The sequence below is a fragment of the Psychrobacter proteolyticus genome (assembly GCF_003350005.1).
GTDB classification, from domain to species: Bacteria; Pseudomonadota; Gammaproteobacteria; order Pseudomonadales; family Moraxellaceae; genus Psychrobacter; species Psychrobacter proteolyticus.
This window is the reverse complement of record NZ_QLKS01000001.1, coordinates 691,317-748,987: the sequence shown is the minus strand read 5'-3', so window position 1 is coordinate 748,987 and position 57,671 is coordinate 691,317. Positions and strand designations below refer to the sequence as shown.

General features: G+C 42.9%; 51 protein-coding genes and 1 other RNA gene (2 of these 52 cut by a window edge). 27 read left to right on the top strand and 25 right to left on the bottom strand.

Features of this window, described 5'->3' with window-relative positions; translation table 11 throughout:
- The 3 genes from rplU to lolA form a co-directional block, all read left to right on the top strand.
- Window positions 1-309, top strand: partial view of a 50S ribosomal protein L21 gene (gene rplU, locus DXK30_RS03035; RefSeq protein WP_057761012.1) — the 3' portion only. The gene continues 3 nt to the left of window position 1, outside the view; the window shows 309 of its 312 coding nt (coding positions 4-312); the start codon falls outside the window, past its left edge; the stop codon is at window positions 307-309.
- A gap of 91 nt (window positions 310-400) precedes the next feature.
- Entirely contained in the window at window positions 401-658 is a 258-nt protein-coding gene (rpmA, locus tag DXK30_RS03030) for a 50S ribosomal protein L27 (RefSeq protein ID WP_021813611.1), read from the top strand.
- Between the two features lie 411 nt (window positions 659-1,069).
- Entirely contained in the window at window positions 1,070-1,756 is a 687-nt protein-coding gene (gene lolA / locus DXK30_RS03025; protein ID WP_057761010.1) for an outer membrane lipoprotein chaperone LolA, read from the top strand.
- Window positions 1,757-1,876: 120 nt separating this feature from the next.
- On the opposite strand, the gene scpB is transcribed toward lolA, so the two are convergent.
- The 8 genes from scpB to mrdA all read right to left on the bottom strand — a co-directional run bounded on the left by scpB (window position 1,877) and on the right by mrdA (window position 9,968).
- Window positions 1,877-2,491, bottom strand: a complete 615-nt coding sequence (scpB, locus tag DXK30_RS03020; RefSeq protein ID WP_114700395.1) for an SMC-Scp complex subunit ScpB — start codon at window positions 2,489-2,491, stop codon at window positions 1,877-1,879.
- A 70-nt stretch (window positions 2,492-2,561) separates the two neighbouring features.
- A complete protein-coding gene (locus DXK30_RS03015; protein WP_114700678.1) occupies window positions 2,562-3,380 on the bottom strand; it encodes a segregation and condensation protein A in 819 nt (272 codons plus the stop codon).
- A gap of 180 nt (window positions 3,381-3,560) precedes the next feature.
- Entirely contained in the window at window positions 3,561-4,646 is a 1,086-nt protein-coding gene (locus tag DXK30_RS03010) for a tryptophan--tRNA ligase (RefSeq protein ID WP_114700394.1), read from the bottom strand.
- 108 nt (window positions 4,647-4,754) lie between these two features.
- Entirely contained in the window at window positions 4,755-5,843 is a 1,089-nt protein-coding gene (locus DXK30_RS03005) for an LpxL/LpxP family acyltransferase (protein ID WP_114700393.1), read from the bottom strand.
- A gap of 332 nt (window positions 5,844-6,175) precedes the next feature.
- Window positions 6,176-6,562 (bottom strand): 30S ribosomal protein S9, encoded by a 387-nt coding sequence (gene rpsI / locus DXK30_RS03000; protein WP_021813618.1) that lies wholly within the window; start codon window positions 6,560-6,562, stop codon window positions 6,176-6,178.
- 10 nt (window positions 6,563-6,572) lie between these two features.
- Window positions 6,573-7,001, bottom strand: a complete 429-nt coding sequence (gene rplM, locus DXK30_RS02995; protein ID WP_057761004.1) for a 50S ribosomal protein L13 — start codon at window positions 6,999-7,001, stop codon at window positions 6,573-6,575.
- Window positions 7,002-7,211: 210 nt separating this feature from the next.
- A complete protein-coding gene (gene rsmD / locus DXK30_RS02990; protein ID WP_114700392.1) occupies window positions 7,212-7,898 on the bottom strand; it encodes a 16S rRNA (guanine(966)-N(2))-methyltransferase RsmD in 687 nt (228 codons plus the stop codon).
- Between the two features lie 69 nt (window positions 7,899-7,967).
- On the bottom strand, window positions 7,968-9,968 hold the full coding sequence (gene mrdA / locus DXK30_RS02985) for a penicillin-binding protein 2 (protein ID WP_114700391.1): 2,001 nt from the start codon (window positions 9,966-9,968) through the stop codon (window positions 7,968-7,970).
- A 492-nt stretch (window positions 9,969-10,460) separates the two neighbouring features.
- Here mrdA and DXK30_RS02980 point away from each other — a divergent pair, with 492 nt between their 5' ends.
- From DXK30_RS02980 to adk, 6 genes are all read left to right on the top strand, one after another.
- Entirely contained in the window at window positions 10,461-11,795 is a 1,335-nt protein-coding gene (locus DXK30_RS02980) for a hypothetical protein (RefSeq protein ID WP_101206367.1), read from the top strand.
- Window positions 11,796-12,076: 281 nt separating this feature from the next.
- Window positions 12,077-14,107, top strand: a complete 2,031-nt coding sequence (locus tag DXK30_RS02975) for a heme lyase CcmF/NrfE family subunit (protein WP_114700390.1) — start codon at window positions 12,077-12,079, stop codon at window positions 14,105-14,107.
- A gap of 1 nt (window position 14,108) precedes the next feature.
- The gene (locus DXK30_RS02970) at window positions 14,109-14,786 is read left to right on the top strand and encodes a DsbE family thiol:disulfide interchange protein (RefSeq protein WP_114700389.1); all 678 of its coding nucleotides are present in this window, start codon (window positions 14,109-14,111) and stop codon (window positions 14,784-14,786) included.
- Window positions 14,783-15,340 carry a cytochrome c-type biogenesis protein gene (locus DXK30_RS02965; RefSeq protein ID WP_114700388.1) on the top strand — a complete coding sequence of 186 codons (558 nt, stop codon included), beginning with the start codon at window positions 14,783-14,785 and terminating at the stop codon, window positions 15,338-15,340. The genes DXK30_RS02970 and DXK30_RS02965 overlap by 4 nt, the downstream gene beginning before the upstream one ends.
- A complete protein-coding gene (gene ccmI, locus DXK30_RS02960) occupies window positions 15,337-16,617 on the top strand; it encodes a c-type cytochrome biogenesis protein CcmI (protein WP_114700387.1) in 1,281 nt (426 codons plus the stop codon). Before DXK30_RS02965 ends, ccmI begins: the two co-directional genes overlap by 4 nt.
- Window positions 16,618-16,954: 337 nt before the next feature.
- Complete coding sequence (gene adk, locus DXK30_RS02955) at window positions 16,955-17,608, top strand: adenylate kinase (RefSeq protein ID WP_201508018.1); 654 nt, start codon at window positions 16,955-16,957, stop codon at window positions 17,606-17,608.
- A 184-nt stretch (window positions 17,609-17,792) separates the two neighbouring features.
- Here adk and secB read toward each other — a convergent pair whose 3' ends face one another.
- From secB to rsgA, 4 genes are all read right to left on the bottom strand, one after another.
- Window positions 17,793-18,248 (bottom strand): protein-export chaperone SecB, encoded by a 456-nt coding sequence (gene secB / locus DXK30_RS02950; RefSeq protein WP_201508019.1) that lies wholly within the window; start codon window positions 18,246-18,248, stop codon window positions 17,793-17,795.
- Between the two features lie 178 nt (window positions 18,249-18,426).
- Window positions 18,427-18,690 (bottom strand): glutaredoxin 3, encoded by a 264-nt coding sequence (gene grxC, locus DXK30_RS02945; protein ID WP_114700384.1) that lies wholly within the window; start codon window positions 18,688-18,690, stop codon window positions 18,427-18,429.
- A 330-nt stretch (window positions 18,691-19,020) separates the two neighbouring features.
- Complete coding sequence (locus DXK30_RS02940; RefSeq protein ID WP_114700383.1) at window positions 19,021-19,476, bottom strand: rhodanese-like domain-containing protein; 456 nt, start codon at window positions 19,474-19,476, stop codon at window positions 19,021-19,023.
- 165 nt (window positions 19,477-19,641) lie between these two features.
- A complete protein-coding gene (gene rsgA / locus DXK30_RS02935; protein WP_114700382.1) occupies window positions 19,642-20,745 on the bottom strand; it encodes a ribosome small subunit-dependent GTPase A in 1,104 nt (367 codons plus the stop codon).
- Window positions 20,746-20,977: 232 nt separating this feature from the next.
- Here rsgA and orn point away from each other — a divergent pair, with 232 nt between their 5' ends.
- Window positions 20,978-21,565 carry an oligoribonuclease gene (orn, locus tag DXK30_RS02930; protein WP_114700381.1) on the top strand — a complete coding sequence of 196 codons (588 nt, stop codon included), beginning with the start codon at window positions 20,978-20,980 and terminating at the stop codon, window positions 21,563-21,565.
- A gap of 132 nt (window positions 21,566-21,697) precedes the next feature.
- Here the strand turns inward: orn and DXK30_RS02925 are convergent, their stop codons facing one another.
- A complete protein-coding gene (locus DXK30_RS02925) occupies window positions 21,698-22,552 on the bottom strand; it encodes a UDP-2,3-diacylglucosamine diphosphatase (protein ID WP_114700380.1) in 855 nt (284 codons plus the stop codon).
- A gap of 84 nt (window positions 22,553-22,636) precedes the next feature.
- Window positions 22,637-23,152: a peptidylprolyl isomerase gene (locus DXK30_RS02920; RefSeq protein ID WP_114700379.1), complete on the bottom strand. Its 516-nt coding sequence runs from the start codon at window positions 23,150-23,152 to the stop codon at window positions 22,637-22,639.
- Between the two features lie 296 nt (window positions 23,153-23,448).
- Here DXK30_RS02920 and DXK30_RS02915 point away from each other — a divergent pair, with 296 nt between their 5' ends.
- The 5 genes from DXK30_RS02915 (at window position 23,449) to DXK30_RS02895 (ending at window position 29,090) form a co-directional block, all read left to right on the top strand.
- Window positions 23,449-25,188 carry a glutamine--tRNA ligase/YqeY domain fusion protein gene (locus DXK30_RS02915; protein WP_114700378.1) on the top strand — a complete coding sequence of 580 codons (1,740 nt, stop codon included), beginning with the start codon at window positions 23,449-23,451 and terminating at the stop codon, window positions 25,186-25,188.
- A gap of 176 nt (window positions 25,189-25,364) precedes the next feature.
- Complete coding sequence (locus DXK30_RS02910) at window positions 25,365-26,114, top strand: phospholipase D family protein (protein WP_114700377.1); 750 nt, start codon at window positions 25,365-25,367, stop codon at window positions 26,112-26,114.
- A 217-nt stretch (window positions 26,115-26,331) separates the two neighbouring features.
- Window positions 26,332-26,970, top strand: coding sequence for a peroxiredoxin (locus DXK30_RS02905; protein ID WP_114700376.1), 639 nt, complete (start codon window positions 26,332-26,334; stop codon window positions 26,968-26,970).
- Window positions 26,971-27,189: 219 nt separating this feature from the next.
- Window positions 27,190-27,852: a glutathione S-transferase family protein gene (locus DXK30_RS02900; RefSeq protein WP_114700375.1), complete on the top strand. Its 663-nt coding sequence runs from the start codon at window positions 27,190-27,192 to the stop codon at window positions 27,850-27,852.
- A gap of 287 nt (window positions 27,853-28,139) precedes the next feature.
- Window positions 28,140-29,090 carry an META domain-containing protein gene (locus DXK30_RS02895; protein WP_114700374.1) on the top strand — a complete coding sequence of 317 codons (951 nt, stop codon included), beginning with the start codon at window positions 28,140-28,142 and terminating at the stop codon, window positions 29,088-29,090.
- Window positions 29,091-29,235: 145 nt separating this feature from the next.
- On the opposite strand, the gene ruvC is transcribed toward DXK30_RS02895, so the two are convergent.
- On the bottom strand, window positions 29,236-29,820 hold the full coding sequence (gene ruvC / locus DXK30_RS02890; RefSeq protein ID WP_057760973.1) for a crossover junction endodeoxyribonuclease RuvC: 585 nt from the start codon (window positions 29,818-29,820) through the stop codon (window positions 29,236-29,238).
- A gap of 259 nt (window positions 29,821-30,079) precedes the next feature.
- On the opposite strand from ruvC, the gene DXK30_RS02885 reads away from it, so the two are divergent.
- A complete protein-coding gene (locus tag DXK30_RS02885) occupies window positions 30,080-30,712 on the top strand; it encodes an FxsA family protein (protein WP_114700373.1) in 633 nt (210 codons plus the stop codon).
- Window positions 30,713-30,814: 102 nt separating this feature from the next.
- On the opposite strand, the gene ssrS is transcribed toward DXK30_RS02885, so the two are convergent.
- Window positions 30,815-31,010, bottom strand: a non-coding RNA gene (gene ssrS / locus DXK30_RS02880) — 6S RNA.
- A 247-nt stretch (window positions 31,011-31,257) separates the two neighbouring features.
- On the opposite strand from ssrS, the gene gpmI reads away from it, so the two are divergent.
- Both gpmI and DXK30_RS02870 read left to right on the top strand, forming a co-directional pair.
- Window positions 31,258-32,916 (top strand): 2,3-bisphosphoglycerate-independent phosphoglycerate mutase, encoded by a 1,659-nt coding sequence (gene gpmI / locus DXK30_RS02875; RefSeq protein WP_114700372.1) that lies wholly within the window; start codon window positions 31,258-31,260, stop codon window positions 32,914-32,916.
- A gap of 233 nt (window positions 32,917-33,149) precedes the next feature.
- On the top strand, window positions 33,150-34,619 hold the full coding sequence (locus DXK30_RS02870; protein ID WP_114700371.1) for a S41 family peptidase: 1,470 nt from the start codon (window positions 33,150-33,152) through the stop codon (window positions 34,617-34,619).
- A 74-nt stretch (window positions 34,620-34,693) separates the two neighbouring features.
- On the opposite strand, the gene DXK30_RS02865 is transcribed toward DXK30_RS02870, so the two are convergent.
- The 3 genes from DXK30_RS02865 to DXK30_RS02855 form a co-directional block, all read right to left on the bottom strand.
- Window positions 34,694-36,379, bottom strand: a complete 1,686-nt coding sequence (locus DXK30_RS02865; protein WP_114700370.1) for a sigma-54-dependent transcriptional regulator — start codon at window positions 36,377-36,379, stop codon at window positions 34,694-34,696.
- Window positions 36,380-36,547: 168 nt separating this feature from the next.
- Window positions 36,548-38,305, bottom strand: coding sequence for a sensor histidine kinase (locus DXK30_RS02860; protein WP_114700369.1), 1,758 nt, complete (start codon window positions 38,303-38,305; stop codon window positions 36,548-36,550).
- A gap of 33 nt (window positions 38,306-38,338) precedes the next feature.
- Window positions 38,339-38,974 carry a response regulator gene (locus tag DXK30_RS02855; RefSeq protein WP_114700677.1) on the bottom strand — a complete coding sequence of 212 codons (636 nt, stop codon included), beginning with the start codon at window positions 38,972-38,974 and terminating at the stop codon, window positions 38,339-38,341.
- Between the two features lie 415 nt (window positions 38,975-39,389).
- Here DXK30_RS02855 and DXK30_RS02850 point away from each other — a divergent pair, with 415 nt between their 5' ends.
- The gene (locus DXK30_RS02850) at window positions 39,390-40,472 is read left to right on the top strand and encodes a serine hydrolase (protein WP_114700368.1); all 1,083 of its coding nucleotides are present in this window, start codon (window positions 39,390-39,392) and stop codon (window positions 40,470-40,472) included.
- A gap of 87 nt (window positions 40,473-40,559) precedes the next feature.
- On the top strand, window positions 40,560-41,228 hold the full coding sequence (locus tag DXK30_RS02845; protein WP_114700367.1) for a thiamine phosphate synthase: 669 nt from the start codon (window positions 40,560-40,562) through the stop codon (window positions 41,226-41,228).
- 65 nt (window positions 41,229-41,293) lie between these two features.
- On the opposite strand, the gene DXK30_RS02840 is transcribed toward DXK30_RS02845, so the two are convergent.
- A complete protein-coding gene (locus DXK30_RS02840) occupies window positions 41,294-41,623 on the bottom strand; it encodes a TraR/DksA family transcriptional regulator (RefSeq protein ID WP_114700366.1) in 330 nt (109 codons plus the stop codon).
- Between the two features lie 505 nt (window positions 41,624-42,128).
- Here DXK30_RS02840 and DXK30_RS02835 point away from each other — a divergent pair.
- From DXK30_RS02835 to ruvB, 5 genes are all read left to right on the top strand, one after another.
- Window positions 42,129-43,343 carry a phosphoglycerate kinase gene (locus tag DXK30_RS02835; RefSeq protein ID WP_114700365.1) on the top strand — a complete coding sequence of 405 codons (1,215 nt, stop codon included), beginning with the start codon at window positions 42,129-42,131 and terminating at the stop codon, window positions 43,341-43,343.
- A gap of 257 nt (window positions 43,344-43,600) precedes the next feature.
- Complete coding sequence (locus tag DXK30_RS02830) at window positions 43,601-43,987, top strand: hypothetical protein (RefSeq protein ID WP_114700364.1); 387 nt, start codon at window positions 43,601-43,603, stop codon at window positions 43,985-43,987.
- Between the two features lie 413 nt (window positions 43,988-44,400).
- A complete protein-coding gene (gene fba / locus DXK30_RS02825; RefSeq protein ID WP_057760953.1) occupies window positions 44,401-45,438 on the top strand; it encodes a class II fructose-bisphosphate aldolase in 1,038 nt (345 codons plus the stop codon).
- 78 nt (window positions 45,439-45,516) lie between these two features.
- Window positions 45,517-46,137: a Holliday junction branch migration protein RuvA gene (gene ruvA, locus DXK30_RS02820; protein ID WP_114700363.1), complete on the top strand. Its 621-nt coding sequence runs from the start codon at window positions 45,517-45,519 to the stop codon at window positions 46,135-46,137.
- A 175-nt stretch (window positions 46,138-46,312) separates the two neighbouring features.
- The gene (ruvB, locus tag DXK30_RS02815) at window positions 46,313-47,296 is read left to right on the top strand and encodes a Holliday junction branch migration DNA helicase RuvB (protein ID WP_057760949.1); all 984 of its coding nucleotides are present in this window, start codon (window positions 46,313-46,315) and stop codon (window positions 47,294-47,296) included.
- A 132-nt stretch (window positions 47,297-47,428) separates the two neighbouring features.
- Here the strand turns inward: ruvB and DXK30_RS02810 are convergent, their stop codons facing one another.
- The 4 genes from DXK30_RS02810 to DXK30_RS02795 all read right to left on the bottom strand — a co-directional run bounded on the left by DXK30_RS02810 (window position 47,429) and on the right by DXK30_RS02795 (window position 51,923).
- Window positions 47,429-49,090, bottom strand: coding sequence for an ABC1 kinase family protein (locus tag DXK30_RS02810; protein ID WP_114700362.1), 1,662 nt, complete (start codon window positions 49,088-49,090; stop codon window positions 47,429-47,431).
- A 102-nt stretch (window positions 49,091-49,192) separates the two neighbouring features.
- Window positions 49,193-49,897: a ubiquinone biosynthesis accessory factor UbiJ gene (locus DXK30_RS02805; RefSeq protein ID WP_114700361.1), complete on the bottom strand. Its 705-nt coding sequence runs from the start codon at window positions 49,895-49,897 to the stop codon at window positions 49,193-49,195.
- A 118-nt stretch (window positions 49,898-50,015) separates the two neighbouring features.
- Window positions 50,016-51,116 (bottom strand): bifunctional demethylmenaquinone methyltransferase/2-methoxy-6-polyprenyl-1,4-benzoquinol methylase UbiE, encoded by a 1,101-nt coding sequence (gene ubiE / locus DXK30_RS02800; protein ID WP_390178019.1) that lies wholly within the window; start codon window positions 51,114-51,116, stop codon window positions 50,016-50,018.
- Window positions 51,117-51,209: 93 nt separating this feature from the next.
- Entirely contained in the window at window positions 51,210-51,923 is a 714-nt protein-coding gene (locus DXK30_RS02795; protein ID WP_114700360.1) for an FFLEELY motif protein, read from the bottom strand.
- 351 nt (window positions 51,924-52,274) lie between these two features.
- On the opposite strand from DXK30_RS02795, the gene DXK30_RS02790 reads away from it, so the two are divergent.
- Window positions 52,275-53,978, top strand: coding sequence for an ATPase (locus DXK30_RS02790; protein ID WP_114700359.1), 1,704 nt, complete (start codon window positions 52,275-52,277; stop codon window positions 53,976-53,978).
- Between the two features lie 613 nt (window positions 53,979-54,591).
- Window positions 54,592-56,199 carry an inorganic phosphate transporter gene (locus DXK30_RS02785; protein ID WP_114700358.1) on the top strand — a complete coding sequence of 536 codons (1,608 nt, stop codon included), beginning with the start codon at window positions 54,592-54,594 and terminating at the stop codon, window positions 56,197-56,199.
- Window positions 56,200-56,305: 106 nt separating this feature from the next.
- Here the strand turns inward: DXK30_RS02785 and DXK30_RS02780 are convergent, their stop codons facing one another.
- Window positions 56,306-57,671: the 3' portion of an aminotransferase class I/II-fold pyridoxal phosphate-dependent enzyme gene (locus DXK30_RS02780; RefSeq protein ID WP_114700357.1), read on the bottom strand. The gene runs 287 nt beyond the window's last position; only the last 1,366 of its 1,653 coding nucleotides appear in the window; its start codon lies beyond the right edge, outside the window; it ends in the stop codon at window positions 56,306-56,308.

The following is a 57,671-nucleotide window of genomic DNA, read 5'->3' as shown; positions in this document are numbered from 1 at the left end:
TACGCAGTAATCAAAACTGGTGGTAAACAGCACCGTGTAGTCGTCGATGAATTGCTTAAAGTTGAACTACTAAAAGCAGAAAAAGGCGAAACAATCAAATTTGAAGACGTGTTGATGGTTGTTGACGGCGATAACGTCAAAATCGGTCAGCCTGTTGTTGACGGCGCTAGCGTAGAAGTTGAAGTTGTTGAGCATGGTCGCGGCGAAAAAATCCGTATCATCAAGCACAACCGTCGTAAGCATTATCACAAAGAACAAGGTCACCGCCAATGGTATACCTTGTTAAAAATCAAAGCGATTAATGCCTAATTATCCATTTAGCAATTATTGCTAAATAGCGCACTAAATGCTTAAGAGTTATCGCATCAGCGATAAGTCAAATTAACAAGGAGATTTTCTCATGGCACATAAAAAAGCTGCCGGTTCGAGCCGTAACGGTCGTGATTCAAACCCAAAAATGCTAGGTGTAAAAATCTTTGGTGGCCAAGCTATCACAGCTGGTAACATCATCGTTCGTCAACGTGGTACAGAATTCCACGCAGGCGAAGGCGTTGGCATGGGTCGTGACCATACTTTATTTGCACTGAATGACGGTGTTGTAAAGTTTGCGACCAAAGGTAAATTTAACCGTCGTTATGTTACGGTTGAAAACGCATAATTATCTATTTAGGTCATTTTATTCTTTGAATAAAACGATTGGATAATTAAAAAAGCCCTTACTGCCTTATGGTAGTAAGGGTTTTTTACGTTTGTAGGGTACCGTAAGATAATGATGTTCCTTCTAAGCGATATCTTTAAAGCCACTATTAGCGTAATGACTGTAGCTAAAAATTCTAAATGCAAACTTTTACCGTGTAACTGCATTGGTTACAAGCGTGTATGGCAGCCGTAGTAAAGATTGCAAATCATGACTAGGCGCGTAATAAAAAAACTGGCACACTGTTGCCATTGCTGATGGTTACCAGTTTTAGCATGGTAAAATCAGTATTCATAGAAAACAAAAATTTCAATAGAACATTTTATTTTTAGCGACAACTTTAAAGCGATTATGCTTTTTTAGAGAGGATTTATGATGAACTTATCTACGAAAAAATCAACCAAACAAAAGATGATGAGTGGTGCTTTAGCAGGTGTATTAATGACATCGCTAGGTATCGCAGCACCAATGATGGCATTGACTCAAACGGCTACCGCAGCTCCTGCTGATAACCTCACAGCTGCTAAACGTCTGAACAAATTGCTGACCAATACCAAGAGTATGACGGCTAACTTTAGTCAAACGACTAAAGGTGCGAGCAGTGGTACTTTTAAAGGCTCTATGAGTGTCCAACGTCCAAATAATTTCCGCTGGGAAACCAAGTCACCATCAGAGCAGTTGATCGTTGCTAATGGTAACTCTATGTGGGTTTATGACAAGGATTTAGAGCAAGCGACTAAGCAGAATGTCGACAGCCAAGTAGGTAATACGCCAGCTTTGCTACTGTCAGGTGATCCAAGCAAGATTGATCAAAACTTTAAAATTACTCAGCCATATGACAACAAAAACTACTACGTACTCTATCCTAAGTCAGACAGTGCAAGTTTCAAAAGTCTTTCAATAAGCTTTAGTGGTGGCAAACCTGTCATGATGGTATTGAATGATACTTTGGGTCAAACAACTTCTATCAAGTTTAGCGGTATTAAGATGAACCCAAGTATTGGTAGCAGTCAGTTTAAATTTACACCACCAAAGGGTGTTGACGTTATTAATCAGTAATTAGCAGACGTATTGCTAGGTTTTGATATCAGTTCAAAATTAGCAACGTAATAAAAAGGACAGATCCTATGCGTTCTGTCCTTTTTTATGTGAGTAACTATATTTTGTTTAGCAGAAAATTTAAGACATAGATCGTATGGCTTCCATATCTGGCATAGGTGGTAGCTCATCCAGATGGCTTAGTCCAAACGCATCTAAAAACTGCGCAGTAGTATGAAGCAACGCAGGACGGCCTAGAGTATCTTTAAAGCCTTTCTCCACAATCCATCCTTTATCAAACAGCTGGCGCAGTATATTGCTCGATAATGTTACTCCGCGCACATGCTCGATATCGCTACGTGTCACAGGTTGTTTATAAGCAATGACACTTAGGGTTTCAAGTAAGGCTTGGCTCAGGCGTTCTTGACGCTGCGGAAAAGTACGCTGAATTAGACTGCTATAGTCATCAGATATCTGTAAGCGATAACCGCTGGCGGTCTCATGTAGCCTAAGCACACCTGTATCTAAGCGTTGTTGCAGTAATTCCAAGGTTTGCTTTAATTCTTTAGTAGATAATGACAAATGTTTTTTTAATGCGTGAGCTGTCAGCGGTGCTTCTGAGGCATGCAACAGCACCTCGATACGTTTACTCAACTCTTCCAAAGAATCATGCTGCGCTTCAGCTGATGGAGATGTAGTTATAGTTGTTGATTCTTGGGTTTTACCATGTTGCTTTGGGTCTTCAATATCTACCATCTAAAGTATGCTCTTATTTCAATATTGTGATTTTGATAGAGAATGGGCTAGGAGACAGTCTTAGAGCTTGCTAGGCTAACCACTGTAACGTAAGTGCGGTAGGCTCACTATCCATATCAGACGGTTCATCGTTAGAAACAGATTTGACGATGTCGCTATCTGTCTCAATGTTAACCACACCGACCAACTGCCGCTTTATAAGCTCAAGTACGGCGACGAAACTCACGACCACGCCTATTTTACCTTGTGCTTTATCTAGTAGTTCATAAAAGGAGCGCGCCCCATCTGTACTTAGTTGCCTGCTAATACTGGCAATACGATCGGCAAGTGGTACTGCATCAACTTTGATTGTATGCATTTGATAGTCAGGCTGTAGTTGCATTTTAAATAAACTATCAATCAGCAAGTTAGGTGAGTAGCTTGGCAGTTCAGCATTCATAACGTCTTGATCAGGCATACTAACCATTGCCAAAAAGACATCGCGCTCTAGACGTACTAGATTGTCTAGGCGCTGACTGACCACTTTGATTTGCGCGTATTCTTCGAGGCGCTCGATCAGTTCTGCTTTTGGATCACGCTCGTCGGTTGGGGTATCAGGGGCAGGTAATAGCAGTTCGGTTTTGATAGCGATGAGCGTTGATGCCATCAGCAGATAATCACCCGCTAATTCAAAGTGCTCGGTATCCAATTCACCAATATAAGCTAAGTACTGCTCAGTGATAGGCAGAATAGGCATTTGGGTCAAATCGACGTTGTTCTTTTTGACCAAATACAACAGAAAATCCAATGGACCAGCAAATTGTTCTAACCAAATAGCAAAGGCTTGCGGTGGTACATATAGATCTTCTGGCAAATGCTGCACAGGCGTTTGATAGATACGTAGCGACATATCATGGTTGACTGATTCATCAAGCTCGCTCTGATTGTCTATAGGCTCAGAGATTGAATTAGACATAGCAGATAAGGCGACTTTAGATAAAGCCGCCTGTTTGATGTTTGGTTCAGTTTGCACGTTTAGCACCCGCTTTGATAATAAATTGCGTCAGTGAAACGACTATTCCAGCAACGATTATTTAAGCTTAGCAAGTGGACGGATGCCAATAGCACGGCGAGCTTTGTCTAGTTGCTTACGACTATGGCGACGGGCTTTATCCGCACCCATCTGCAAGATTTCTTCTAGCTCTTTTGGATTGGCCATCAGCTCTTCGTAACGTGCACGGAATGGCGCGATTTCGTCATTAATCTTGTCAAATAGAGCTTGCTTAGCGTCACCCCAGCCAATACCAGCGGCATAACGCGCACGCATATCAGCAATCTCTTCAGCAGTCGCAAATGCTTTATAAATCTCAAAGATAGCTGAATCATCAGGATCTTTTGGCTCATCAGGTAGCTGTGAGTTAGTCACAATTTTCATGATGGCTTTATGCATCTGCTTTTCAGGACTAACTTGTGGATTTGGCTCACCAAATAGGGGAATCGTATTGCTATAGCTCTTACTCATCTTGCGGCCATCAAGCCCAGTAAGCAGCGGTATATCGTTATCAACAACTGCTGACGGTAGCGTGAAAAGCGACTTATAACGATGATTAAAAGTACCTGCGATATCACGCGCCATCTCGATATGCTGCACTTGGTCACGCCCAACAGGCACGTGGGTCGCATTAAACATCAAGATATCAGCCGCCATTAGCACGGGATAACCGAATAGACCCATGGTGACACCTTGATCAGGATCGACATCGGCTTTTTCTGTATTGATATCAACGGCTGCTTTATAGGCATGGGCGCGGTTCATCAAACCTTTGGCACATGAGCAGTTCAAAATCCAAGCGAGCTCTGGAATTTCAGGCACGTCTGACTGACGGTAGAACGTCACACGCTCAGGGTCTAGACCACAAGCAATCCACGTAGCGGCAATGGCTCTAGTCGATTCGTGAATGATAGCAGGGTCATAGCAGCCGATGATGCCATGGTAGTCTGCCAAAAAGAAAAACGCTTCGTGATCACTGTTTTGAATAGACTCAATCGCTGGACGAATCGCACCAACATAGTTACCCAAGTGCGGAATACCAGTTGGTTTGATACCAGTCAGAATACGCTTAGCTTCGGTTGAAGTATCAGAAGTTTGATTATCAGGAGTACTTTTATTGCTCATGGAAAATCCGTTATTTTGGTTATCAAATTATTATCAGTGCATAGCTAAAATGCAAAATATTAGCCGCAAAGTATAGCAAACTTCACCAGTATTTTTGGGAATAAAGGCTTACTTATAGATATCGGTACGACCGTTTGGCCCATGTTTAAAGCGGCGATGGAACCACATCCACTGGGTAGGATCAATACGAATGAGTCCTTCTAAGACTTCATTGACCCGAGTAGCATCAGCGACTTCATCTTTACTTGGGTAGTTGTCTAATTCTGGCGTAATCGTCAAATGATAATGTGGGCGTTTACCACGCGGCAAATTGTCAGGTGTCTGCCGATAAGTATGCAGTGCCATGACAGCTGGCGGCTGTGCTTTGCTACCCAATTTCGCCATGCGACGCGATGCAGTAATAGTCGCAGCAGGTACACCGAAGAACGGCGCCATGACCCCTTGCTTGAGACCATAGTCTTGATCAGGAGAGTACCAGATGACGTGTCCTGCTTTGATAGAGGTAACTAAGCTTCGCATATCACGACTAGAGATTTGCTTGCCAAAGATATTGGTACGACCATTATAAATAAACCAGTCTAATAAAGGATTGTTTTGCGTACGATACATACAATCTACAGGGAAAAACTGCGCACATAATAGGCCTCCCAAATCTAGCATCGTATAATGCGCACCGAGCAGGATAACGGGCCGCTGCTCATTTTGCGCATTAACAATATGCTGTAACCCTGAGATGGATACAGTTCTAGTAAATATATTGGGCCGGAACCAAGCGCATAACGTTTCAAACACACCAATGCCTTGATTGACAAATACTTGCTTGGCCATCAATTCACGTTCAGCTTCAGGCTTCTCTGGAAATGCCAACTTCAGATTGATTAGCGTATCGCGTCTACGTGAGCCTGCGGCTTTATAAATCAATATGCCTAGCTTACGACCTAGCCAAAACTGCCAACGTAACGGCAGATATATCATCGGTAGCATTATTAAAAACAATAACCAAATGCCCCAATTCTTTGGTGATAAGAACTGCCACTGAAATGGCTTGTTATCTGCTTGCGTTGTACGCTTATGATTTTGGGTAATCGTCGGTGTGCCAGCCGGTATCGCAGGCGACTTAGCCGACTGTTTCGTGCTAGGCGGCACGCTGCTATTGGCAGATGGCTTGCTAGGGTCGAATTGTTCTGGCGCTTTCATAGTATCCTTCTGCGGCACGGTTTGAGGCATCATGGCTAATAATAAAAAGTTACTGATATGATGGGGTAGCGTTAAACGCTTTGCAAGTTAGAATTTCTACAGACGCTCTACTTTGCAGTGTCGAAACGAGGTGCTCATGTTAGTTACTGCTGTAAAACAAAGCTAGCTTAATGAAGACAATCAGATAATCAACACGCTATCAGTAGGCATAAAAAAACCTTATAAGCTGTGACCAGCTTATAAGGTTTTGCAAAACCAGACTCTTATTTAACTTTGCTACTGAAGCTCTGAGAAAAAGACAACAGCAGCAAAAAGATAAGAGAGAGTTTTGATTAACGTTTTGAGAACTGTGGACGTTTACGTGCTTTACGTAGACCCAGTTTCTTACGTTCAACTTGACGTGAATCACGAGTAACAAAACCAGCTGCTTTTAGGGCAGGCTTTAAAGTTTCGTCAGCTTCGATTAATGCACGTGTGATGCCGTGGCGGATTGCGCCAGCTTGACCACTGATACCACCGCCTGCAACAGTTACATATAAGTCATATGCGTTAGCAGAGTCTAGTAGTTCTAATGGCTGACGTACAACCATGCGTGAAGTTTCACGGCTGAAGTATTCGTCAAGTGGCTTACCGTTAACAACGATACTACCAGTACCTTTTGATAAAAATACACGAGCAGTAGACGTCTTGCGGCGACCAGTTCCGTAATTGCGTTCCATAAGTATATCCTTAGATGTCTAGTTCTTTAGGTTGCTGTGCAGTATGTGGATGATCAGTACCCGCATAAAGTTTCAGCTTCTTGATCATCGCATAGCCAAGAGGGCCCTTTGGAAGCATACCCTTAACTGCTTTGTGTAGAACATCTTCAGGCTTATGTGCAAGCAACTTATTGAAGTTGGTTTCTTTAATACCACCTGGGTAGCCACTGTGACGATAGTACTTTTTGTCTTGTGCTTTTTTACCCGTTACCGTGATTTTGTCAGCATTGATGACAACAATAAAGTCACCAGTATCAACGTGCGGAGTAAAAGAAGGCTTGTGCTTGCCACGTAAGCGAGTTGCGATTTGAGTGGCTAAGCGACCAAGGGTTTTGCCGTCAGCATCTACGACATACCAGTCATGGGTCACTTCAGCTGGTTTTGCACTAAGTGTTTTCATGATAAAACCTTAAAATTAGAATTCGTTGAGAGTTTAGCTGGGAACGGGGCTCTCAAAAAACAGACTGCACATTATAAGCAGTAGCGCCTACGCTTGCAAGCTGCATTGGGGTTTATTTTCGCCTTATATACATTAAACTGCAGCGTCGGCCAGTTTTTAGCGGTTCTAAACATTTGTAAAATATGTTAACGGCTTTCATTAACCCGACAATTATGACGATGATAGACGATAAAGTCCAGCAACAACTTGTCCGACTTTGGTTTGTTTCAAGCATTCAAAAGCAATTGGTTGCTGAGTAACGCTTGATTGAGGGTCTAAATTCTCATTTAGCGACGCTTCCAATTGCTTAAGCTGTGCTGACAAATCTTTATCAGCCTCTAGATAAATCAGTGTTTCAATATTGATTAAGGCATTGGTAATAAGCGTAGTCAAAATAGGCTGCCATAAATCCTGAGCATAAGGTGGATCGATAAATACAATGTCAAAGGGCCGCGCAGTCAGATGCTCTTGACGCAGTACTTGCTCAGCAGTGCCAGTGATGATTTGATAAGCAGCAGCTTCAAGACGTAATTGCTCAGCACTCTGACGTAGCATGTTGCTTTGTGCTGGATTGATTTCGATAAATGTCGTGTGGGCAGCGCCGCGAGATAGCGCTTCAAACCCCAGTACGCCACTGCCAGCACAGCTATCGAGTACATGGGCATCATGAATGTCAGCGAGTAGCCAGTTAAATAAAGTCTCCCGCAAGCGATCTGGGGTCGGGCGCAGGCCATCTGCATCGATGAAACTTACAATACGGCGCTTAAACTGACCACCGATAATGCGCACATCACCCGCTGGCGCACTTTTCGCCTTACGGTTATTCTTTAGTGCGCGTCCATTTGAGGCTTTTTTCATTATCGTGTCTCGCTTACCAATTCTTTGCTAGATTTTGCTTTTTATACTATTAATTACTTAAACGTCTAGTTACTCAGACGGCGCTGCTGCCGCTTCGGCTTCCGCGGCTTCTTTTTCTTCCAATGCTTTTTCTTCCAATACTTTTGCTTCTTTATCACGAATGGCATCACGCATCGCTTTTTCGAAAGCCTTTTGGCGTTTAATGACTTTTAGCTCATCAGCAGAAGGTGGTAGCACTGGATCTGTCTTGCGTTGTAATACCCAGTAGTCAAATAGAGCACGGCCGATAGGCGCGGCAACAGCACTACCACCGCCGCCATTTTCGACCAATACCGCAAGGGCAATCTGTGGGTCTTCTACTGGGGCAAAACCATTGAACCAAGCATGATCCCAGTGGCGCTTATCGATTGCCGACTTGTCATAGCGTTTGCCTTGAGCGATAGACTTCACCTGTGCAGTACCTGTTTTACCAGCGATACGATAGCGCGGGGTATAGATGCCGCGTCCCGTGCCGTTTTCTACCACGCTTTCCATCGCATCGTGCATACGCAACCAGTCAGAAGGCTTACCGTTATAGTCGATTTTACCATCTGGCTTAGTAATGATTTTGACGTCCGCAGCACCATCACTGCTTTTTAATAAATGCGGGGTAATATGGTGTCCTTTACTAGCTGTCATGGCCGTAGCGTTGGCAATCTGTAGCGGCGTTGCCAAGAAATACCCTTGCCCAATACTGACCGAGATCGTTTCGCCCGGTAGCCAGTCTTTATCGTAAGTGTCTTTTTTCCATTTTGGCGACGGCATGATGCCTGATTTTTCATTAGGCAAATCAATACCAGTATCTTCACCAAAACCAAAGCGTACCATCCAATCGTGCAGACGCTGAATGCCCATCTCATAAGCCAGCTTATAATAATAAGTATCGACTGACATGGCGATAGATTTTTTTAGATCTACCGTGCCATGACCGCCACGTTTCCAGTCACGGAATCGATGTGTGTCGCCAGGTAAGCTAAAATAACCAGGATCATAGATGGTGCTGTTCCAATCGCGTAAACCATAATGAATACCGCCCAAACCTTCAAATGGCTTGATAGTAGAGCCAGGTGGGTAGGTACCTTGTAGTGCACGGTTATACAATGGCTGGTCGAGATCTTCACGCAGATCGTCGTAATCTTTAAAAGAAATACCTGATATGAAAGGGTTGGGGTCGTAGCTTGGGTTACTAACAAATGCCAAGACGTCACCGTTTTTTGGATCTATCGCAACGATTGCACCACGGCGCCCATCGAGCTGCTGCTGGGCGATGGTTTGCAAACCATAATCCAAGCTCAATGTAATATCGTTACCCGCTATCGGCGGCTTGGTATCCAGTTGACGTAAAATATTACCATGTGCGTCTGTCTCTACTGACTGATAACCCGGTTGCCCAAGCAAAATATCTTCATAGTAGTCCTCAATACCAATCTTACCAATTAGATCGGTACCAGCGTAACGGTCTTTATCAATACGCTTTGACTCTTTGTCATTGATACGTCCGACATAGCCGATGACATGAGCAAACAGCTCATCATAAGGATAAGAGCGCGTAAGCTTGCTTTGGATAGAGACGCCGCGGAAGAATGGCTTACGTTCACTAAATTGAGCCAACTGTGCTTCTGTTAAATCAATCTTGATGGTTACAGGGTCGTTTTTATTTTTACTTAGACGCGCCAAGATATCAGTGATATCTGTATCAGTTAAATCAAAAATAGGTGCGAGCAGATGTAATGTACGCTCAGGGTTTTCGACTTCATCAGGGCTGAGCATCGCTGTAAATACTGGCTGGTTGTCTGCCAGTATTACTCCGTTACGATCATAGATATACCCCCGACTAGGCGGCGCAGATATCAGTTTGATACGGTTGTTATCGGCTTGCGTTGTGTACTTGTCATGAGCGTAGACTTGCAAATACCCATAACGTGTTATCAAACCGCCCAAACCGATCAATATTATAATCCCAAAGATGATAATACGATTGGTAAAGGTACTGTTGACCTGTTCGGTATTGGGAGTTATCGGTTTATTCATAGAAGATCAGAGCCCAAACGGTCAGTGAGTCAATAAAAGAAAAATAAGAGGGCAGGTTGGTTAACCAAAGTGCGGTGAGTCTAAAAGATAATGCAAATGGTTTCAATCACATAGAAGGGTATGGTGTGAAATCGTCATGCAGTCATTTATACGCAGGTAGTCTTTGTTATTGCACTACAAATTATAACAGAACAAATGAGCAGGCGCAGTACTCAGTCATATATTTTGTCTTGATTATCTACTGACCACGAACTGGCTTATATTTAAGTTTTGTTGGTTAGCAGACGATATGAACCATATCATCTTTAGTCACAACTTGCCGCTGGTCTATATGTGCTAATAAATGGCAAGTATGCTAAAATCAGGCGATTTATTTTATAGTAGTTATTATGGGCGGAGCGTCTTTTGAAACGTTCTCATTTTGCTAAAGTCTCGTTATCAGTAGCGATAATATTAGCAACGACAATCAACCTGTCAGGGACTAGATAAGTCATGGACGTAAATTCATTATGGCAGACGATAGCTGAACACCCAGAGTTTTTTGCCATGCTGACCATCCCACCAGTGACGGCATTCGTCACTTGGGTACATGTGTGGATGGCGCTCAAGATGCTGTTCTATCCGGTCAAGTTCTGGGGTATTCGTATTCCTAACTTCCCATTTTTTGGGCTGCCAGGTATCGGTTGGCAAGGTATTGTTCCGCGCAAAGCGGGCAAGATATCAGGGGTTATCGTTGACCAGACGCTCTCAAAACTCGGTTCGCTTGATGAGTTTTTTAAGGCGATGGAACCTGAGCAAATGGCGATATTTGTCACTGATACGGTAGACAAAAATCTTGAGCCATTGATTGATGAGATTATGTTGGATCACTCGCCAGCATTGTGGGGCAATCTACCTTACGCCCTAAAGCGCCGTGTCTATGCGCAAGCCCATAAAGAGCTACCCAGTATTATGCAGTCGCTTGTGACAGATTTGACTTATCATGTCGAAGACTTGGTCGATATGCGTAAGATGATTGTCAATACCATGGAAAACGATCGTCGCTTGATGGTCAATATGTTTCTAAAGGTGGGGCAAAAAGAGATCGATTTTATCTGGCACATCAGTGCTTTGATTGGTCTGGTATTTGGTATTATCCAGATGTTTATATTTTTGGTGGTGCCGCAGCATTGGACCGTACCGTTCTTTGCCGCAATTTGGGGTTTTCTCACCAATTGGATTGCCATTTGGATGGTGTTTAATCCAGTAGAGCCGCATTTCATACCTTATTTGAAGCTGTTTACGGTGCAGAGTCGCTTTCCATTTATTAAACCCGTCATACCGCATATCGCAAAGTATCGTTTGCAAGGCGGCTTTATGAAGCGCCAAGAGGAAGTTTCTGAGGTTTTTGCTGAGATTGTGGTAAAAGATTTGGTCACTCTAGAAAATATCATGAATGAGATGATGTATGGTGATCGCTCAGCGCAAACACGTGATTTGATGAAGTCACATCTATATACGGTGCTAGAGTCACCAGTGATTAGTACGACATTACGTGTGGGATTGGGACGCCGTGATTATGGACAACTCAAAAATACCATTATCGATAAGTCTATTGTCGCAACGATGGTACCACTGCGAGATCCTGAGCTAAATGAGAGCCGAGCCAGTAAGATATTTGGGCTGTTTCGCGATAGAATACGTGCGCTCACGCCAAATGAGTTTCAAAATCTGTTACGTCCAGCTTTCCGAGAGGATGAAATGACATTGATTGTTTTGGGCGGTTTGACTGGTTTTCTAGCAGGTTGGTTGCATTTAGTGTTAGTATTTTTCCCCTCGATGCAATAATGCATCAATAAGTGTTTTTAATTAGTCATGAATGGCTGTGTTGAATAAGCTTTGAATAACTAAAAAAATGTAAAATTAACAACAGATAAGCATTTTGTATCAATCATTCATATTGATACGTCACAATGATAGTAGCGGGTTTTATGTGCTTCTACAGCAATTGAAACCTCAGTTTTTAACCGTAAACTATGACCGCATAAAGGACTATTAGCGTTTGCCAGTGGCTAGCAATGCCATCGGTGAATCCTTAATTGTATCCAAGGTAAACAAGGTTAGACCGTATGTTAATCACAGAATTGGGTTATTTTGCCTTGCTGGCCGCTTTTATATTGGCGATTTTGCAGGTGGTACTACCAACCATTGGCGTCATGCGTGACCACGTCGCTTGGCAGCGTTTGGCGCCAAGTCTGGCATGGGCGCAATTTGCGGCAATGATTACCTCATTTGCTGCGCTGATGGCAGGCTTTTATTATAACGACTTTAGCCTCGTCTATGTCACTCAGCATTCCAATACATTGCTGCCTTGGTACTACAAGCTATCTGCGACATGGGGCGGGCATGAAGGCTCGCTGCTGCTTTGGATGACCATCATGGCCACTTGGTGTGCGCTGGTCTCTTACTTTAGTCGTGGGTTGCCGTTGTCGATGCGTGCGCGAGTGCTAGTGATATTGGCAGGCGTGCAGATGATGATGCTAGCGATGCTTATCTTTACCTCATCGCCGTTTGATCGCACATTACCCAACCTACCTGTTGATGGCGCGGATCTAAACCCTGTATTGCAAGATTTTGGTTTGATTATTCACCCGCCGATGCTTTATATGGGTTACGTGGGTATGGTGGTGCCATTTGCGTTTTGTATGGCAGCACTGTGGGAAGGGCGTTTGGATGCGGTATGGACACGTTGGTCGCGTCCATGGGCATTGGCTGCTTGGGGTTTCTTAACAGTTGGTATCGCGCTTGGCTCATGGTGGGCTTATTATGAGCTTGGCTGGGGCGGTTGGTGGTTCTGGGATCCAGTAGAGAACGCCTCATTGATGCCATGGTTGGCAGGGACGGCGCTACTACATTCACTTGCTGTCACCGAAAAACGCGGCGTATTTAAAGCATGGACAATCATGCTAGCGATTTTTGCTTTTGCGCTGAGTTTGCTTGGTACGTTCTTAGTACGTTCAGGTGTCATCACCTCAGTGCATTCGTTTGCCGCTGATCCAACGCGTGGGTTAGTGATTCTAGCCATTTTAGGTGTGATTATCGGCGGTGGTCTGTTGATGTTTGCTGTACGTGGTTGGCGTTTGACGGTCGAGAGTCAGTATCGACTCATCTCACGTGAATCATTTTTGGTGATTAACAACGTCATTATTCTCATTTCAACCTTAGTGGTACTACTTGGTACGCTATATCCTATTATTGCTGATGCCTTTAACTTAGGTCAGGTATCTGTTGGCCCTCCATACTTTAACGCCCTATTTGTGCCGTTGACATGGCTGCTACTGGTGGCGATGGGTATGGGCTCTAATATCCGCTGGAAACAAGACAGCCGCCCATTATTGGGCGCTGGCATGGTCATTGCGGTGAGCAGTTTGGTATTGGCCGCTATTATCACGTATTTCACCAGTCCATCAGTGATGCTAAATATCGGTGTCACATTGGCCGTGAGCTTTTGGGTGTTGTTATGGATGGTTGTCGATTTCAAAGACAAAACCAAAAATGCACCAAGTCGTTTAAATGGCTTACGTCAGTTGCGTCTAAGCTACTGGGGTCAACAGACCGCTCATATTGGTGTCATCATTGCAGTTATCGGTGTGGCATTTACCAGTACGTTGAGCATTGAGCGCGATGTGGCATTAGGGCCTAATGACAGTGTCAATGTGCAAGGCTATGACTTTACGGTAAAAGGTTTTAGTGAAGTAAAAGGCAGTAACTTTGACGCCACCCAAGCCGAAGTATCGGTGAGCAAAGACGGTCAAGAAGTGACCACGTTATATCCTGAAAAGCGTAACTATATTATCAGTATGATGCCAATGACAGAAGCTGCGATTGATGCCAATCTGATGCGTGATGTGTACGTAGCACTTGGTGAGCCGATTACCGCAGATAGCAATGAATGGGCTTTCCGTATCTATGTCAAACCGCTTATCCGCTGGATATGGTTGGGTGCGCTTATCATGGCGTTCGGTGCATTGCTCAGCATGCTAGACAATCGTTACCGTATCAAAAAAACCAAAACACCTGCGCAAATCGCGGCCAAAAAATCAGGCTTTGCGACGGTTGCAGATTTGGATACGTCAGCTACAAAGATAGGGGAGCGTTAATATGACTACCTCAAACAATGAATCTGATAAAAAAGCTCAGCAAGAATCTGTCAGCGACCTTAAAGTTGCAAGCAGCAATAAAGTAAAAACTAAGAAAAAACTTAAAATTGGGTTTTTGATTCCTCTGGTTATTTTTATTGGTTTGGTCGCTATGCTCTATATGCGTTTGGGCAAGCCGACTGATATCGTGACCAATACAGCACTTGAGCGTCCAGTACCTGACTTTGAGCTGCCATTATTATCAGATACCAGTCGTATCATGACCAATGACAACTTGCCAGATAAGCCATTCCTCATGAATATCTGGGGCTCTTGGTGTCCAACTTGTATCATTGAGCATCCTTTTCTAATGAAACTAGAAGAGCGCGGTGTTAACTTGGTGGGCGTAAACTACAAAGATGATATTGGTGATGCGTTAGGGTATCTGAATCGCGGTGGCGACCCGTTCTCTATGTCTATTCAGGATTTGTCAGGGCAGTTCGCTCTTGACTTAGGTCTGACCGGTGCACCTGAGACTTTCATCGTCGATGGAGATGGGATTATTCGTCAGCATATCATCGGTGAGATCAATGAGAGCAATTGGCAAAGTCGTATCACGCCTTGCTTGATGGTGCTCAATGACGCTAGTAATAATGGGGTCAGTCCAGATCCGAGCCAAGTTGCGGAGGCGTGCAAATGATAGCCTACCAAATAAGAAAGGCGACCATAAAGTTAGCAAGCTTGTTTATCGCCTGTCTATTCAGCATGGCAAGCTTTGCTGCCATTGATGTCTATGATTTTGACTCTGTGCAACAAGAAGCCCAGTATCGCGGTCTCATCGAAGAGCTGCGCTGCCCAAAATGCCAAAACCAAAATTTGGCAGGGTCTGATGCACCCATTGCCCAAGACTTAAAGCAAAAAACCTATGATTTGATAAAAGATGGTCGTAGTGATGGCGAAATTCGAGCCTATATGCAAGAGCGTTATGGCGACTTTATCAGTTATAAGCCACCAGTACGTCCTTCAACATGGATCTTATGGTTTTTCCCACCATTATTATTGCTCGTTTTATTGGTCGGTTGGTTTTGGCAAAGTAAACGCCGTCAGCTTGTTGCCAGCGGCGAGAGTGGTGTAGCAGTAGACAACCATGTCAAAGCGTTGTCTGCCGCTGAAAAAGCAGAACTTGCTCGCTTATTGTCACGAGCCAATAACGATGACGAAGACGACACTACAAGCCTTGGGGGCAAAAAATGACCATATTTTCTACTGTTGGCTTATTTATTGCGCTAAGTTTACTTGTCGCTCTACTATTGGGTGTTATCACCATTAAGCCGTGGTTAAGAGCACCGCGTTCGCATAGTAAGCCTGTGGACAATCAACTGCTGGATATCAACGTTGCTGTGTTTCGTGAGCGACTAGCAGAGCTGAAAACAGACAAAGACAGTGGTATCATTGATGACCATCACTATCAAAACCAAAAGCTTGAGCTTGAGCGTCAGCTTTTGGATGCTCAGCGTGAAGTGTCACCGATGGTTACGCCTGGTATCAAAAGCCGATTGATTATTATGGTTTGGGTACCTGTATTGACCGCCATGGCATATCTGATGGTCGGTGATCGCACACCTGTCTTTGAGCTGTGGGCTGCTGAGGACAAAGTCGGTCAAGTGGCGGATGACTTACTGACAGGTAGAATCGATCAGCCACCTGCTTGGGCAATTGAAGATGGCAATCAGCTGATTAGTGCTATGCAGACTAACGTCTATCGTCATGCCAGTGACTACAATCGCTGGATGCGCCTATCAGAGCTGTTCTTGTCATTAGAGGCGACTGATTCGGCGTTAGAGGCTTTGTCGCGCGCTTATCGTCTATCACCTGATAACGAAGAAATTGCGACCACTTATGCGCAGATTAGTTTCTTTGCTAATAAAGGTCAGTTAGATGCCAATAGCCGCCGAGTGTTAGAAAACATATTGACTAAAAACCCAGAGCATGAAGGCGCACAAATGCTTATGGCGATGGGTGAAGCACGTGCTAGTAACTTCGATCAAGCGCAAGGTTGGATTAAACGTCTGCGTGACAGTATCGCGGCCAAACCAGGTGATCATACGCAAGCGCTATCAAGTCTAGATGAGCTTAGTGCTAATGTAATCATGCAGCAGCAGCAAGCCTCTGAAGGCGTCGAAGTGACAGTCAAAATTAATGCTAGTCTGTTACCATTGGTAAAAGCTGACGATACGCTGTTTGTAGCGATACGTGACGTGAAAGGTGGTCCACCATTTGCTGCTAAGCGTCTACCGATTAGCAATATCAAACAAGGCGAAGCTGTTATTAGCCTAAGTGATCTTGATGCTATGATGCCAGAGCGTACCCTAGGATCGGCTCGTTCTGATAAAGTACAGTTAGCGGTCATCGCTCGTATCAGCCACAGTGGCAACGCTACCGCAGAGTCAGGCGACCTCTCTGGTAACCCCGTGGTCATCAGCGCAGAACAAAATCAGGTCAACGTGGAAATCAATCAGCAAGTGCCATAGTCATAGTAGGATTATAAATACCTGATACTAATGGTATTTATTATATAGACGCTGTTGCTCAGTACGGACGCGAGCAGCAGTGCTATGATTGTTCTAATTTGATAGAGATGTGAAGTGAACCCAGATATATAAATGGGCACTCCAAACGTAGTCAATACTACTACTTTTTATCCTAAATTGACCATGTATGAACAGATAAGTCATGCCAACTTATCACATCAATAATGAAAATACTTGAGCTTTGCAAGGCCACAATGTAAGGTAGCCTTGCAATCAACCAATCCCTGAGTTTTATTAGTCCCAAAAAATCCTATTTATTAAGGAGAATCGTGTAATGATGCGTATTATTTTGCTAGGTCCACCAGGTGCTGGTAAAGGTACCCAAGCCCAGTTTATTTCTAAAGAATATGACATTCCGCAGATATCAACTGGCGACATGCTGCGTGCAGCAATCAAAGAAGGCAGCGAGCTTGGCAAAAAAGCCAAGGATATTATGAATGCTGGCGGTTTGGTTTCTGATGACCTCATTATCAACCTAGTGAAAGAGCGTATTGCTAAGCCTGATTGTGTCAATGGTTGTATTTTGGATGGTTTTCCGCGCACTATTCCTCAAGCGCAAGCACTTGCAGATGCTGATGTCGCTATCAATCATGTGATTGAAATTAGTGTACCTGATGATGAAATCGTCAGTCGCTTATCTGGTCGTCGCCAGCACCCAGGCTCAGGCCGTGTTTATCATGTTGATCACAATCCACCTAAGCAAGAAGGTATTGATGACGTGACTGGTGAAGCGCTTCTCCAGCGTGAAGATGACCAAGAAGCGACCATCCGCGACCGTCTGTCTACTTATCATGAGCAAACATCAGCATTGGTTGGCTTTTATCAAGATAAAGCCAAAGAAGGTGATGATGCGCCTAACTATGATAAATTTGATGGCACGCAAGGCATTGATGATGTTAAGCAGCAAATTTTGTCTGCACTAAAAGGCTAGTTATCGATTTTAGCTAATCGATACAGTCATTGAAGACCCTGTTTAGCAGCAGGGTTTTTTTATGGCTGATGATTTTGTGTCTAATGAAAAAACATCCACAAAAAAACCGTTTACTCATCATAAGTAAACGGCCTTTCTATCAAAACATGCTACTCACAACGTTAGCATATTTCTAATTTAAAACTTATGCATTACCTTCAGCGCCAACTTGCGCTTGTTGCTGGCTTTGTGCGTAAGCTTGATCAAAGTTGACAGGTGCTAGTAGCAATTGTGGAAAGCTACCACGAGTCACGATGTCACTGATGACTTCACGAGCATATGGGAACAGCACATTAGGGCAGTATGCGCCTAATATTTGACCAATTTGATCTTCTGGAATGTCTTTTAGTAAGAAGATACCTGCTTGATGCACTTCAGCGATGAAAGCCGCTTCTTCAGCATTTTTGGCCGTAACGCTTACCGTTAGGATGATTTGATAATGATCATCATCTAACTTCTCAGCGTTGCTAGATAAGTTGATATCAAGCTCTGGGTTCCACTCTTTTGTGAACACACCAGCGCCCGGTACTTCAAGTGACATATCTTTTACATAGATGCGTTCTAGTGCCAATTGTGGTTGTGCTTGTTCTTCAGCCATGATAAATCCTCTAAAATTGAATCAAATAATGGGACAAAATGTCATTTTAATAAAAGTTCATTGTAATATAAATCGAAATTAAGTCTCGATATTTTTTCTCACTACTTCTTACTACTGTTTCTCAAACCCACCTATGTCTATCTTTACATAGGTAAAGATAGACATAAAGGAAGGTAGCAGATTAACCTGCTAATAGCTCGTCAAGTTTGCCTTGCTGGTTCATTTGATTTAGCTCATCAAAACCACCGACAAAGGTTTCACCAACAAAGATTTGTGGCACAGTGCGGTAGTTATTGGTTTTTTTCATCAATGCTTGACGCTCTTCGCTGCTCATGTCGTGCATGCCGATTTCTTCATAATCAACGCCTTTGGTTTTTAGTAGTTGTTTGGCGTTTGAGCAATATGGGCAGATAGGCGTGGTATAAACTTTAACAGGTACAGTCATGGTAAATCCTTATTTATAAATTTATGAGATAACAGCTCTATTATAGATAGCGTGATAAATTATCATAGTCTAAGAGTTGGTAGAATCTGTTATCAATGAGTAAATTGCAAATGTATTTGATTATGCTCATTACTAAAGTGGGGATGAGCATGACAAATTCAAGCCGTCCCAGTTTAAAACGCTTCACAGCATTATATTTGCCACCTTAACTTTGCTACCTTATAAGTGCCGCATAAAAAAAGACACCTTATCAAGAGGTGTCTTTTTATTTTACGATCTTCAGTCAGGTAGTAGTAAACACTAACCAAGAACTGTGTCTAAGCAAACCTACTATTTGCTTAGACTAGGCTTTGTCTTACCTTTAGTCTTTGATTTGGCATCTTTTATACCAACCAATGGCATGCCAGCACCTTGCCAGCCACCAACACCGCCCTCTAAGCGATAGACACTATCTTTACCAATCATCTGAATCGCAGCGCCTGCTTGTACGCCCATGTCACAGATGATAATCACTGGCTGCTCAATCGCACGAATCTCTTCCAAGCGGTCTTTGAGATCAGTGAAAGGTATGTTGCGGCTGCCTTGAATATAGCCTGATTCAAACTTCTTTTTTGCGCGGATATCGATCAGCTGCGCGTTTTGAGAGTTGACCATCATGCCAAGGGTGTTGGGCGATATTTTTCTGCCGCTACGTTTGTTTTCAATGGTAAAAAACAGGATAGCAAGTACGGCTAATATACCAAATAAAAACGGGTGGTTGCCCACAAATTCCAGCGCACGATCCAAACCATACCTCCAAAAAAATAAGTGTTCTATTAGGCTGAGAAGCCAGCCCAATGATATTGAACAAGGCGCTATTATACCGATAAGGTCATCTATAGTAAACGGGCGATAATTGCACCGCTATTTTACCAGTGAGCCTAATCAAGATATCTATTAATAAGGCCGCGACTAATAAGGCTTGGTATCTGCCTCTTCTCGTAGCGTGACGAGGTTTTCGACGCGGCGCTGCAATACGGTACCGTCAGCCACAGCTTCCCATAATGCACAGCCTTTGCTGTTATGGGTGTGGCGACAATCACGAAATTGGCAGTCACCGGCTAATGGTGCCAGCTCAACGAAGCCTGAAATGATATCGTCAGGGGTAAGGTGCCAGATACCATACTCACGAATACCTGGTGTATCAACGATACCGCCTTGGGTTAGGTCGTCTGGTTTGAATGGTAATAAGCGGCTAGTGGTAGTGGTATGTTGACCAAGCTTAGAGTTTTGCGAGATGATATTGACGCTTTGGCCAGACTCAGGGAGTAGGGCATTGATAAGGCTACTTTTCCCGACGCCAGATTGTCCGGCAAAGATAACCAGCTTTTTATCTATATAGCGTTTTAGCTCATCAAGGCCTTCTTGCTCATCACTCTCGGCGACGTTTTCAGGACAGTCTACTGAGGTTAAGACACTCTCATACCCAAGTGCTGCGTATTGTGCTAGTAACTCATTGGTATCGACGCCATTTTCTTGTGCTAATAAATCGGCTTTGTTGAGTACCAACAGTGGTTTGACTCCTGCATGATGGCACACCACCAGATAGCGATCGATCAGGGTTGGTGCAGCGGCAGGCAATGGGGCAAAGACAATGGCGAGAATATCGACATTGGCGGCGACAGGCTTGAGCTTATGGTAGCGATCAGGACGAGAGACCAGTGACGTACGTGGTTTGACGGATTCGATACGGCCAAAGCCAGTATTAGAGTCGGCATTCCAACGCACTTGGTCACCTGCGGCTAGCATTGGTAGATTGGTGCGCACATGGCAGCGCCAGATGTCGCCCAACTCAAGCGTCTGCCAAAAAGGCTCAGGATCATCAGGGGCCACTTCCGGCTGTACCGGTATCACAGCAGGTAGACTAGTAACCTGTACCTCTAATTGCTTACCGTAATGCGCCATGACCACGCCATCCATCAAGCTATCATCGATACTGTCTTGACTTAACAATTGCTGTTTGTCGATGCGACGAATCTGTTGTTTAGTCAGTTTGCGTTGCCGGATTAATGCCATGGGTGTTTAACCTATTATAAAAATATTGCTAAGTGTAGCGTGAAAATTTGCTAACATACAGCCTAAAGCGTCTGCGGCAGACAGTGGTTTTGTAATATTTAGCTTCTTTGTGGATTTTACCAACCGATTAACGCATTGCAATGCTGTCTGAGCACGGGTATTTACTCGTAATACGTTTTTTCAAAATTGTTTTTTAAAATCGTCTCAAAATTTATTGACCATAGGATATTGTATGACTACCGGTGACCATCCCAACAAGATTAAAATCAAAAATCAAGGCAAAAAAGGGCTGGTGTGGATTGATTTAGAAATGACCGGACTTGATACCTTAAACGATGAGATTATCGAGATTGCCACTGTCGTCACTGACGAAGATTTGAATGTGCTTGCCGAAGGGCCTGTGTTTGCTATCAAGGTGTCGGATCAAATCTTAAATAAAATGGATGACTGGAATACCAAGCAACATGGTCAGTCAGGACTAGTCGATCGTGTGCGCCGTAGTACCGTGACATTGGCTGAAGCCGAAGCTGAAACCATTAAATTTTTGAATAAATGGGTTGATAGTGGTAAGTCACCTATGTGTGGCAACTCTATCTGCCAAGATCGTCGATTTATGGCGCGCCAAATGCCAGAGCTTGAGCGCTTCTTCCATTATCGCAACCTTGATGTGTCGTCAATCAAAGAGCTTTGTTTCCGCTGGCGTCCTGATATCTTAAGAAACTTCGAAAAAGGTGGTAGTCATTTGGCCCTAGATGATATTCGTGATTCTATTCGTGAGCTTAAACATTATCGTCAGCATTTCTTTAAATTGATACCTTAAAGTTAGAGACGAGCTAGCAAGATATTGGATTGCAAAGCAGTTTGAGAAGCTAGTGTGGCAGACATAAAAAGGGTCTGTTGAACTATCAACAGACCCTTTTTATGTTTAGGAGATATTTTTAGATACTATGTATTACGTCAGCGCTTTAAACTCAAACAATCCAAACTCAGTCTTGTCATTTGAATGCTCGTCGCCTGTCACTGCGCCAATCACAGCGCTTACTTTAGGTTGGCGTGTGTCGGTATCTAATAAGCGCCAGTCACCAAGCACATAGCGTTTTTTATCAGCGGTCGCTTGATGTATATCGGGACGATGAGTATGTCCGTGCAATAAGGCATCACTATTAGTAATGGCTTGACGTACGGCTTTATCATTCACATCCATGATATGCGCAGCTTTGTTCGCATTATTCTGCTGGCTTTTTTTACGCATGTTGTCTGCGATGGCTAAGCGTTTTTCTAGTGACTTATTAAGCAGATACCACTGGGTTAAACGATTGCGCATGATTTTGCGAAAGAACTGATATTTTTTATCATCAGTACAGAGCGCATCACCGTGTTCTAAGCGATAATTCTGCTGACCAACAGGCAAAGTGTACGGCTCGTTGATTAGCTCACCACCGAACAGGTTACAAAACGGCTGACCTAACAGAAAATCACGATTGCCATGCATGACCAATATCTCACATCCATTGATACGTAACTGCTTGAGCTTGACGATAAGCGTTGTCAGCCAATGCGCTTTTTGCTCATCCTCTGACTTTTTCTCTTTTAATAGGGACAGATACATATCATCGCCCAGCCAGACCTCAAACCAATCACCCAATATAAATAGGCGTTTGAGCGCTGGCAGGGCGAGACAGTCATCAAGCAGCGCCAAAAAAGCCTGCACTAAGGCAGGCTCATCGAACGATAAATGCAAATCGCTAATCAATACTTGCCGCACCTGATGAGGGCGGGTCGTGATTAAGTGATTAAAACTTTGCATTTATCTTTGTCCTTATAACAGTCGCTACCTTGGTAACGCTATGTACCTAGGTAGCTGTGGCAATACTTTTTTTAGAAACAATCGTTATTCAGAAACGATGGTCGCTGAAGTGATAACAACTGGCTCTTTTGGTACATCAGCATGCATACCGAAACGACCTGTTGGTACGCCGCGCATTTTTTCGATAACGTCCATACCGCTTGTTACTTTACCAAATACGGTGTAACCCCAACCTTGCATGTTTTTGCCAGAGTGGTTTAGGAAATCATTGTCTTTTACGTTAATGAAAAACTGGCTGGTTGCTGAATGCGGATCTTGGGTACGTGCCATAGCAATCGTACCTTTGTTATTCTTTAGACCGTTGTCAGCTTCGTTCTCAACTGGTGCATTGGTTGGTTTTTCATTCATCTCAGCGTCCATTCCGCCGCCTTGAATCATGAAGCCATCAATGATGCGATGGAAAATCGTACCGTCATATTGACCAGATTTTACATAGTTTAGAAAGTTTTCTACGGTCTTTGGTGCTTTTTCTTCGTTGAGTTCGATAACGATCGCACCCATATTGGTTTCAAGTTCTACTACTGGTGGCATGTCTACCATGAGATATTCCTTTTTGATTGCAGCGCCTTAAATGACGCTGTCAAGTGGTGGTTAAAAAGTTGGTGGTTAAAAAGTTACGGGTAGTCTAACGGCTTTTTTATCCCGTGTCATGTATCAGGCTGTTAATGCGTTTGTGAAACCTGATAGAATAACGCAACTTTACCCATTTTTGATAATGCGGTCGCATGATCTGAGTTTTTATATCCCCATTTTATTTTAATATTTTAGTTTGAACGTTTTGTGATGCGTGATGACACGCACCATGAATTGACAATTTGCGTTAGGAGCAATGCCCGATGAGTGATCACTCAAGCAACAATGCACAAAAAGATGAACCAAAAAACGATTTTATTCGTAATATCATTCGTGACGATGTCAATGCGCAAAAATACCAGCAAATTGTAACGCGCTTTCCGCCTGAGCCAAATGGTTACTTACATTTAGGTCATGTAAAGTCTATCTGCCTAAACTTTGGTGTGGCCAAAGAGTTCGGCGGTGTGTGCAACCTGCGTTTTGATGACACCAACCCAACCGCAGAAAAGCAAGATTTCATCGATAATATCGAAAACGATGTCAAATGGCTTGGTTTTGAGTGGGCAGGCGAGGCGCATCATGCGTCAGGATACTTCGACCAACTACATGCATGGGCAATCCAGTTGATTGAGCAAGGTGATGCTTATGTTGATTTACAGTCGCCTGAGCAAATTAAAGAAAACCGTGGCTCATTCAATGAGGCAGGTACGCCATCTCCGCAGCGTGATGCCAGCGTCGAAGAAAATCTAGCGCTTTTCAATGATATGAAAGAAGGTAAATACGCTGAAGGTAAGGCTATTTTGCGCGCTAAGATTGATATGGCCAGCCCAAATATGAACTTGCGTGACCCTGTCATCTATCGCGTTATGCATCAAGCGCATCACCAAACTGGTGACAAATGGTGTATCTATCCGATGTATGACTTTGCTCATCCGCTCTCGGATGCGTTAGAAGGAATTACTCATTCGTTGTGTACCCTTGAGTTTGAAGATCATCGTCCATTTTATGACTGGGTTATCGAAAAAATCGGTTTTGACGTACCACCGCATCAGTACGAGTTTAGTCGCTTAAACGTTGATCACACATTGACCAGTAAGCGTAAGCTCAAGCAGCTGGTAGATGAAGGTATCGTAAGCGGTTGGGATGATCCACGTATGCCGACCGTCGCTGGCATGCGTCGCCGTGGTTATACGCCAGAGGGCTTGCGTGATTTTTGTGAGCGTGTGGGCGTGACCAAAGCGGATAGCGTGGTTGATTTCCGCTTATTGGAATTTAGCGTTCGTCAGTCATTAGAGACGACTACCGGTCGCGGTATGGCAGTGCTAAAGCCATTAAAAGTGACTATCACTAACTTTAGCGAAGCGGTCAGCAGCTGGGAATCTCAAAAAGCCGATAGCGTCAATGCGCGTTTTGATGATACGACTCAGACGCTTTGGTTGACTCAGCCGAACCATCCTAACGTCGATATGGGTGAGCGTGAAATTCCATTTACCGAAACGCTATACATTGACCAAGGTGATTACGAGATTGAACCGCCAGCAGGCTACAAGCGTCTCTCTCCAGAAAAGCCAGAGATTCGTCTACGTAACACCTATGTGTTAGCCGTCACTGAGCATATCACTGATGAAAATGGTAATGTCGTTGAGCTAAAAGCGACGATTGACCCTGCTACTTTGGGTAACAACCCTGAAGGGCGCAAGGTCAAAGGCGTGATTCATTGGGTATCAGCCAGTCAAGGTGTGCCAGCGACAGTCCGCATGTATGAGCAGCTATTCAGTGCTGAGGACCCAAGTGGCGTCGCTGATGTTCATCAAGCGCTAAACCCGAACTCGCTCACTGAGCTAAATGCAGTAGTTGAGCCATCTTTGGTCAGTGCCGATGCTGGCACGCGTTTCCAGTTTGAGCGTGAAGGTTACTTCATCTCTGACAGCGAAGATCACAGCACGGATAAGCCAGTATTTAACCAAATCGTTAGCTTACGTGATAGTTATAAGCCAGCTTAATTTATGTTGGCTTAGTATTTAAAAGTATCCTTATCCAAATGGATATTTTGAAATAATACTGAACAATAGTAGTTTGCAAGTTAGCCTATTTCTAGTACGCTAGGAATGGGCTTTTTTATGTGCAGTTATTATGTGCAGTTATAAAGTTAAGCATAATAAGATTTGAGGAAATAAGAATGGCAAAGTTTCTAAACAGTAGTGGGACGACTTATCATCTAGAAGAGTTGATTAAAAATGCTTCTGATAGGTTGATTATCATTAGCCCATATCTGAAGCTTAATGAGCGTATTAAAGAGCTATTAGAAGACCGTAATCGCCTAAAAATCGACATTCGCATTGTCTATGGCAAAAATGATTTACACCCAGAAGAGATAAATTGGCTCAAAAACCTGACCTTCATTCGTACCAGTTTTTGCAAAAACTTGCATGCGAAATGCTACCTGAATGAAAATGAATGCATTATCACTAGCTTGAACCTTTACGAATTTAGCCAAGTCAATAATAACGAGATGGGCGTGCTGATTTATCGTAATGACGATGCCAAACTGTATGCCGATACTTACGAAGAAGCGCAGCGCATCATTCGTATCAGTGATGAAGTCAGAATGTCCCTTGAGAAGGTGACCGAAACGGAGAGTAAGCCTGAACATAACGTTAAAGCAGTAAATATCACTTCTCATTCAACCGTTACCTCTACCTCTACGACAGAAGCCACACCTAACTATTCTAAACTGACCACGGCCAAGCTTGCTAAGGAATTGGGCTTTAAGACCCAAGAGTTAAATGATAAGTTGCTTGCAGCGGGCTATTTAGAAGCGCAGGATAGTGAGTTGGTATTGACTGATGCGGGACGTGCAGCTGGTGGTACTAGCAAAAAAGGCAAGTTTGGCGAGTTTTGTTTATGGGATGCGGGTATGGTAGTTTAGTTAACTATCAAAGCAGTTACTATTCCGCTTAGTGGTAAACGGAATAACCGCATGACAATCCGTCACAAGACATTCATAACCAGTTTGTTAAGATAAATTCAGTTTTTACGGATGTGCTTTATGTTATATTTGATAGCTGAGCACGTCGATGATAATAATAGAACGCGAGGCCGACGTGTCGATATAAGCGTTCATTCACATAGCTAAGGAATCAAGCATGGCACATTTACGTTTAGGTGATACCGCACCAAATTTTGACGCTACAACCACAGAAGGTGACATCAATTTTCATGAGTGGGCAGGTGATCATTGGGTCGTTTTCTTCTCGCATCCAGCAGATTTCACGCCAGTATGTACCACTGAGCTTGGTCGCGCCGCTGCACTGAATGGCGAGTTCCAAAAGCGCAATGTAAAGCCGATTTGTATTTCTGTTGATAGCCTAGAAGATCACAAAGCGTGGGCGAGCGATATTGGTGAGACTCAAGGCACAGATATGAACTTCCCAATCATCGCTGATCCTAATAAAGAGGTCGCTGAGCTATATGACATGATGCATCCTAATGCCGATAGCACTCATACAGTACGCAGCGTCTTTATCATTGATCCAAGCAAAAAAATCCGTCTAACGCTGACATACCCTGCTAGCTGTGGCCGTAACTTTGATGAAATTATCCGCGTAATTGACGCACTACAGTTGTCGGATGAGTATAACATTGCGACACCTGTAGACTGGAAAGATGGCGACGATGTGATCATTCCACCAAGTGTGAAAAATGAAGATATCGCTGCAAAATATCCAAAAGGACACAAAGAGATTAAGCCGTATCTACGTACCACACCTGCACCAAACAAATAATTAGACTGATGTATAAATGTAAATAAATAAAGCCCCATGACTCAAGGTTATGGGGCTTTATTTATTTACATTTTATGATTAATAACACTTTGCCATGATGGCCAGATTAGGCTATAACTGTGGTATAGCGTATCAATATTTGTGCTTATCAGTACAATAACCATAATAAAGCGTATCAGCGTCAAATCGCTGTCCAATCATTCTTACAAGGAGTTTGCTATGAAAAAACTATATATTACCCGTACAGCGCCCAATCCGCGTAAAGCGCTTATCTTATTGGCTTCAAAAGGTATCGATGTCGATGACATGGATGATGTGGATGTGATAGACATTGATTTTGCGGCAAATGAGCAAATGTCAGAAGCATTTACGCAAATGAATCCGATGCAGACCGTACCTGTTTTGACCTTAGATGATGGTACTGTATTGAATGATTCGCAGGCAGTTTGTGAGTATCTAGATCGTGTTTACGGTGAGCGTTCGGTCATGGGTAATGATGTGGTACAGCGTGCGCAAGTTTGTTCTATGCGCCGTGTTGCAGAGTTTGAAGTGATGTATAACTTGATGCTCGCGTTTCAGCACAGTCATCCATCTAAAGCACAACGTGTTGAGCAAGTGCCAGAGTTCGTCGCACCATCAATTGCTCGTGCGGTCAAAGCCATGGCGTATTTTGAGACGATACTAGAAGGTCGTGAATACCTAGTAGGTGAGCAATTAAGTTTTGCGGATATCGTGCTATATCTCAGCTTGGACTTTGGTAAAGTATTGAAAATTAATCCTAATGAGCAAGGCGAAAACCTATCTCGTTTTTATCAAAAGATGAACGAACGTTTTAGTATTAAAAATATGGCTAAAGCTAAACCTGCGAGTGTGAATGACTAAAAGGTTCTAGAAAAATAGTTTAAGTCATGAAACTTATCTATTAACCTATTTGGTAAATTGATCGCTATAAAGCAAAACAGCTAACCTCAATCGTTAGCTGTTTTTTTATGAAATATAATAAAAATCAACATTTCGTTACATAGGTTAATAGTGCCAAGGTTATAGTGGTTAATCTAGCTTAGTTATATTAGTTATGTTTTTAAATTGTTCATTTAAGAGGAATAGTTTTTTTAAAATATAGATGGTACGCGAGATAAGTTGTACAAGCTTACTAAGAGGTATGTAATATGGTAGGTAGCCGAAATAAGCCAACGTTAAAATTACTGCTATTACCCAGTATGATGGCAGTTAGCCTGATGCTAAGTGCATGTCAAAAAGAAGCGGCGTCTAGCGAAAATGATACATCGCAGGGTGCTGAAGCTGGCGAGATGACAGACTCAGCCGTAAGTGAAGGTCTGGTATCTAGTATGAGCTCTACATCAGACGAATCAGAACCTGTTGAGTTAACCGCTCAAGAAAAGCTGACGACCACCTTATCTCATCATCGTTGGACGTTAGTAAATGCAGTCGACGCCAATGAACAACCTATAGCTGAATTTGCGAATATCAACAGTCAGGTAACGCTTGCATTCAACCAATATCAAGGGCAAGATACGCTAAGCTATAGCGTAGGCTGTAATACGATTAGTGCTGGCTACCAGTTAAAAGGGCATACCTTAACTACTGAAGAAGGTATGAGTACAAAAATGTCTTGTGGCGATTTAGACGTGGCAGAAAACACCTTAAATACGTTGATGCAGGGCAGTAGTGAGTTCAAAATTGATCAAGGTGATAACCCAGTATTGACCCAGTTTACTGACGATGATGTGACTCTGGTTTGGAATGGTAGGCTTACTGCGCAAGCGAAATACAACAGTAAGGGTGAAACAGTATTTTGGGCAGTAAACTCCGAAACTGTACCTTGCGAAGCAGGTAACTCTGAGCAATGTCTACAAATTAAGCCTATTACTTATAATGATCAAGGCATCAAAACTCACGAAGGACAGTGGCGAGTATTCGTTGGTGAAATCGATGGCTATCAGCATGATAGCAAACACGAAGAGGTGTTACGCTTACAACGCTATCCGCTAAACATCAATGAACTATCAGAGACTAATGAGCCAACTAAAGATGATACTGCTGATGAAAAGTATGCTTATATATTAGATGCTGTGATTGAAAGTTTAGTTGTAGAGTAGTCTATTATAGTTTGAGCATTTGAAATGCTCATAGTCATAAAAAACACGCGTCTAATAGCGCGTGTTTTTTATGGGATGTCTAATTTACTGGTTATCTATTTTGACGATTGTTTGCTCTAACACCTAGCTATTTTAACGCTGATCTTTAACGTAAGTTACCCAAATCTTCTTCAGTCAAGCGCCAACGGCCTTTTTTCTTGGAAGCACCGCGACCACGCATAGCGCTATTCAATATCAGTTTGTTCATTGAATGGCTTGAGTGAGCATGACAGATGGCGCAGGCAAGACCATCGGCAGCATCTTGTTGCGGTACAACTTCTAACGCTAATATCCGGCAGACCATCTCTTGTACTTGTTCTTTGGCCGCCGCTCCATAGCCACAGACGGCTTGTTTGATCTGCCGAGCCGTATATTCTGACACTTCTAAATCTAGTGCAACCATCGCTGCAATCGCTGCACCTCGTGCTTGCCCAAGCTTAAGTGCAGAGTCAGGGTTTTCTGCCATAAATACTTGCTCAATCGCTGTATAGATAGGCTCGTCTGCGTATTTTAAATGATGCTGTGTGATACGGGTTAGTCCATTAAAGATACGCTTGAGGCGTTCAGGCATCTCTTTAGTATCTGTGCGAATCGTCCCTGCATCGATATAGGTCAGCTTGTCACCTGTCTGCTGTACTATCCCATAACCGGTCATGCGTGACCCTGGGTCAATGCCTATAATAATTGCCATAATATTCCGTCTTACTTACCTGTCATTTTATATTCAATACAATATAAATTGGATACGGAGTCAGACTCGCTTAGCCTACTGCTAGTAGCACTAACGTTTGTCTTCCTTGTAGCCAAATTATATTGTACCGACTATATGGCTTAAAAATTAGCCTTAAGTTTGATAGTATAGCAACCAATCCCCATATACATCATATGTTAGCCATTTTAATTTTCATGGCGCTCAATTTATTGGTTTTTATTTTATAGGACGACACTTTATGGGTCAGATAGTTGGTATAGCCATCGTTTGGTTTATTATCGAGATGCTACTGTGGTATTTGCTTGCTCAATTTATGAGCGGTTGGTGGGTGTTTATGTGGTTTATTATCGCCGCGGTTATCGGTATCTCTTTGATGCGCAAAGGTATGGCTGCTCTTAATCCAATGGCACAGCAAATGAAAGCTGGTGGCGTGATGAACCCTGCGATGCGTCCACCAGAGACCACGATGATTAAGAGTATCGCGATGGCAGCTGCTGGTATTTTACTGCTTATTCCTGGGGTACTTAGTGATTTAATGGCGCTGTTGGTAGTATTGCCACCCGTGCAGAAAAAGCTAAAAGACTTGGCCAATAATTACGTCATGAATAATCAGCAGAAAATGATGGAAATGATGGCCAAGCAGATGGGTGGTCAAATGGGCGGCGGTCAAAATCCATTTGGCGGTGCTGGTGGTATGGGCGGTCAAAACCCGTTCGGTGGCGCAGGTGGTATGAATGGTCAAAATCCATTTGGTCAACAGCAGCAAAACCCATTTGGCGATGTGTTTAAACAGCATACTACGGTTGATGGTACTGCCAAAAACATCCCTAAAGATGTAAAAAAGATTACTAAATCTGCTAATGACGAATAACTATTTAGTTAAATCATAAGCATAAAAAAAGCCCCTCTCGTCGATGACGAAAGGGGCTTTTTAGTGGTAGTAAATTATAAGAAATATACTTACTAACCGAATGAAACAACCGAAGTGCCGCTGTAAGATGGTGACCCATGAACCGTGAAGTTCAGGGCGGATGCGTCATCATCTCTGCAGGTTTCCTGATACACCGCAAGCGGTGCAGGCATACACAATGAGACAATAGGTACCACATCCTGGTAAAGCATTATCGGCTCAGGGAATAAACATCTACTAGCCAACACTTCAGAATAGTTTTATCTTAACCAATGAAAAGAGTGATTGCAAGTCTGAATTACAGATTGATACGTAGCTTGGTTAATTGGCCGCATTTATATTATCTTATATTGAAAAATCATCGCAAGATAACCCTATAAAATTATTCATAAACTCACGAAAAATGCTCAGTTTTTCAGCTATTTCAAGATGTGTGTTAATATAGAGGGCTTTATATTCCCTTACACAGCATTATAGGCGTTCATTCACTCGAGGAGCGGTAATATATGACCAGTACCCAACAAGCATCAGACTCTATTGATAATAATAAAACACAGCTTAGCAATAACCAAGACGGTGCACAGAATAAAAAAATACCGCATGTCTTGATGATATTGGACGGCTTTGGTCATCGTGAAGAAGATAAAGATAACGCCATTGCTGCCGCTAATATGCCAAATTTAGACAAGATTTATCAGCAATATCCTCATGGGCTTATTTCAGCTTCAGGGGAAGATGTTGGTTTGCCTGATGGTCAGTTTGGTAATTCAGAAGTCGGTCACATGAACTTAGGGGCAGGGCGTGTTCTTTATCAGGACTCAACACGTATCTCAAGTGAACTTGCCAATCGTGAATTTTATAAGAACGAAGCATTGGTCAATGCCGTAAAAGCAGCTAATGAGCGTGGTGGCAATGTCCATATTATGGGCTTGCTCTCTGATGGCGGCGTCCATTCTCATCAAGACCATATCGAAGGTATGTGTCATTCAGCATTAGTCCATGGTGCCAAGAATGTCTTTATTCATTGTTTCTTAGATGGCCGTGATACCCCGCCTAAATCTGCTGATAAGTACATCAATCGTCTGCGCGATTATATCAATAAATTGAATGCTCATTACGAAGGTGGCCGCGTACAGATTGCGAGTATCATCGGACGCTACTATGCAATGGATCGCGACAATCGTTGGGATAGAGTGCAAAAAGCCTATGAGCTGATTACTGAAGGCAAAGCTGATCGTCTATCGACACGGGCAGATGGCGCTGTTCAAGCTGCTTATAAAGCGCGTGAGACTGATGAGTTTGTTAGTCCAACGACCGTAATTGGACGTGATGAAGTGCCATATACTGTCAATGATAACGACGCACTTATTTTTATGAATTTCCGTGCTGACCGCGCTCGTGAGCTTGCCCAAGCGTTTGTATTGCCAGATCATGAGTTTTCTGGATTTGCGCGTCAAAAACAGCCAAAACTGGCGGCGTTTGTGATGCTAACTAAGTATTCAGATGTCCTAGCTGACAATCCAAAAACCAGCATTGCTTACTACCCAACGTCTTTGGCCAATACATTGGGAGAGTACTTGCAGGATCAAGGAAAAACTCAACTACGTATCGCTGAAACTGAAAAATATGCGCATGTGACATTTTTCTTTAGTGGTGGCCGAGAAGAAGAGTATCAGGGTGAGACCCGCATTTTAGTGCCATCTCCAGACGTTGCAACTTATGACCTACAGCCTGAGATGAGCGCGCCTGAAGTCACTGATAAATTAGTAGAAGCGATTGAGTCTGGTAAGTATGATGTATTAGTGGTCAATTATGCCAATGGTGATATGGTTGGGCACACAGGTATCTTTGATGCAGCGGTAAAAGCGGTAGAGGCTTTGGATGTATGTGTTGGCCGTATCGAGTCAGCAGTGCGAGCAGCTGGTGGTGATATGCTGATTACTGCTGATCACGGTAACTGTGAGCAGATGCAAGACTATGAAAGTGGTCAGGTGCATACCCAGCATACTACTGAGCATGTACCATTAATTTACGTAGGCGAGCAAAAGCTGCAAGTGCGCCGTGGTGGTAAACTTAGTGATGTGGCGCCGACTATTTTATCATTGATGAATGTCGATGCCCCTGCTGAGATGACAGGTGAGAGCTTATTGATTCCAGCAGTCTAAGCCAATCGAATTAAAAAATAGACTTGGATTACTGTTCATTATATTAATTCGGTAGTTGTACCAGAAGATATCGAAAAGGAAAGGATAACCTATTATCCTTTCCTTTTTTTGTGATACATTTTACTTAATTTACTTGCAATACTATGCTAGTTCAAAATATACGTTTGGTGCTATCTTATAAATCGCTATATAACGATAAATCCGTATTCTCTATTATTCAAATGAGTTCTTTTATGCAGCCTATTTCTTTTGCACGTTCTTTTTTATCCAAAGGGTTAAGTAAATCAGTAGGGAAGGTATCAGTCGCGTCTATAGTCTTACAGCCCATAATTTTAATCGGTGTGCTTGGTTGTGCGATTAGCGTTAATGCACAAGCAGCAGTAGCAGCTTCTACAAATAATGATAATCCTACGAATGGTCTACAGCTCATCAGTTTAAATTCAGATGAAATAGCGGATGAAAACGACACTGATAATTTATCGAACATTGCTGATATGTTAGATGTCGCCGACGAGCCAGATGACTCGATAGATAGTGTGCCAGATGAAAGCGCCCTAACAGATGATGCCGATAATATTGATACGGAGATTCCAGCAGAGGTCGCACAAGTATCACTAAATGCTATCTCTCCTGAGACGCTAAAGACATTTGTGGCTGTAGTGGATTTAGTACGTCGTCAATACGTCGATGCGGTCAATGACGAAGAGTTATTTAGCAATGCGATGAGTGGCATGCTGACCAAACTTGACAGCCATGCTGAGTTTTTGGACGCAGAAGCTTATGAAAACCTGCGTGCTTTTACTGAAGGTGACGTTGGTGATATTGGTATTAAGGTTAATTACCAGCCAGAGGCGGGATATTGGGTTGTGACAGAGGTTATCGATGATTCACCTGCAGACAAAAAAGGCATCGCAGTTGGTGATTATTTGCATCAAATTGATGAGTTTAAGCTAGACGAAGGGCGACAGGTTAATGATGTTGAGCAGCTTTTGACGGGTATTGCTGGTACGCAGGTAGATATCATCACTTCTAAAGCTGGCCGCCGTAAGCACACAACGACGTTGCAGCGTAATAATAGTCATCCGCAGATTGTCGAGACCAAACTGGTTGATGGCATTGCTATTGTTAAATTACCGGCGTTTCAAAACAACAGCCGTGAGAAATTACTAGAAGGGTTAATTAACCTAAACGCTCCTATATCAGGCATTTTACTAGATATGCGTGATAATCCAGGTGGCGTACTGACATCAGCAGTGAGCGTGGCCAGTTTATTTATGGATGATACCGATGTAGTGCAGGTGCAAGCACGTCAAAATAAATCACGGGTACTATCGACCCAAGGTGACGCGATACTTAAACCTTTGCCTTTAGTGGTATTACAAAACCGCTATTCAGCATCAGCGGCAGAGGTGCTTGCCAGTAGTTTACAAGCACAAAAACGCGCTACTATTATCGGTGAAGTTAGCTATGGTAAGGGTTCAGTACAATCGGTTATACCGTTAAATGATGAGCAGGCTGTTAAATTGACTGTGGCTAATTATATGACGGCAACAGGCAAACAAATAGACGAGATCGGCGTAGAACCTGATGTGACTTTATCAGGCAGCGAGAACACGTGGGAGCAGCAAGCATTAGAGTTAGTAAAGGCGCGCGCGCTTGATTCGGGTATTCGCTTTGTCAGAAAAAATGCTACGAAAGAATAGAATTTTGTAGCATTCAATTAACAGTACATACCATTCAACGCTTAAAAATATTTGAAGATGCCGCTTAACAGAAGCTAATCAGACGCATCTTCAGAAATTTCGAGCTTTTTCATACGGTAGCGTAAAGAACGAAAGGTGGTTCCTAATAATTCAGCTGCTTGGGTTTTGTTCCAGCCAGTTTGTTTGAGTGCCGTGATAATTAACTGCTTTTCTTGTTCCTGCAAATAATGCTCTAACCCTTGAGGCGGTAGTTGACCATTGAACAATTCTTGTAAACCTGATATGTCTTTAGAAGCTTCTTGAGCGGTTTCTTGTTGGATGTTGGAGTCAAGGAGCGACTCTTTGTCATGAGTACTTGCTACGTTGGTTGACGAACTGTCATTACTAGCTGACGAATGCTGTACCATTGAGGGGTAGTGGTTGGTGTTAGTACGATAAGGATGTAAATTGGTCGCCCTTTGCTCACCCTGCTTTGTTGATTGGGCTGTAGATTGAACGTCTATTTGATTTTCTACGTTATGGGCAGGTAGTTCAGAGGTATCGATAGCTGAGCTATTATTCTGCTCTTGTGTATTTACAAGCTCAGGTTCAATGTCAGGAAGACCTAAATGACTAACGTCAATGTGTGAAGTTTCAGCTAACGTAACTGCACGCTCCAGTAAGTTACGTAGTTCACGGACATTACCTGCAAAATCATGGCGTTGTAGGCGTTCGCACGCTTCCATCGTTAATGATGGCGGCGACTCTAATTGCCAATCATCAGCAATCATAGTCAAAAAGTGGTCTGCTAATACAGGAATGTCATCACGACGTGCATTAAGCGTTGGAAGCTTTAGCTCAATGACATTGACGCGATAATATAAATCTTGTCGAAATGCACCATCTTGTACCAACTGGCTCAGGTCTTTGTGAGTGGCAGACAAAATGCGAATGTCTACTGGAGCCTCTTTCGTATCACCAATTGCCCTTACTGTTTTTTCTTGAATGGCACGTAACAATTTAACCTGCATGGCTAAAGGTAAATCTGCTACTTCATCTAAAAATAACGTGCCGCCATTGGCTTGCTGGAATAACCCTTGTTTATCAGCGACAGCCCCTGTAAAGCTGCCTTTTTTATGACCAAAAAACTCTGACTCCATTAACTCCGATGGTATCGCACCACAGTTCACTGGTACAAAGCTGCCATCACGCCGTGGACTTAAATCATGGATCAATCTGGCAACCACTTCTTTACCTGTGCCAGAAGCGCCCGATAAAAACACAGGTGCCTGTGAGCGTGCTAGCTTTAAAATAGTGTTTTTGAGGGGATGCATGACAGCAGAATTACCAATCAATCTACTATCTAGCATTTTTTGTTCAGGAGAGCATTCCGGTGCGGTCTGTACTTCGTTATCTTGATGAATAACTTTTAAGGCATTTTCTACCAGTTGGCGCAAACGTGGTAGTTCCAGCGGCTTATTGACAAAATCGAAGGCACCGAGTTTTAATGCCTCAATAGCTAAATCCATGCTGCCATGAGCAGTAATCACCGCTATTGGAATATTAGAGCTATTGCTAATTTCTTTCACTAACTCTAATCCTGAACCATCTGGTAGCTTTAAATCCGTCAGACAAAAACTGTAATCATTATCTTGCCAAAACGATCTTGCTTGCGACAATGTATAAGCCACATCACTTTTGATACCCATTTTAGTCAAGGTAATTTGCATCAATCGACATAAATCTACTTCATCATCGACCACTAGCGCGGTTGTTGTCATACATCATCTCATCGTATTCAATGGCTATCAAGTTAATAGCTGAGTCTAAATAGGCGTATAGCTTTATACAAAGTTAAAATTCAATGTGCTCTTATGCTATCTATATCGCTTTCAATATCTTTTTTTGCAAAAATTAATGGAGAACACTATTGTTCCCAAAGGGAAAATTTAGGAAAGACTTTCTTCAATGGTTTGAAATTTATTTTCAGATTTAATAGAAGGTACAATTAATCGAAAGCATGTTTTCTCATGTTCAGGAATATAGAGTAGACGTGCTTGATTGGCTTCACAAAATGCTTGTGATAAATACAGCCCCAATCCTGTACCAGCTTTATCGGTTGTAAAAAATGGATCGAACAAAAGTTGTAAATTATCAGCACTAACGCCATTACCATTATCTAATATATCGATTATAACATCGTTGTCTGCGCAGTAAATATCGATTTCTACATAAGCATGAGGATGAGCATAGCTACTATAGCGCAGGCCATTGTTGATTAAATTGATCAATATCTGCTCTAACTGATGAGTATCAAATGATATAATGGGTTTGGTTTTTACTCGTAGAAAAATGTCGTGTCCTTGAAAGTAATTCTCCAAAAAGGATGGCATCCATTCAGCCAATTCGAGTACCTGTTGAGTGGCTGTTTGTTGGCGAGACAGTTTTAGAATATCCTCGATGATACGATTTACACGTTTTGTCTGTGAAAATATCATTCCATAAAGCTCATGGTTGCCCTTCAAGGCCGGATTTGATTCATTTATTAATGTACTGTCATCTTCCTTTTGTTCTAGCATATCTTCCATTAATAGCTGGCTGGCTTGTGATATCGCTGCTAAAGGGTTTCTGATTTCATGGGCGATGCTAGCAGTTAGTTGTCCTAAAGAAGCCAGTTTTAGTTGTTGAGCACTGGCTTGTTCACGGCGTAAGTCTTCTAATATAACAAGCCTGCTATCATCTTTTAATGGCGTAATCTGTACGCGTAATTTGCCAAATATTGAGGCATTTGCCACAGCTGGTACATCATAGGTGAAAGCGCGTGACTGCCCCGATGCTACAGATAAGCAGGCATTAAATAGCTGTGCATGCTGTTTGATAAGTTGCTGCTCAAAATTAGAGAGAAGCGCTTTATTTTGAGCTTTTTTAGTATCGCTCAGGGAGTCGTGCGTCGTAGCAGGTGACATAGGTGACACACTAAGCAACTGATGTGCAGCAAGGTTTGCTAAGACGATATGCTCCTTATCGATAACAATGACACCATTAACCATCTGTGTGATAACCTCTTGATTAATCACATTGAGTCGCTCAACTTCCTTAGCATGGTTTGCCGCGACCTTTTCAAGCTGTACCAATCGTTGAGAAATAGACCAACTTAGACCGCCCACTGCTAAAAAACTTGCCGACATCAGTACCGCATCACCTAAATTAGTCAAGCTCATACTGTTAGCAATAGCGTAGAAAAACTGTTGATAAATAACAAATATAATAGCAAGTAAAGTAATAAGTAATGCCTGTGAGCCATGTAGCAGCATAAAGCTGGCTGCGACAACTACCATGTATAGCATAGTCAGCTGTAAGTCAGGCTCTCCTGCAGTGTAAAGCAGCAGACTTAATATAATAACGTCTAATATGAGTCCAAATGCCAGCTGCCGCCGCATATTTTTTCTGACGACATAAAATAGTCCAAGCAGTATCAGGCTGATAAGCACATAAAAGCTTAGAGTTGTTTGTTGTAAAAAGCTGGGTAAAGATTCTCTGCCGTCAGCACGGGCAGCAATATATAACATGAGCATAGAAAATAGGCTAACGACGAAACGATAGCTATTATAGATAATGCCTAACCTACGCAACTGTGGCAAAGGGAGCGTGTCATCGTGATGCACGTAACGATTAACGGCAGAGGTGATATTAGTAGTAGTTTTCATAAACTGGCCATAATACAGTAGAATCTGATTAATTTATGGTTGAATCAGACCATGACGAATGGCCAAATGAGTCAATTTCACATCACTATCAACTCCGACTTTTTCATAAATACGATAGCGATAGGTGTTAATGGTTTTAACACTAACAAACAATTGATCAGCGATTTGTTGAGGGCTTTGACAATTGACCACCATCATGGCCACTTGCTTTTCTCTATCACTTAATAAGTCAAAAGGTGAGCTGGCGTTATCAGATAACAAAACCTCTGCTAACTGCTCAGCGACGTCCTGACTAAAGTATCGACCTCCCTGATAGATTTTTTTGACCGCTCGTATCATCTCGTCAAGTGGTGTGCCTTTAGTAATATAGCCGTTGACGCCTGCTTTGATTAACATAGAAGGATAGGGCTGGGCGGACATGCTGCTAACAGCCAAAATTTTGATGCCCATATCAAGTTGAATCAAGCGTTTGGTTGCTTCAAGCCCGCCAATATTAGGCATGTTGACATCTAGCAACACTACATCAGGACGTAACTGCTTGGCCTGCTTAATTGCCATATCACCGCTATCCGCTTCGCCTACTACTTGGATATCGGGGCTGTCTGACAACATACGGCTAATACCCATCCGTACTAAATCATGATCATCGACCACCAAAACTTTAATCATAACCATACTCTTTATCGTTTGTCAGAATGAATGTTTTTGTGAGGATTAAATAACAGAAAAAACAAAATTAACGTAAGCCATTTTTTAATTCTGAACACACAGGATCTGGCTAATACACTATGTGGATAGCTTCATTTAATATAATAAAGTAAAAGTGATCATAACATTCTAAGTTAAGTTATATTTCTGTATTGTTAATCAGTGTTTCTAAAATATAAATAAGCTGTATCAAAGTTTATATGAAGCTAAAAAAAACCGTTAAATCAGTTTGATAGATTAAACTTAAATGTAAACCATGATACACTAAAAATACAAAAGCTCTATGTGAGTACTTACAAACACATCTATAAACGCTACGTACGTTCTTGGCGTCAGGCAGTATGTAACTGGCGTAATAGCGACAGCAGGAGGCATAATGAAGCAACTACCATTAACCAAACAGCAATTGATCGCTGCTATGATTTCATTGAGTTTGGGCAGTGTTGCACAAGCCGCACTAACAATTAATGGTAGCACTGAGACAGCTTCTAGTGCACGCTTGAGTTGGGGCGGTGCTGATAGCTTGTCTGAAGCGCGTAACATCATGTACAAGTCTAATGGCTCTGCTATCAAAAAAGTCGATAACGGCTATGGTACGACCAATATCACTAATAGCAACAGTTTTGCTAGCAGCAACAATACCAATAGTGCGCGTTATAACACAACTTATCGCGGCGCATTTGGTAGCAGTGACATGATCCCAATCAGTACTGACTCACGCAGTGTTGCTGTGATTGATGCTGAAACGGGCGAATCTATCTACGAAAAAGACGCTGACATCGCGCGCCCTATGGCCAGCATTACCAAAATAATGACAGCCATGGTTGTGCTAGATGCAGGTCTCGATATGCGTGAAGAAATCACGCTTGACCCAGAAGATTTTGTCGGTCCTAAGCGCGCCAGTTCACGCTTAAAGTCAGGCGATCGTATGAACCGTGCCGAAATACTATTGATGGCTTTGATGAAGTCTGAAAACCCAGCTGCAAAGAGCTTGGCACGTAACTATCCGGGCGGCTACAATGCTTTTATCCGTGCGATGAATAGAAAAGCACAAGATCTAGGTATGACAACTGCATTTTTCGGTGACCCAACGGGTCTTGATAAGCGTAACGTCGCTTCATCGAATGATTTGGTAAAAATGGTTCGTGCTGCTGGCAACTACGATGTGATTCGTCGCTTCTCTACCACCAAGAGCTATGACTTCTTTGTTTCAAACTACTCAAGTGGTAACCGCACTTATAAAGCCAATAACACTAGTAGCTTGGTTCGTGCAGGTGATTACCCAATCGGTATCTCAAAAACAGGTTTTATCAATGAAGCTGGGCGTTGCGTTGTGATGGAAACGCGAGTCAATAATCGCCCTGCAATTATTGTTATTCTAGGGGCAAACAGCTCAGCAACACGTTGGGGTGATGCTAAAAACATTCTAAACAGCTTGGCGACACGTCGTACAGTATAGACACGCTGTTTTAAATATATAAAAAAGGCTGTTATATCATATAACGGCCTTTTTATTGTGTTGAGTTTAAGATTAAGGATATGCCCTATGAACCAGTCATTAACCTTTTCTGCTATACCCAAGCTGTATTTGTTGACCAATGATGATGAGTTTGAATTATTATATCAAAAATTAGATGCCGCCTTATCGACAGGGTTGATCGCACTATTACAGGTTCGGCGTAAGCGAGTTCTTAGTCTGCCTGATGGGGCTTTGAACCTTTTTGAAGAAGCACGGAAAATTGTTGAATTAGCTAAAGTACATAACGTGCCAGTTGTTATCAATGATGATGTGAAGTTAGCTGAAAGGCTTGGTGTTGGTGTACATCTTGGGCAAACAGACGGCAAAGTTGGTGATGCCTTGCAGTCTCTTGAACCGACTCAAATAATTGGTCGTACTTGCCATGGTAATGTTGAGCTGGTAAAAGAGGCGAAAGGTGATGGTGCAAGCTATGCTGCGATGGGCGCAGTGTTTACCTCTAATACCAAACCACATGCTGATATTATCTCGCGTCAGCAGCTCATTGAAGGCTGTCAGCAAGGCATACCAATCTGCGTAATAGGTGGGCTAACCGCAGAAAATGTATCAGCTTTAGTAGATTTGCCCATTGCGCTTGTGGCAGTAGTTGGGGATATTATGGACTTGCCAGTAGAGAGGGTTGCTAAGCGTTGCTATGAATGGCAGCAGGCATTTTCCGAATGGAAAACACCTACTTGAAGTATGCTTCTTAAAGAGGTTTTAGAGTAGTAGTAATTTTACAATAGAATATTAATATGACAGCGCTACTCAGCGTGTTCCATACATAAGGTGGCATAGGGTAGCGCTTCTAAGCGTTGCTCTTCGATCTGCTCGCCGCAGACTTCGCACTCGCCATAAGTACCGTTCTCGATACGACTTAAAGCATTTTCTACATAGATTAGACTTTGGCGCGCCTCGGCCATTAAGTTTTTGCGCATGTCGTTTTGACGGTAGGATATGGCCTGATCTTCCCAGTGCTCATTAAGATCATCTTGCGGGTTTTGAATGTGATCTTCAATTTTATTAATGCGAGACTCATACTCATCTTTTAGTTCTAATAGATTTTGCTTGGAAGTGTCTAAATTGATGCTCATTATTTTCTCCTAATAGATTATTTTTATTGTCAATGTTTCTATCATAAAGACCTTGACTGCTGAGTACCACCACGAAATGTTACGGTTTATTGACTATGCTGAAAGCGAGCAGCTGTAATTGCTGCAATCAAATAATGCTCTGGGAATATAGACTGAATATTTTAAACGTGCTGAAATTTGTGACAGGTTGCTTGTGAGACTGTGGTAGAAAACTGGTAGAATACACCGCCGCTGAATTCTGCTTACTTCATCGACTCATTAGAGTGGTCTGATAAGTATAAGAGCCAAGCGTTAAAAAACATTAAAAAGCAATAAAGCGGATAGTGACTATATAGCTTAGATATAAGATAGCGTAGTTATAAAGCAGGCGAGTAAGAATGCTACTAAATAGTAGATTGATCGAGCTTAACACTGGGTCTGATTTATATAGAGCTGATTATAATAGTCATATCAGTAACGACAGTAATCGCAAATTAACAGATATATTGATGCATAGGAGCAGGTGATGAATTTTTTGCGTATGAGTGAGTTGAACTTAACGGATAAAGTGGTGTTGATCCGAGAAGATTTAAATGTGCCTATTAAAGATGGTAAGGTCACGAGCGATGCGCGCTTGCAAGCCAGTCTTCCTACCATCAAGATGGCGCTCGAAAAAGGCGCCGCGGTAATTGTTTGCTCACATTTAGGCCGCCCAACAGAAGGCAATCCTGAAGCTGTATACTCATTGGCACCAGTTGCTGACTATTTGACGGACAAATTAAGCTCGCAACTATCGACACCTGTACGTCTTAATACTGATTACCTCACCCAAGGTGCCAATGTAAAATCTGGCGAAGTGGTTCTATTAGAAAACGTACGCTTCAATGACGGTGAAAAGAAAAACGATGCCGCGCTAGCAAAAAAGTATGCTGATTTGTGCGATGTGTTTGTAATGGACGCTTTTGGTACAGCGCATCGTGCACAAGCATCAACAGAAGGCGTTACGCAAGCGATGCGTCAAGCAGACAAAACTGTGTGTGCAGGGCCATTGTTAGCCGCTGAGCTTGATGCTTTGAGCCTAGCGCTTGAAACGCCAGCACAACCAATGCTTGCCATCGTTGGTGGGTCAAAAGTATCGACGAAGTTGGAAGTTTTGCATAGTTTGGCTGAAGTTTGCACGCAAATTATCGTTGGTGGTGGTATTGCCAATACTTTCTTGGCAGCACAAGGTCACGGTATGGGTGCCTCATTGTACGAAGCAGACTTGCTAGATACTGCGCGTGACATTATGACCAAGACTGAAATTTTACTGCCTGAATACGTCGTAGTCGCTGATAAAGATGACATCGATTTCGCTGACTTTACTGGCTCATTGCAAAAAGCCACTGCAACGATCAAATCAGTTGATGCGATTGGTGACAAGGACATGATATTGGACATCGCACCAGAAAGCGCACAACAGCTTGCCGATGCTATTATCAATGCAAAAACCATCTTGTGGAATGGTCCAGTTGGTGTCTTCGAAGTCGATGCTTTCGGGCAAGGCACACAGATATTAGCTACTGCTGTAAGAGACAGCGATGGTTTTTCTATCGCGGGCGGCGGTGATACGTTAGCAGCTATTGATAAATATCAAGTTGCTGATGGTGTGAGCTATATGTCAACGGGTGGTGGGGCGTTTTTGGAATTTGTAGAAGGCAAAGTACTTCCGGCAGTCGCTGCGCTGCAAATAGATGCCTAACTAGTTAACGATACTCTGTAGCTTAGTAACATTAGACGTACAACTAACTTTAAATAACTAAGGTAGTCTGTAAAAATAATATTTTGGCTGTTGATTTGCTTGTTTTTATTGACATAAGTAAGCGAAATAGCCATCGATTATTATTAAGCAGTAATTATTTATTTATATACTGAAAATTATTATTGCATGTCTGATTCGCACTCTATAAAATAGCGCGACCATGTATTTTGACATGCATTATTTACGAGAGGTTTATTATGTTAAAACGTCATTTATTACTTGCTAGCGTACTTGCTGGTACCTTTGCAATCACTGCATGTAGCCAACAAACAGAAGAAAACACTGAAGCTGCTGTTGAGTCTGCTGGCGATGATGCTGCTGCAAATGTTGATGCTGCTGCCGCTGAAACAGACGCTGCTGCTGCTGAAGCTGAAGCTGCTGCTCAAGACGCTGGTACAGAAGTTGCCGAAGGCGCTGACACTGCTGGTGCAGCTGCGACAGACGCTCTAGAAAACACTGGTGATGCTATTGCTGAAAGCACTAACACAGCGGTCGAAAATACTGCTGAAGCTGTTGCTGATGGCGCTAACGCTGTTGCTGATGGTGCAAATGATGTTGCAGTTGATGCAGAGCAACAGTACTAAGCTACGCGATAACTAAGCACTATAATGGCTGATTTACTGGGACGCTATCGATTGGTAGATACTCATTGGTAAATAACTTCTAAAAACGGTCATTGCTTTATAAGCCTCAAAATACTAGAAAAGCCTTGGTGATTGCCAAGGCTTTTTGCGTTGTATGTCATAATGATAGTTTATAAAGTGACAGTTTATAAAAGTGAAACTAATATCAAGAGACGGTATAGACTGACAAATAGTCGGTCAACCGCTACGAAGACAGAACAATTTTTGCTATAATCACCGCGTGGTAATCATATCCAATATCATTCAGACTTTTACTAGCCTATATACTGTCAGTCTTGTCGAATATACAGTGGAATGATTGTTATCAAGCTGTTTTTTAAAATACTATTCAAAATCCAATCAGAGAGCGTCTTATGGCCCTAATATCCTTACGTCAACTTCTAGATCATGCCGCTGAACACAGCTATGGTGTTCCTGCCTTTAACGTCAATAACTTAGAGCAAATGCGTGCAATCATGATGGCTGCGGATGCTTGTGATTCACCTGTCATTGTCCAAGCCAGTGCAGGCGCACGTAACTATGCCGGGTCAGCATTTTTGCGTCATTTGATTATCGCTGCGATCGAAGAATGGCCACATATTCCAGTTGTGATGCATCAAGATCATGGTATGTCACCAGCTATCTGCCAACGCTCCATTCAATTAGGTTTCTCATCAGTGATGATGGATGGCTCACTTGGTGAAGATGGCAAAACACCAATGGATTATGACTACAATGCTAGCGTCACTCGCGAAGTCGTCAAAATGGCACACGCTTGCGGTGTCTCTGTAGAGGGCGAAATCGGTTGCCTAGGTAGTCTTGAAACTGGCATGGCTGGCGAAGAAGATGGCTCTGGCGCTGAAGGCGTATTGGATCATGAGCAGCTCTTGACCAGTGCTGATGAAGCTGAACAGTTTGTAAAAGATACCAATGTCGATGCGTTAGCGATTGCTATCGGTACTAGCCATGGTGCTTATAAGTTTACACGTCCACCGACAGGCGATATCTTATCTATTGAGCGCGTAAAAGAGATTCATGCCCGTATTCCTAATACTCACCTTGTTATGCATGGTTCTTCATCAGTGCCACAAGAATGGCTAAAAGTTATTAATGAAAACGGCGGTGATATCGGCGAAACTTATGGCGTGCCAGTTGAGCAAATCGTTGAAGCGATCAAGCATGGCGTACGCAAAGTAAACATCGATACGGATTTACGTCTGGCATCAACCGGTGCTATCCGCGAATTCCTTGCAAAAAATCCAAGTGAATTCGATCCACGCAAATACTTTAAAGCGTCTATGGTAGCCATGTCAGATATCTGTACCAATCGTTTTGAAGCGTTTGGCTCTGCAGGTCAAGCACATAAAATTCGCCCAACCAGTCTTGAAGGTATGGTGAATTTTTACCAATAAGGTTGTGTTGTAGAACGTAGTTGTTAGCAATGAAGTAGCAGCTGATTTTATAATATCTTACATAAGAGGTCGTAAATAATGATTGGATTGATTACCGGACAGGTGCAGTACTTGATGGCACCGACGGCTTGTATCATGACGACCTCTGGTGTGGGTTATGATATCGAACTGCCATTGCCTTCATTTTGCCAGTTGCAGCTTAATGAGCAAGCTAGCATTTGGACACATTTCCACGTTCGCGAAGATGCGCAGCTGCTATATGGTTTCATTGATCGAAAAGAGCGCGATGTCTTTCGCCAGTTAATTAAAATTAACGGTGTTGGAGCAAAAATGGCCTTGGCGATGTTGTCTGCAATGTCTGCGGCTGAACTAAAAATGCATGTCGAGCAAGAGTCGGAGACGGCATTGACTCGTATCCCAGGTATTGGTAAAAAGACGGCGCAACGTTTATTGATTGAGCTCAAAGACAAGTTAAAGAATATCGACGTTGATAGTGGCTCGTTTGAATTGACGCCACAGGAAACCACGATTTCTCACGAGGGTAGTATCATCGCTGAAGTGGAAGGCGCGTTGATTAGCTTGGGCTACAAAGAAAAAGAAGCTCAGCTAGCGATCAAAGCTGCTAAGAGTAAAGGAGATACTTTTGCTGATACTCAAGGCTTATTAAAAGCTACTTTACAGCAATTATCTGGCTTTTAATTCATATTAATTAGCCGTCTATCGATGACAACCACATAGTATATTAAATTAATAAGCGACATTGAATGTCGCTTATTTTCGTTTTAGTGCTCGCTTAATAAGGTTTTGCATGACTTATGCGCAGCGTTTGGTTATGCTATTTGTTAACTAATTTTTTAATATAATGATAAATTCTATGACGCAAGATCGCTTAATTAATCCGCTAGAAGGTGCAAGTGACGCTCCTGATGCCAATATCCGACCAGCATTATTGGCTGAGTATATTGGTCAGCCGGTGGTACGTGAGCAGATGGAAGTGTTCATCGGTGCTGCTCGTGGCCGTGACGAAGCGCTAGATCACACACTTATATTTGGTCCACCGGGTCTGGGCAAGACGACCCTCGCCAATATTATCGCTCGTGAGATGGGTGGTAATTTGCGTTCTACTTCAGGGCCTGTGCTTGAGCGCCCAGGAGATTTGGCAGCCATGCTGACCAATCTAGAAGCGGGTGACGTACTGTTTATTGATGAAATTCACCGTCTAAGCTCGGTCATTGAAGAGATACTTTATCCAGCGATGGAAGATTTCCAATTAGATATTATGATTGGTGAAGGGCCTGCTGCGCGTTCTATCAAGCTTGATTTGCCGCCGTTTACTTTGGTAGCAGCAACGACGAGAGCAGGGCTATTGACGTCACCGCTACGTGACCGTTTTGGGATTGTACAGCGACTCGAATTTTATAATATCGCTGATCTAACGACGATTGTTAGTCGCGCAGCACGTCTAATGCGTGTACCAATGAGTGAAGATGGCGCTGTAGAGATTGCGCGCCGTGCACGTGGTACACCAAGGATTGCTAACCGCCTATTACGCCGCGTGCGTGACTATGCCGAGGTAAGAGGCGATGGTAGTATTAATGGCGCGATTGCAGGTAGCGCGCTAGATATGCTGGCAGTGGATAGACGTGGTCTTGATCATCTAGACAGACGCTATATCGAAATATTGCATGAGCGCTTTGACGGTGGTCCTGCGGGTGTTGAAGCAGTAGCAGCAGCGATGGCTGAAGACCGTGGTACGCTTGAAGATGTGATTGAGCCGTATCTGATTCAACAAGGTTATGTGCTGCGAACTGCTCGTGGCCGCGTACTGACACAGATGGCAATCGACCAGATGTTATAGTATTCAATATAAAAAATGCGCCTGCTTTTGATTAGAAGTAGGCGCATTTGATTAGAAGTAGGCGCATTTTTTGTTTAAGTCTAAAATTGTGAAAAATTTTCTGAACTGATTGGTTAAAAATAAATCTGATTTCTAAGCTAAAATTCTCCAAACAACTACCAAGACAGCCAGTATATAAAATATAGGTGATAGCCAGCCGATAACTTGCGTAGCGATAGCAATAAAAATAGCAAACCCTGCGAGTGCTAACCAATCACGACGACGGTCATTTAGCATGTCAGCGCGAATCTGTTGTATTTCACGTAGTTGACTGTCTTGGCGAGAGCCCTGTGAGGCAAGGCTTTGTAGCCCTTGATCTAATAGTTTAGGAATATCGGTGGTAGACAGGAGCATTTCAGGCAGTTGTTGGCGCAGTTGCTGTAGATTACGCATAGGATCTAACTGCTCTTTAATCCAACTGCTTAGAATTGGTTTGGCAAGTGACCAAATGTCCAGGTCAGGATATAAATCACGACCGAGTCCTTCCACATGGACCAAGGTTTTTAGCAGAAGCATCAGCTGCGGCGGGATACTCATATGGTGTCTACGCGCAATGTCCAAAATCTGCATCAGTACGCCAGCAAAGTCGATATCATCGATTGATTTTTGTAGCATAGGGCCGACGGTACGTTTCATATCACGCATCAGGGCATGCTTATCAGCATTTGGTGGTATCCAACCTGCACGACTGACGATATCAACCACAGCGGTAAAGTTATTGTTCATCACGGCAAGTAACATCCGCGCCACGATGAGCTGATCGTCTTTTGATAAAGTGCCCATGATGGCGCAATCAAGCCCGATATAACGTGGCTCATGACCTAAATCAACTGCTTCCATACCTGCATGTAAGGTTTGCACAGGTGGCGTCTCTACGAACACATTGCCTGGATGCATATCAGCATGAAAGAAGTTATCACGGAAGACTTGGGTAAAAAATATCGTTAGGCCTTTTTCTGCAAGCGCTGCACGGTCATAACCTAACTGATCAAACATCTCAACTTGTGAGATAGGGACACCTTGGATACGCTCCATGACCATCACGTTTTTGGCAGCGTCGTAAACTTCAGGCACATACATCAGTGCTGAACCCAAGAAGTTATTACGCATCTGAGTAGTATTATCAGCCTCAAGTGTCAAATCAAGCTCATTGAGCATGACTTGCCGATAGTCTTCGACAATATCAATGATATGGATGGCACGTGCCGCCTCAATACGCGCAGATGCCCAACTTGCCAATTCTCGCAGTAGCTCAAAATCAGAAACAATCACAGTGCGAATATCGGGGCGAACCACTTTTACCACGACTTCACGCCCATCATGTAGGGCAGCTGTGTGAACTTGAGCGATAGAAGCAGCCGCTAACGGCTTGATATCGAATCGAGCAAACAAGGCTTCAATGGACTGGCCAAGACCATGTTTAGAATGTTGAATTTGAGCGACAGCAATATCAGCGTCGAAAGGCTTAACTTTGTCTTGCAACTGAATCAACTGAGCGATAATCTCAGGCGGTACCAAGTCGCGACGCGTTGAGAGTAACTGGCCAAGTTTCAAAAACAGCGTACCCATGTCCTCAAGCGCATACTTAATCGCATTTGGTTGGTGCTTTTTGCCCCATGCTGCTGGATGAATGCGAATTAATCGCGCCAAAGGTTGCAGCTGCGGTGCTTCTTCGATAGAAAAATGGGTATCAAGGCGATACATTGCGGCGATACGCCAAAGCTCAAGTAGACGAGCGCGGTGCGATAATAGCATGAGGTTAGGTACTCTAAACAAAGACGAAAATGGGGTAAGCGCTGCGCTTAATCATAAATAGTGCCATCGGTAATAGCATTCATTTATGATGGATGCAATCGGCTATTGATGAAACGAGTTATTAAGAAACTGCGCTTGCTCTTCTTTGATAGCAGCAAGTTTGGCTGCTTCTCGTTCGACGTCCGCACGTAATTTTAACAGTTGCTGTTTAAGATCATTTACTTCAGCCACCTCGATAGGGTCAGGTGTGCTATTGCCAGCCACTTCATTGGCCCAATCACTAACGTCATCAAAAGCACGTTTGGCACTATGACGCCAGCTACCTTTGAGCTGAGAGATAAGAAGATGTAACTGGCTAGCCATGGGTTTACCGATAAATGGTTCAAGCTGTCCAGCCACATCAGGATCAAACCCTGCAACCAGTTGTTTGAGCTGCATTAGCACCTTGTAATCACCAGCGATTGGCAAGTTGCCTTCCGCACCGCGCATTAGATTAAGCAGTTGAGCGGCATTATCTACAGTGATAGTACAGTCTGGACGACTATGACCAAAACGTGCGCGTTCCATGCTGGCTTTTTGGCGCTCATTCATCTGGCCACTTGGCTCAAACACGCTATCCGTCGTGACCGGCTCAAAGCGCAAACGCTCTTGAGTAAACAAGATGTCTAAATGAATTTCAGGCATTCCCATATTAAGACGTAACACCTTACCTGCAAGCGGCGCTAAACCTGCTTTGGTAATCTCATCACTAGCAATGGCAATGTTAATTAGCTTTTCGGCTCCAGCTAATAGAAGGACAGTCAGCATAAGGCTCTCGCATCGGTAAGTGAGCGCCTTTGCATTAGCTGCATCAGCGCATAGTATGTTCGTGTTAGGTTCAATAGGGTCTGTTAAACGTAATGGTCTTGCCAATCGTAATTTAGCGTTACGCTTTAAAGCCGCGATGGACAGCCACGATACCAGCAGTCAGGTTATGATAGTCACAGTTCTCAAACCCAGCTTGTTGCATCATCTGCTTAAGTGTCTGCTGATCAGGATGCATACGAATTGACTCAGCTAAGTACTGATAACTTTCAGCATCATTAGCAATCAGCTTACCCATCACTGGTAATGCGGTAAATGAATACAAGTCATAGGCTTTAGATAGTGGCTCAAATACTGGCTTTGAGAATTCCAAAATCAATAGACGACCACCTGGCTTTAGGACGCGATACATAGATTTTAGCGCGGCATCTTTGTCTGTGACGTTACGCAAACCAAAGCTAATAGTGACCAAATCAAAGCTTTCGTCATCAAAAGGGGCCAACGTTTCAGCGTTAGCTAATACAAAATCAACGTTATTACAACCAGCATTAATCAGGCGCTCACGGCCTACTTCTAGCATCGCAGCATTGATATCAGATAGTACCACGTGGCCATTTCTACCAACTTCACGGCTAAATACTTTGGCCAAATCGCCCGTACCACCCGCGATATCAAGTACATGCTGACCAGCACGCACGCCTGACAGGCTAATCGCATAGCGTTTCCACAGACGATGAATACCGAATGACATCAAGTCATTCATGATGTCGTATTTTTTGGCAACAGAGGTAAAGACGTCAGCCACACGTGCTTGTTTTTCTGCTTTATTGACTGTCTTATAGCCAAAATGCGTCTGCTCATTGCCGTCTGTTTCAAGCGTATGCGGATTATTGATATCATCACGCTGATTGAATAGCGTTTGTTTTATTGTCTGTTTTGAAGTGTTTGTGCGAGTCGTTTTATCGTTGTTTGGCATAGTGGTTTGTTGGCCTTGCGGCGTTCCAGTTGGTAGGTCTTGAACTTTGGTAAAGTCGCTATTGTCGTCATTAACAGGGCTATTATTCTCGCTCGGCACGACATTGGTTGTTTGGTTACGTAATATCTGCGCGCTGATCTGTTGATTATGAGCAATACTCTCTTTTACCAGTTTATCTTGCAAATGACCATTGGTCGTTGTGGCTTGATTAGAATGAGCGCTGCTATCTTTTAAATTGTCAGTCATCATATTGTCCTAGAATTTATTTTTATGATTGTCTTTGTCTGGAAAGTAAGCCGTTAGACAGTAAGCGCCAACTGACTATTTATCGCATTGACCTTATGATACACCAAACGCTATCGGCTTACTGCCATTATCCGCATCATGAACCTGATCTACAATTGATAATTCACGCTTGCAAAATGGCTCGATAAAATCGCTGACGCTGCTCAGAGGTTTCATGGCTTTAAAGCCTGCATCTATAAAATCATAAAGTGGTTGGAAATTATGACGATAGGCTGTGCTCTTTGCTAGTGCGAAGGCTTTTTTGAGCATAAATGAATTTAAGTGTTTATCCGTTCGATAACAAACATCTTTTAAATTAGCGATCTGTACTCGCCGCTCTTTTTCTTCATCGACAGCGCGGTAGGCGGCTAACATATTCTCTTCATTTACCGGCAAGTTCTGAGCAAGTAGCCACTGGGCTAAATGTAAATCTAGCTCAATGGCAAAAATTGCGGCTTGAATGCCCATACTACCAGCTTCTAATGCTGATTCTTTAGCAAGACGTTCTAGCTTTTTCGCTTTTGGAAGAATACGTGCGAGCTGCTCTGCTAATAGTTTGAACTCATCGCCACCATATAGTTGAGTCAGAAAGTAATCTGCCATTAGCTGGTTTTTGGGTTGTTCAAATAGTGCACGATGAGTTTGACGAATACGCGCTTGTTGCCATTTTTGTACCTCTCTAAGCTTAGTACTTAATTTCTCATCTTGATGATGAGGCAATGCCCAAAAACGTGTCAAATGCTGTTGTAAGTCGGCTAAAGCGGTCATGGCAGTGAATCCTGTAGAAGTAAATAGGGTTATCAAATCTAAGTAGGGTTGTTCAGTGTTGTAAGGTCTTTAACAACGGTTCTATCCTATACCCAAAATTGTGTTCACCTTAAAAGAAAATAATTAAGAATACAAATGCCAATCTGTTACATAGCAATATTATTTACTCGATTGGCTCAGTGCTATGATTAAATGAGATAAAAACGAACTATAAGACGATTTCAAAGTAATTTTTCTCTCAACAAAGTCATGTCTTTTAGCTAAAGAAGGCTATGAAGTAAACATATTGAAAGTTATCTCATAATCCATCTAAAGGTAAACAGCCTAATAACAATAATAGCGAGTGTAATCATGTCTCAAAAAAATGATACTACTGAACCAAAAGCACCACAAGCGGTAAGTACGCAATTTAGTGCGCAAGTTGTGGAGCAGCGTCTAAAGCCCAATCCTTTAAGTCAGTTTTCACTGGATGAGGATTCGCTTAGATTGGCATTGGTGACGGCTCAGTATGCTTTAAAAGCCACTCGCCAGCAAACGACGCCGACCCTCAATAAGCCAACAGGTCTATTGGTACTGGTTAACGGAATGGAGCAGGCTGGCAAAGGTACCGCCGTTAAGCAGTTAAGGCAATGGGTGGATCCAAGGCTGCTTAAAGTTGAGGCAACCATTGGTCATTCGCCATTGAATTATCAACCCATTTGGCAAGCGCATACCAGCGCCATGCCACGCCATGGTGATGTCATGGTGTATTTCGGCAACTGGTATGCTGATTTATTATACAATGTCATGCGACTAGCGACGTCAGATAATGAGAACCTTGAAGCATTGTCAAATGATAAAGATCAGACAGATAAAAATTTGCTTCCTATCGCTCAGTGGCAAGACTATCTACAGCAGCAGTTAGACACGCTAAAAGCATTTGAAAAGGATCTCATTGGCAATCAAACCAAATTATTAAAATGCTGGTTTCATGTTGATATCGAAACGCTGCACAGTCGCTTAAAGGATAATGAAGCAGATCCGCAGTTTTTGTATCAAATTGATTGGAACAATAAGCAAGTCATCGAGAAGTTTAATGAGGTGGCCGCGACTTTGCTACGCCAACAGGATGACTGGGTCATCATTGATGGTGATGATAAGTTAGAGGCCGCTGATAACTTTTGTCACTTGGTGCTACATGCTATGCAAACCGCGCTGGTGAGTAGTCAGGCAGATAGCAATGATAATGACAACGACAATGACAACGAAACGTCAGAAAACCATTCCCAGTCCGAGACACTGGAACTTAACTCAGATACTAAGCAAAAACAGTTTGAACCTGTACCAATACCTAAGCAGCTGATGTCCATTAAAGATAAAAAAATCAGTAAGTCCGACTATCGTGAGGCATTGGCAGAGAAGCAGGCAAGGCTCGCTGAATTGTTACGTGCACGCCAAGGTCGGCATGTTGTGTTTGCCTTTGAAGGAATGGACGCTGCCGGCAAGGGCGGTGCAATCAAAAGATTGGTTGCTCCGCTAGATCCTCGCGAGTATCAAATCTATAATATTGGCGCGCCGATGTTATATGAGACCCAGCATCCTTACTTGTGGCGTTTCTGGACGAGATTGCCTGACGAACAAACGAATCGTATCAGCCGTATCGCCATTTTTGATCGTACTTGGTATGGGCGCGTGTTGGTTGAGCGCATCGAAGGATTTGCGTCTACTGATGAGTGGCAACGAGCATATGGTGAAATCAATCGTTTCGAGGCAGATTTGGCAGCAGCAGGAACGTTGGTTATCAAATATTGGCTAGCCATTGATAAAAAAGAGCAGCTTAAACGGTTTGAAGATCGTCAAAACACACCGCATAAGCAATTTAAACTAACGGATGATGACTGGCGTAACCGTGATAAATGGTCAGACTATGTGCAGTCTGCAGCAGATATGCTGGCACGTACAGATACAACGACAGCGCCATGGTGTATCATTGCGACCAACGAAAAGCGTCAGGCACGTTTAGACGTGTTAGATCATGCTATTGAGCAGTTGTCTGCACTTACTGAAATCAAGTAGTTGTTAGAAATGCCTGAGGTTTAAGGACTCTCATAGATTTATACAACTGTATTTTCCAAGTATTTTCTAAGTAGGATGGCTCGAAACATATTTGAGCCATCCTGTCTTTTATAGAGTGTAACCTTGTCCGTATAGACTCGCAGTTACAAATCTTGCAATATCATTATGCATTATGTGATTATATTTAATATAATAGGGCCGCAATACTCTCTACTATGTCATGAATTATCTTTATAGTTGCATATTTTATGATAAGTACAGATACTTGAAAGACATTATTGCCGTACCTATGTATCAGTAAAAAACAGTAATACCACCAGAAATATAAGCCGCAAGATGCTGTAATCAAATGATTGAGCAATATACCTTGTGGCTTTGTGATATGTGGATTGACGTTTTTTTTAGAGAGAATATATCAGCGTCCTAAATGAAACAGAGGTAGTTGAGCCTAGGGTCAGGCAGTAAAGCACGTTAAAAAACGCATTATTCAGAAAACACGTTGCGCATTTGTACAATCCTATTTTAGGGCGGCTTATCAAAGCTTGCTTGTATAGCTGCGCAATGTTATTAATCGCATATAATTTCAATCAGCTTACGCAGGACGTATCAACGTATGGGTATTAGCAACAGTTCTACAGAGCCAACCCAATCAGTTGGCTCTATGAAAGTAAATCTATTTTTTGCCATTTTATTGATTGCGATGACCATCTACTTTTTGTGGTGGGGTTTAGATTACACCATGCGTCAACAAACGACGCTATTTATTGTGGCTACCGCATTTGGTGTCTTTATGGCATTCAATATCGGTGGTAACGACGTTGCCAACTCTTTTGGTACTTCAGTTGGTGCAGGTACGTTAACCATTCCTCAGGCATTAGGAGTGGCAGCTATATTTGAAGTGTCCGGTGCTGTGCTAGCAGGTGGGGAAGTGACTGATACCATTCGAAAAGGTATTGTTGACTTGGATGGTTTGACAGTCACACCAAATCAGTTTATTTACGTCATGCTATCGGCGCTCATTGCCGCTGCATTTTGGCTGCTATTTGCCACACGTAAGGGTTTACCAGTATCAACTACTCATTCTATTATAGGTGGGGTAGTAGGTAGCTCTATTGTATTAGGTTTTGATTTGGGCGGTAGCGGTGCTGCATTATCTACAGTAGATTGGGGTACTATCGGCACGATTGCTATTTCGTGGGTATTGTCACCGTTATTAGGCGGTATATTAGCGTATATTTTATACGGTCAAATTAAGAAAAACATCATTGAGTATAATGATAAAACAGAAGCACATATTGGCGAGCTAAAGGCCAATAAAAAAATACTTAAGCAAAATCATAAAGAATTTTTGGACAGTTTGACAGAGTCAGAGCAGCTAGCATATACATCAGCGATGCTCCGAGACCAAGAAATATATAAAGATGATGATTGTCTTGTTGAAGACTTAGAGACTGACTACTATAAAAAGTTATATAAGATTGAGAACGAGCGTAGTAACCTTGATACGCTAAAAGCGCTTAAGCAGTGGGTACCGATCATTGCTGCAATGGGCGGAGCAGTTATGACGTCTTTAGTCGTGTTCAAAGGCTTGAAAAACGTCAATAGCAACCTGACCACGCTGCAGGGCTTTTTGATCATGGGAATGATAGCAGCCCTTGTTTGGTTGGCTACCTTTATCTATACCAAAAGTATCCGCGGTAAGCATAAAGAAGATTTGACCAAGGCAACATTCATTATGTTTAGTTGGATGCAGGTATTTACTGCATCGGCCTTTGCTTTTAGTCATGGTTCAAATGATATCGCCAATGCAGTTGGTCCTTTTGCCGCCATTATGGACGTTATTCGTACTAATGAGATAGCTTCACAAGCGGCGGTACCACCAGCGGTCATGTTGACCTTTGGTGTGGCACTAATCGTTGGTCTGTGGTTCATCGGTAAAGAAGTTATTCAAACCGTTGGTACTAACCTAGCGAAAATGCATCCAGCTTCAGGCTTCTCAGCTGAATTGGCTGCTGCTGCCGTTGTAATGGGCGCATCGACTATGGGTCTGCCTGTATCAAGTACTCATACGCTAGTAGGCGCGGTACTTGGTATTGGTATCGTTAATAGAGATACCAACTGGAAGCTTATGAAGCCAATCGGCTTGGCATGGGTAATTACGTTACCAGTCGCCGCTGGGTTATCAGCGATCAGCTATATTGTTCTAAAAAATATCTTTTAGTAAGATATCGAATAGTGACATAGAACTTACTGATTGCAAGTAGTAAAAAACGCTTATTAGCATCATGCTAGTAAGCGTTTTTTTAATCAATTTAACAATTAAATATCTAGTCCGTACCAAACTGTTGGCGTTTTTTGGCAAAAAATCTGTCCAGTCGATCCATCGCATTTTCTAAGTCAAGCAAGTTAGGCAAGAACACCAAACGGAAATGGTCAGGTCTGTCCCAGTTAAACCCAGTACCTTGTACCATCAATACGTTTTCTTCAACGAGCAAGTCCATCATAAAGTCCATATCATCGGTGATAGGGTAAACTTCTGGATCCATTTTTGGAAAACAGTAAAACGCGCCTTGAGGCATGGTACAAGAAATACCTTTGATAGCATTGAGACGTGAGACGGCCATTTCACGTTGCTTATATAGGCGACCCTTTTCAGAAGTCAGATCTTGCATGCTCTGATGCCCACCCATCGCTGTTTGAATAGCATACTGTCCTTGCACGTTAGAGCAAAGACGCATGGATGCGAGCATATCTAAGCCCTCAATAAAGTCAGCTGCGTGTTGCTTACGGCCCGATACCATCATCCAACCTGAGCGAAATCCTGCAATACGATGTGACTTTGACAAGCCATTATAAGAGAGTACCAGCACGTCGTCAGTTAGGGTGCTCATCGGCGTATGTACATTATCATCATAGAGAATACGATCGTAAATCTCATCAGCCATGATAATCAAGTCATGCTCTTTAGCGACTTCAATGATCTGCTTTAATAATTCATCGCTATAAAGGGAGCCTGTTGGGTTATTTGGGTTAATAACCACGATACCTTTTGTTTTGCTCGTGATTTTAGACTTAATGTCTTCAATATCAGGGTGCCAGTTGTCTTCTTCATTACAGCGATAGTGCACAGCAGTACCGCCAGCGAGGTTGGCCGCTGCTGTCCAAAGCGGGTAGTCTGGCATAGGAATTAGGACTTCATCACCATCGTTCATCAATGCCTGCATGGTCATGACAATAAGCTCAGAAACCCCATTGCCCAAATACACATCACGTACGTCAACGGCCGATAACAAACCTTTAGACTGGTAATACTGCAAAATAGCTTTACGTGCTGAGAAAATTCCTTGCGAGTCTGAATAGCCAGTTGCCTCAGATAAGTTCATAGCGACATCACGCAAAATCTCATGCGGGGCTTCTAAGCCAAAAGGCGCTGGATTCCCCACGTTTAGTTTTAATATGCGTTTGCCTTCTGCTTCCATCTTATTGGCAGTCTGCAATAGAGGACCACGAATGTCATAGCAAACGTTTTGTAATTTATCAGACTTTTTTATGGTGTTCATAGCATGACCGTTTTTCGGATTGGTTGTCGAATTGGTTTTTGAGTTTTTACTAGCAGGATAAGGTGTCGTCGATTGAGCATCAGTTGTCTTAATACGTGACTGAGGATGTGAAGTCGGGCCTATTTCTTGATGT

Coding starts and splice junctions, on each gene's coding strand:
- rpmA (WP_021813611.1), top strand. CDS start 401: ATGGCACATAAAAAAGCTGCCGGTTCGAGCCGTAACGGTCGTGATTCA.
- lolA (WP_057761010.1), top strand. CDS start 1,070: ATGATGAACTTATCTACGAAAAAATCAACCAAACAAAAGATGATGAGT.
- scpB (WP_114700395.1), bottom strand. CDS start 2,491: ATGGTAGATATTGAAGACCCAAAGCAACATGGTAAAACCCAAGAATCA.
- DXK30_RS03015 (WP_114700678.1), bottom strand. CDS start 3,380: ATGTCGCTACGTATCTATCAAACGCCTGTGCAGCATTTGCCAGAAGAT.
- DXK30_RS03010 (WP_114700394.1), bottom strand. CDS start 4,646: ATGAGCAATAAAAGTACTCCTGATAATCAAACTTCTGATACTTCAACC.
- DXK30_RS03005 (WP_114700393.1), bottom strand. CDS start 5,843: ATGAAAGCGCCAGAACAATTCGACCCTAGCAAGCCATCTGCCAATAGC.
- rpsI (WP_021813618.1), bottom strand. CDS start 6,562: ATGGAACGCAATTACGGAACTGGTCGCCGCAAGACGTCTACTGCTCGT.
- rplM (WP_057761004.1), bottom strand. CDS start 7,001: ATGAAAACACTTAGTGCAAAACCAGCTGAAGTGACCCATGACTGGTAT.
- rsmD (WP_114700392.1), bottom strand. CDS start 7,898: ATGAAAAAAGCCTCAAATGGACGCGCACTAAAGAATAACCGTAAGGCG.
- mrdA (WP_114700391.1), bottom strand. CDS start 9,968: ATGAATAAACCGATAACTCCCAATACCGAACAGGTCAACAGTACCTTT.
- DXK30_RS02980 (WP_101206367.1), top strand. CDS start 10,461: ATGGACGTAAATTCATTATGGCAGACGATAGCTGAACACCCAGAGTTT.
- DXK30_RS02975 (WP_114700390.1), top strand. CDS start 12,077: ATGTTAATCACAGAATTGGGTTATTTTGCCTTGCTGGCCGCTTTTATA.
- DXK30_RS02970 (WP_114700389.1), top strand. CDS start 14,109: ATGACTACCTCAAACAATGAATCTGATAAAAAAGCTCAGCAAGAATCT.
- DXK30_RS02965 (WP_114700388.1), top strand. CDS start 14,783: ATGATAGCCTACCAAATAAGAAAGGCGACCATAAAGTTAGCAAGCTTG.
- ccmI (WP_114700387.1), top strand. CDS start 15,337: ATGACCATATTTTCTACTGTTGGCTTATTTATTGCGCTAAGTTTACTT.
- adk (WP_201508018.1), top strand. CDS start 16,955: ATGCGTATTATTTTGCTAGGTCCACCAGGTGCTGGTAAAGGTACCCAA.
- grxC (WP_114700384.1), bottom strand. CDS start 18,690: ATGACTGTACCTGTTAAAGTTTATACCACGCCTATCTGCCCATATTGC.
- rsgA (WP_114700382.1), bottom strand. CDS start 20,745: ATGGCATTAATCCGGCAACGCAAACTGACTAAACAACAGATTCGTCGC.
- orn (WP_114700381.1), top strand. CDS start 20,978: ATGACTACCGGTGACCATCCCAACAAGATTAAAATCAAAAATCAAGGC.
- DXK30_RS02925 (WP_114700380.1), bottom strand. CDS start 22,552: ATGCAAAGTTTTAATCACTTAATCACGACCCGCCCTCATCAGGTGCGG.
- DXK30_RS02920 (WP_114700379.1), bottom strand. CDS start 23,152: ATGGTAGACATGCCACCAGTAGTAGAACTTGAAACCAATATGGGTGCG.
- DXK30_RS02915 (WP_114700378.1), top strand. CDS start 23,449: ATGAGTGATCACTCAAGCAACAATGCACAAAAAGATGAACCAAAAAAC.
- DXK30_RS02910 (WP_114700377.1), top strand. CDS start 25,365: ATGGCAAAGTTTCTAAACAGTAGTGGGACGACTTATCATCTAGAAGAG.
- DXK30_RS02905 (WP_114700376.1), top strand. CDS start 26,332: ATGGCACATTTACGTTTAGGTGATACCGCACCAAATTTTGACGCTACA.
- DXK30_RS02900 (WP_114700375.1), top strand. CDS start 27,190: ATGAAAAAACTATATATTACCCGTACAGCGCCCAATCCGCGTAAAGCG.
- DXK30_RS02895 (WP_114700374.1), top strand. CDS start 28,140: ATGGTAGGTAGCCGAAATAAGCCAACGTTAAAATTACTGCTATTACCC.
- ruvC (WP_057760973.1), bottom strand. CDS start 29,820: ATGGCAATTATTATAGGCATTGACCCAGGGTCACGCATGACCGGTTAT.
- DXK30_RS02885 (WP_114700373.1), top strand. CDS start 30,080: ATGGGTCAGATAGTTGGTATAGCCATCGTTTGGTTTATTATCGAGATG.
- gpmI (WP_114700372.1), top strand. CDS start 31,258: ATGACCAGTACCCAACAAGCATCAGACTCTATTGATAATAATAAAACA.
- DXK30_RS02870 (WP_114700371.1), top strand. CDS start 33,150: ATGCAGCCTATTTCTTTTGCACGTTCTTTTTTATCCAAAGGGTTAAGT.
- DXK30_RS02865 (WP_114700370.1), bottom strand. CDS start 36,379: ATGACAACAACCGCGCTAGTGGTCGATGATGAAGTAGATTTATGTCGA.
- DXK30_RS02860 (WP_114700369.1), bottom strand. CDS start 38,305: ATGAAAACTACTACTAATATCACCTCTGCCGTTAATCGTTACGTGCAT.
- DXK30_RS02855 (WP_114700677.1), bottom strand. CDS start 38,974: ATGATTAAAGTTTTGGTGGTCGATGATCATGATTTAGTACGGATGGGT.
- DXK30_RS02850 (WP_114700368.1), top strand. CDS start 39,390: ATGAAGCAACTACCATTAACCAAACAGCAATTGATCGCTGCTATGATT.
- DXK30_RS02845 (WP_114700367.1), top strand. CDS start 40,560: ATGAACCAGTCATTAACCTTTTCTGCTATACCCAAGCTGTATTTGTTG.
- DXK30_RS02840 (WP_114700366.1), bottom strand. CDS start 41,623: ATGAGCATCAATTTAGACACTTCCAAGCAAAATCTATTAGAACTAAAA.
- DXK30_RS02835 (WP_114700365.1), top strand. CDS start 42,129: ATGAATTTTTTGCGTATGAGTGAGTTGAACTTAACGGATAAAGTGGTG.
- DXK30_RS02830 (WP_114700364.1), top strand. CDS start 43,601: ATGTTAAAACGTCATTTATTACTTGCTAGCGTACTTGCTGGTACCTTT.
- fba (WP_057760953.1), top strand. CDS start 44,401: ATGGCCCTAATATCCTTACGTCAACTTCTAGATCATGCCGCTGAACAC.
- ruvA (WP_114700363.1), top strand. CDS start 45,517: ATGATTGGATTGATTACCGGACAGGTGCAGTACTTGATGGCACCGACG.
- ruvB (WP_057760949.1), top strand. CDS start 46,313: ATGACGCAAGATCGCTTAATTAATCCGCTAGAAGGTGCAAGTGACGCT.
- DXK30_RS02810 (WP_114700362.1), bottom strand. CDS start 49,090: ATGCTATTATCGCACCGCGCTCGTCTACTTGAGCTTTGGCGTATCGCC.
- DXK30_RS02805 (WP_114700361.1), bottom strand. CDS start 49,897: ATGCTGACTGTCCTTCTATTAGCTGGAGCCGAAAAGCTAATTAACATT.
- ubiE (WP_390178019.1), bottom strand. CDS start 51,116: ATGACTGACAATTTAAAAGATAGCAGCGCTCATTCTAATCAAGCCACA.
- DXK30_RS02795 (WP_114700360.1), bottom strand. CDS start 51,923: ATGACCGCTTTAGCCGACTTACAACAGCATTTGACACGTTTTTGGGCA.
- DXK30_RS02790 (WP_114700359.1), top strand. CDS start 52,275: ATGTCTCAAAAAAATGATACTACTGAACCAAAAGCACCACAAGCGGTA.
- DXK30_RS02785 (WP_114700358.1), top strand. CDS start 54,592: ATGGGTATTAGCAACAGTTCTACAGAGCCAACCCAATCAGTTGGCTCT.